The sequence below is a fragment of the Streptomyces sp. NPDC037421 genome (assembly GCF_055602105.1).
In genome coordinates this window covers 1-49,476 of record NZ_JBVJWV010000037.1, presented here as the reverse complement: position 1 = coordinate 49,476, position 49,476 = coordinate 1, and the positions used below count along the sequence as shown (strand labels likewise).

The 49,476-nt window shown below is 73.1% G+C and carries 42 protein-coding genes and 1 pseudogene; 11 read left to right on the top strand and 32 right to left on the bottom strand.

Translation table 11 applies throughout. The features are described 5' to 3' along the window. Nucleotides 1–548, top strand: a 548-nt coding sequence (locus ACZ7IF_RS33705; protein WP_470979515.1) for a PucR family transcriptional regulator, incomplete at its 5' end; no start/stop codon positions are given. 23 nt (nucleotides 549–571) lie between these two features. Here ACZ7IF_RS33705 and ACZ7IF_RS33700 read toward each other — a convergent pair. Then, nucleotides 572–1,093: an RDD family protein gene (locus ACZ7IF_RS33700; protein ID WP_470979513.1), complete on the bottom strand. Its 522-nt coding sequence runs from the start codon at nucleotides 1,091–1,093 to the stop codon at nucleotides 572–574. 7 nt (nucleotides 1,094–1,100) lie between these two features. Continuing rightward, nucleotides 1,101–1,709 carry a TetR/AcrR family transcriptional regulator gene (locus ACZ7IF_RS33695; protein WP_470979510.1) on the bottom strand — a complete coding sequence of 203 codons (609 nt, stop codon included), beginning with the start codon at nucleotides 1,707–1,709 and terminating at the stop codon, nucleotides 1,101–1,103. Nucleotides 1,710–1,812: 103 nt separating this feature from the next. On the opposite strand from ACZ7IF_RS33695, the pseudogene ACZ7IF_RS33690 reads away from it, so the two are divergent. Beyond that, nucleotides 1,813–3,353 (top strand): annotated as a pseudogene (locus ACZ7IF_RS33690) (MFS transporter). Nucleotides 3,354–3,437: 84 nt separating this feature from the next. Here the strand turns inward: ACZ7IF_RS33690 and serA are convergent. From serA to ACZ7IF_RS33660, 6 genes are all read right to left on the bottom strand, one after another. Further along, nucleotides 3,438–5,027 carry a phosphoglycerate dehydrogenase gene (gene serA, locus ACZ7IF_RS33685; RefSeq protein WP_470979507.1) on the bottom strand — a complete coding sequence of 530 codons (1,590 nt, stop codon included), beginning with the start codon at nucleotides 5,025–5,027 and terminating at the stop codon, nucleotides 3,438–3,440. A 294-nt stretch (nucleotides 5,028–5,321) separates the two neighbouring features. Continuing rightward, nucleotides 5,322–6,323, bottom strand: a complete 1,002-nt coding sequence (gene ilvC / locus ACZ7IF_RS33680) for a ketol-acid reductoisomerase (RefSeq protein WP_470979504.1) — start codon at nucleotides 6,321–6,323, stop codon at nucleotides 5,322–5,324. 126 nt (nucleotides 6,324–6,449) lie between these two features. After that, nucleotides 6,450–6,974, bottom strand: a complete 525-nt coding sequence (gene ilvN, locus ACZ7IF_RS33675; RefSeq protein WP_405978459.1) for an acetolactate synthase small subunit — start codon at nucleotides 6,972–6,974, stop codon at nucleotides 6,450–6,452. A gap of 32 nt (nucleotides 6,975–7,006) precedes the next feature. Continuing rightward, nucleotides 7,007–8,893: an acetolactate synthase large subunit gene (locus tag ACZ7IF_RS33670; protein WP_470979501.1), complete on the bottom strand. Its 1,887-nt coding sequence runs from the start codon at nucleotides 8,891–8,893 to the stop codon at nucleotides 7,007–7,009. 228 nt (nucleotides 8,894–9,121) lie between these two features. Next, on the bottom strand, nucleotides 9,122–11,998 hold the full coding sequence (locus ACZ7IF_RS33665) for a putative bifunctional diguanylate cyclase/phosphodiesterase (protein ID WP_470979498.1): 2,877 nt from the start codon (nucleotides 11,996–11,998) through the stop codon (nucleotides 9,122–9,124). Nucleotides 11,999–12,305: 307 nt separating this feature from the next. After that, nucleotides 12,306–13,253: a 2-hydroxyacid dehydrogenase gene (locus tag ACZ7IF_RS33660; RefSeq protein WP_470979495.1), complete on the bottom strand. Its 948-nt coding sequence runs from the start codon at nucleotides 13,251–13,253 to the stop codon at nucleotides 12,306–12,308. 84 nt (nucleotides 13,254–13,337) lie between these two features. On the opposite strand from ACZ7IF_RS33660, the gene ACZ7IF_RS33655 reads away from it, so the two are divergent. The 3 genes from ACZ7IF_RS33655 (at nucleotide 13,338) to ACZ7IF_RS33645 (ending at nucleotide 15,991) form a co-directional block, all read left to right on the top strand. Beyond that, nucleotides 13,338–14,345, top strand: coding sequence for an aldo/keto reductase (locus tag ACZ7IF_RS33655; protein ID WP_470979492.1), 1,008 nt, complete (start codon nucleotides 13,338–13,340; stop codon nucleotides 14,343–14,345). Nucleotides 14,346–14,504: 159 nt separating this feature from the next. Further along, nucleotides 14,505–15,752: a PQQ-dependent sugar dehydrogenase gene (locus ACZ7IF_RS33650; RefSeq protein WP_470979488.1), complete on the top strand. Its 1,248-nt coding sequence runs from the start codon at nucleotides 14,505–14,507 to the stop codon at nucleotides 15,750–15,752. Between the two features lie 41 nt (nucleotides 15,753–15,793). After that, nucleotides 15,794–15,991, top strand: coding sequence for a DUF6191 domain-containing protein (locus ACZ7IF_RS33645; protein WP_470979485.1), 198 nt, complete (start codon nucleotides 15,794–15,796; stop codon nucleotides 15,989–15,991). Here ACZ7IF_RS33645 and ACZ7IF_RS33640 read toward each other — a convergent pair. The 6 genes from ACZ7IF_RS33640 to ACZ7IF_RS33615 all read right to left on the bottom strand — a co-directional run bounded on the left by ACZ7IF_RS33640 (nucleotide 15,988) and on the right by ACZ7IF_RS33615 (nucleotide 23,599). Next, nucleotides 15,988–19,053, bottom strand: a complete 3,066-nt coding sequence (locus ACZ7IF_RS33640; protein WP_470979482.1) for a helix-turn-helix transcriptional regulator — start codon at nucleotides 19,051–19,053, stop codon at nucleotides 15,988–15,990. The genes ACZ7IF_RS33645 and ACZ7IF_RS33640 overlap by 4 nt on opposite strands. 80 nt (nucleotides 19,054–19,133) lie before the next feature. Next, on the bottom strand, nucleotides 19,134–19,301 hold the full coding sequence (locus ACZ7IF_RS33635) for a hypothetical protein (protein WP_470979479.1): 168 nt from the start codon (nucleotides 19,299–19,301) through the stop codon (nucleotides 19,134–19,136). A 189-nt stretch (nucleotides 19,302–19,490) separates the two neighbouring features. Continuing rightward, entirely contained in the window at nucleotides 19,491–20,078 is a 588-nt protein-coding gene (locus ACZ7IF_RS33630; RefSeq protein ID WP_470979476.1) for a hypothetical protein, read from the bottom strand. 103 nt (nucleotides 20,079–20,181) lie between these two features. Beyond that, the gene (locus ACZ7IF_RS33625; protein ID WP_470979473.1) at nucleotides 20,182–20,736 is read right to left on the bottom strand and encodes a GNAT family N-acetyltransferase; all 555 of its coding nucleotides are present in this window, start codon (nucleotides 20,734–20,736) and stop codon (nucleotides 20,182–20,184) included. A gap of 27 nt (nucleotides 20,737–20,763) precedes the next feature. Then, entirely contained in the window at nucleotides 20,764–22,998 is a 2,235-nt protein-coding gene (locus tag ACZ7IF_RS33620) for an MMPL family transporter (protein ID WP_470979471.1), read from the bottom strand. A 208-nt stretch (nucleotides 22,999–23,206) separates the two neighbouring features. Next, on the bottom strand, nucleotides 23,207–23,599 hold the full coding sequence (locus ACZ7IF_RS33615) for a cupin domain-containing protein (protein ID WP_470979468.1): 393 nt from the start codon (nucleotides 23,597–23,599) through the stop codon (nucleotides 23,207–23,209). A gap of 56 nt (nucleotides 23,600–23,655) precedes the next feature. Between ACZ7IF_RS33615 and ACZ7IF_RS33610 the strand changes: the two genes are divergently transcribed. Both ACZ7IF_RS33610 and ACZ7IF_RS33605 read left to right on the top strand, forming a co-directional pair. Then, the gene (locus ACZ7IF_RS33610; RefSeq protein WP_470979465.1) at nucleotides 23,656–24,474 is read left to right on the top strand and encodes a GNAT family N-acetyltransferase; all 819 of its coding nucleotides are present in this window, start codon (nucleotides 23,656–23,658) and stop codon (nucleotides 24,472–24,474) included. An 80-nt stretch (nucleotides 24,475–24,554) separates the two neighbouring features. Further along, on the top strand, nucleotides 24,555–25,064 hold the full coding sequence (locus ACZ7IF_RS33605) for a DinB family protein (protein WP_470979462.1): 510 nt from the start codon (nucleotides 24,555–24,557) through the stop codon (nucleotides 25,062–25,064). A 25-nt stretch (nucleotides 25,065–25,089) separates the two neighbouring features. Here the strand turns inward: ACZ7IF_RS33605 and ACZ7IF_RS33600 are convergent, their stop codons facing one another. Continuing rightward, nucleotides 25,090–25,824 carry a siderophore-interacting protein gene (locus ACZ7IF_RS33600; protein WP_470979459.1) on the bottom strand — a complete coding sequence of 245 codons (735 nt, stop codon included), beginning with the start codon at nucleotides 25,822–25,824 and terminating at the stop codon, nucleotides 25,090–25,092. Between the two features lie 72 nt (nucleotides 25,825–25,896). Between ACZ7IF_RS33600 and ACZ7IF_RS33595 the strand changes: the two genes are divergently transcribed. After that, nucleotides 25,897–27,969, top strand: a complete 2,073-nt coding sequence (locus ACZ7IF_RS33595) for a penicillin acylase family protein (protein WP_470979456.1) — start codon at nucleotides 25,897–25,899, stop codon at nucleotides 27,967–27,969. Continuing rightward, nucleotides 27,966–28,577: a GNAT family N-acetyltransferase gene (locus ACZ7IF_RS33590; RefSeq protein WP_470979453.1), complete on the top strand. Its 612-nt coding sequence runs from the start codon at nucleotides 27,966–27,968 to the stop codon at nucleotides 28,575–28,577. The genes ACZ7IF_RS33595 and ACZ7IF_RS33590 overlap by 4 nt, the downstream gene beginning before the upstream one ends. Here the strand turns inward: ACZ7IF_RS33590 and ACZ7IF_RS33585 are convergent. From ACZ7IF_RS33585 to ACZ7IF_RS33525, 13 genes are all read right to left on the bottom strand, one after another. Beyond that, nucleotides 28,555–29,361 carry an alpha/beta fold hydrolase gene (locus ACZ7IF_RS33585; RefSeq protein WP_470979450.1) on the bottom strand — a complete coding sequence of 269 codons (807 nt, stop codon included), beginning with the start codon at nucleotides 29,359–29,361 and terminating at the stop codon, nucleotides 28,555–28,557. The two genes, ACZ7IF_RS33590 and ACZ7IF_RS33585, sit on opposite strands and share 23 nt — an antisense overlap. 69 nt (nucleotides 29,362–29,430) lie before the next feature. Next, on the bottom strand, nucleotides 29,431–30,081 hold the full coding sequence (locus tag ACZ7IF_RS33580) for an isochorismatase family protein (RefSeq protein WP_470979447.1): 651 nt from the start codon (nucleotides 30,079–30,081) through the stop codon (nucleotides 29,431–29,433). 81 nt (nucleotides 30,082–30,162) lie between these two features. Beyond that, entirely contained in the window at nucleotides 30,163–31,155 is a 993-nt protein-coding gene (locus ACZ7IF_RS33575; RefSeq protein WP_470979444.1) for a GlxA family transcriptional regulator, read from the bottom strand. Between the two features lie 119 nt (nucleotides 31,156–31,274). Next, complete coding sequence (gene gatB / locus ACZ7IF_RS33570; RefSeq protein ID WP_470979441.1) at nucleotides 31,275–32,786, bottom strand: Asp-tRNA(Asn)/Glu-tRNA(Gln) amidotransferase subunit GatB; 1,512 nt, start codon at nucleotides 32,784–32,786, stop codon at nucleotides 31,275–31,277. A 16-nt stretch (nucleotides 32,787–32,802) separates the two neighbouring features. Continuing rightward, nucleotides 32,803–33,048 carry a hypothetical protein gene (locus tag ACZ7IF_RS33565; RefSeq protein WP_470979438.1) on the bottom strand — a complete coding sequence of 82 codons (246 nt, stop codon included), beginning with the start codon at nucleotides 33,046–33,048 and terminating at the stop codon, nucleotides 32,803–32,805. After that, nucleotides 33,045–34,544: an Asp-tRNA(Asn)/Glu-tRNA(Gln) amidotransferase subunit GatA gene (gene gatA, locus ACZ7IF_RS33560; protein WP_470979435.1), complete on the bottom strand. Its 1,500-nt coding sequence runs from the start codon at nucleotides 34,542–34,544 to the stop codon at nucleotides 33,045–33,047. Before gatA ends, ACZ7IF_RS33565 begins: the two co-directional genes overlap by 4 nt. A gap of 5 nt (nucleotides 34,545–34,549) precedes the next feature. Beyond that, the gene (gene gatC / locus ACZ7IF_RS33555) at nucleotides 34,550–34,846 is read right to left on the bottom strand and encodes an Asp-tRNA(Asn)/Glu-tRNA(Gln) amidotransferase subunit GatC (protein WP_266842456.1); all 297 of its coding nucleotides are present in this window, start codon (nucleotides 34,844–34,846) and stop codon (nucleotides 34,550–34,552) included. Nucleotides 34,847–35,058: 212 nt separating this feature from the next. Continuing rightward, nucleotides 35,059–37,257, bottom strand: coding sequence for a putative bifunctional diguanylate cyclase/phosphodiesterase (locus tag ACZ7IF_RS33550; RefSeq protein ID WP_470979431.1), 2,199 nt, complete (start codon nucleotides 37,255–37,257; stop codon nucleotides 35,059–35,061). A 383-nt stretch (nucleotides 37,258–37,640) separates the two neighbouring features. Further along, the gene (gene ligA / locus ACZ7IF_RS33545; protein ID WP_470979428.1) at nucleotides 37,641–39,851 is read right to left on the bottom strand and encodes an NAD-dependent DNA ligase LigA; all 2,211 of its coding nucleotides are present in this window, start codon (nucleotides 39,849–39,851) and stop codon (nucleotides 37,641–37,643) included. A 31-nt stretch (nucleotides 39,852–39,882) separates the two neighbouring features. Then, on the bottom strand, nucleotides 39,883–40,866 hold the full coding sequence (locus tag ACZ7IF_RS33540; RefSeq protein WP_470979425.1) for a methionine synthase: 984 nt from the start codon (nucleotides 40,864–40,866) through the stop codon (nucleotides 39,883–39,885). Further along, on the bottom strand, nucleotides 40,863–41,552 hold the full coding sequence (locus tag ACZ7IF_RS33535) for an SDR family oxidoreductase (RefSeq protein ID WP_470979421.1): 690 nt from the start codon (nucleotides 41,550–41,552) through the stop codon (nucleotides 40,863–40,865). Before ACZ7IF_RS33535 ends, ACZ7IF_RS33540 begins: the two co-directional genes overlap by 4 nt. Before the next feature lie 65 nt (nucleotides 41,553–41,617). After that, nucleotides 41,618–41,962, bottom strand: coding sequence for a DUF1330 domain-containing protein (locus ACZ7IF_RS33530; protein WP_470979418.1), 345 nt, complete (start codon nucleotides 41,960–41,962; stop codon nucleotides 41,618–41,620). Between the two features lie 53 nt (nucleotides 41,963–42,015). Beyond that, on the bottom strand, nucleotides 42,016–43,062 hold the full coding sequence (locus ACZ7IF_RS33525; protein ID WP_470979415.1) for a GlxA family transcriptional regulator: 1,047 nt from the start codon (nucleotides 43,060–43,062) through the stop codon (nucleotides 42,016–42,018). A gap of 126 nt (nucleotides 43,063–43,188) precedes the next feature. Here ACZ7IF_RS33525 and ACZ7IF_RS33520 point away from each other — a divergent pair, with 126 nt between their 5' ends. Next, nucleotides 43,189–44,112 carry an NADP-dependent oxidoreductase gene (locus ACZ7IF_RS33520; protein ID WP_470979412.1) on the top strand — a complete coding sequence of 308 codons (924 nt, stop codon included), beginning with the start codon at nucleotides 43,189–43,191 and terminating at the stop codon, nucleotides 44,110–44,112. A 5-nt stretch (nucleotides 44,113–44,117) separates the two neighbouring features. Here ACZ7IF_RS33520 and mnmA read toward each other — a convergent pair whose 3' ends face one another. Then, nucleotides 44,118–45,260: a tRNA 2-thiouridine(34) synthase MnmA gene (mnmA, locus tag ACZ7IF_RS33515; RefSeq protein ID WP_470979410.1), complete on the bottom strand. Its 1,143-nt coding sequence runs from the start codon at nucleotides 45,258–45,260 to the stop codon at nucleotides 44,118–44,120. A 68-nt stretch (nucleotides 45,261–45,328) separates the two neighbouring features. Here mnmA and ACZ7IF_RS33510 point away from each other — a divergent pair, with 68 nt between their 5' ends. Then, nucleotides 45,329–45,997, top strand: coding sequence for an N-acetylmuramoyl-L-alanine amidase (locus ACZ7IF_RS33510; protein ID WP_470979408.1), 669 nt, complete (start codon nucleotides 45,329–45,331; stop codon nucleotides 45,995–45,997). On the opposite strand, the gene ACZ7IF_RS33505 is transcribed toward ACZ7IF_RS33510, so the two are convergent. The 3 genes from ACZ7IF_RS33505 to ACZ7IF_RS33495 all read right to left on the bottom strand — a co-directional run bounded on the left by ACZ7IF_RS33505 (nucleotide 45,990) and on the right by ACZ7IF_RS33495 (nucleotide 49,202). Next, a complete protein-coding gene (locus tag ACZ7IF_RS33505) occupies nucleotides 45,990–47,153 on the bottom strand; it encodes a cysteine desulfurase family protein (RefSeq protein ID WP_470979405.1) in 1,164 nt (387 codons plus the stop codon). The two genes, ACZ7IF_RS33510 and ACZ7IF_RS33505, sit on opposite strands and share 8 nt — an antisense overlap. A 470-nt stretch (nucleotides 47,154–47,623) precedes the next feature. After that, on the bottom strand, nucleotides 47,624–48,487 hold the full coding sequence (locus tag ACZ7IF_RS33500) for a thioesterase family protein (protein ID WP_470979403.1): 864 nt from the start codon (nucleotides 48,485–48,487) through the stop codon (nucleotides 47,624–47,626). Between the two features lie 58 nt (nucleotides 48,488–48,545). Further along, complete coding sequence (locus ACZ7IF_RS33495; RefSeq protein WP_470979400.1) at nucleotides 48,546–49,202, bottom strand: trimeric intracellular cation channel family protein; 657 nt, start codon at nucleotides 49,200–49,202, stop codon at nucleotides 48,546–48,548. Nucleotides 49,203–49,476: the final 274 nt, after the last annotated feature.

Sequence of the window (49,476 nt, the reverse complement as noted above, 5' to 3'; positions counted from 1 at the left end):
GCGCTACTGCCTCGCTATCCTGCACTCCCCCCCTCCCCCCCCCCCTCCCCCTCCCCCCCCCCCCCCCCCCCCCCCCACCCCCCCCCCCCCCCCCCCCCCCCCCCCCCCGGGGCCCCGCCGGCGGGGGCGGCTCCGTCACCGCCGGGCTCTCCGACCCGGTCCGGGCGCTCGCGGAGCTGCCCGCGGCGTGGGCCCAGGCCACCGCCGCCGCCCGGGCGGCGGCGGCGCAGCCCGGGCTGGGTCCGGTGGCGCAGTGGGCGGGGATCGGGCCGTACCGGATGCTGGCCGCCCTGGCGGCCGGCCCGGCGGACGATCCGGCGACGCGGGCCCTGCTGGCGCCGGCCCACCGGGAACTGGCCCGCACGGCCGAGGTGTTCCTCGACTGCGCGGGGCAGGCGGGCCGCGCGGCGGCGGAACTGGGCATCCACCGCCAGACCCTGTACTACCGGCTGGGCCGGGTGGAGCAGCTGACGGGGCTCGACCTGGACCTCGGTGAGGACCGGCTGCTGCTGCACATGGCCCTCAAGGCCGCGCGCCTGCGGGCCTGAACGCCGGGTCCCCTGAAGCCGGTTCAGCGGCGGTGGACCACCGCGCTGCCGACGGCCTTGTCGTGGAGGCCGAGGGCGTCCGGGCTCAGCGCCATGGAGGACGCGTTCGCCACGCACAGCACGGGCACCCCGCAGACCACCAGGTTGGCCAGGTGACGGGCCACCGCCCGGCCGTAGCCGAGCCGCCCGCCGTCCCCGAGGACCACCACCTCCAGGCCCATCGCCCTCTTGCCGGCCGTCGCGCCCCGACGCGACACGCTCAGCGGCGAGTAGAGCAGCAGGAAGGCCGCCGTCCAGAGCGCCGCGGCCGCCCGCCAGACCGTCCGGGCGTCGCCGTCGGGGACGTCCAGCGCCCCGAGCGCCCGGTCGAGCCCGACGAGCGGTACGAGAACCACCACGACGCCGATGACCAGGTCCAGGGCCGTGGCGGCACAGCGCCGCACGATCCCGGCCGGGGAGCCCGGCAGCGGACGGGAGTCCGGGGCGCGGCCGACGGGCGGCAGGGGGCCGAGGCCGTCGTCGGCGGAGAGGTATCCGAGCGGCATCGCGTGTCTACTCCCCGGCCCGCACGGCGGATCCGCCGTGCACCGTCGCCGTCAGGCCCTCCGCGATCCGGCGCAGCCCCTCGGTGAACTCCTCGGCCGAGGCGGCGGTTCCGGGGTCGAGCAGCCACTGGATCATCAGGCCGTTGAGCAGCGCCTGGACGACGGAGCCGAGGGTGCGCTCGTCGCGTTCGGTGAGCTCCTCCTCCGGGGTGCCGGTGAGGAGCGAGATCAGGCCCCGGCGGCCCTCGGCCTGGGAGGCGGCGAGCATCCCGCGCAGCTGCGGCAGCCGTTCGCCGCTCAGCGCGACCTCCATGCTGGCCGCCCAGACGGGCGCCGAATCGTCGTGCTGCGCGAGCACGCCGTCCCACATGGCGCGGAAGCGCTCCAGGGAGCCGTCCTCACCGGGCAGGCCGCCCTGGAAGACGGTGTCGCCCCACTGTTGCATCAGGGCGATGAACGCCTGGGTGAGCAGGGCGTCCTTGGAGCCGTAGTGGTAGCCGATGGACGCCAGGTTCGTGCCGGAGGCGCCGACGATGTCCCGCGCGGTGGTGCGTACGAACCCCTTCTCGACCAGGCACTTCTTGGCGCCTTCGAGCAGATCCTCTTTGTGTCCCATGGCCGCCACCGTAGCAAGACGGCCGTCCTAGACGAAGGTCCCACACAAGTTTTCCATACATTCGTCATAGACAAGCGTTCCATACGCTTGTGCATTCCTGCTCATGACGAACCCCGCCACCGCGGCACCCCTCGCCGGCCGCCGCGAATGGACCGCCTTCACGGTCCTGCTGCTGCCCCTGCTCCTGGTCTCGATGGACGTCTCCGTCCTCTACTTCGCCGTCCCGGCCATCACCCGGGAGCTCGACCCGAGCGCCACCCAGCAGCTCTGGATCTTCGACAGCTACGCCTTCGCCCTCTCCGGGCTGCTGATCACGATGGGCTCGCTCGGCGACCGGATCGGCCGCCGCAGGCTGCTTTGATCGGCGCCGGCGCCTTCGGCCTCGCCTCCGCCGGCGCCGCCTTCGCCACCAGCGCCGAGATGCTCATCGCGGCCCGGGCCCTGCTCGGCGTCGGGGGCGCCACCCTGATGCCCTCCACGCTGGCCCTCGTCCGCACCCTCTTCCAGGACGCCGGACAGCGAGGCAAGGCCATCGGCATCTGGTCCGGCGCCATGACCGGCGGGGTCGCCCTCGGGTCGGTGCTCAGCGGGGTGATGCTGAAGCACTTCCACTGGGGCTCGGTCTTCCTGGTCAACGTGCCCGCGATGCTGCTCCTGCTGGTCCTGGTCCCGGTCCTGGTCCCGGAGTTCAAGGACCCGGCCCCCGGCCGCTTCGACCTCCTGAGCGTGCCGCTGTCCATGGCCGCCGTACTGCCGGTGGTCTACGGGCTGAAGGAGATCGCCGCCGAGGGCTTCGAGCCGCCGTACGCCGCCTGTCTGCTGGTGGGCCTGGCCTTCGGGTACGCCTTCTTCCGCCGCCAGCGCGGCCGCCGGGACGCGATGGTGGGCCGGGCGCTGTTCCGGGACCGCCGCTTCGGGGCGGGCATCGGCCTGAACGCGGTCGCCGCCTTCGCGATGATGGGCTCGGCCTACTGCACCACCCAGTACCTGCAGTCCGTGCTCGGCATGGGCACCCTGGAGGCCGCCCTGTGGAGCCTGGCGCCCTCGCTCCTCATCGGCGCGGCCGCGCCGGTCTCCGCCTCCCTGGCGCGGCGGACCGACCGGTCCCGGGTCATCGCCGGCTCCTTCGCCGTCGCCGCCGCCGGATTCGGGCTGATCTCCCTCGTGGGCACCGACTCCCTGGGGCTGCTGCTGGCCGGCGCCGGGGTGCTCGCCTCCGGCCTCGTCGGCGTGATGTCCCTGGTCTCCGACATGGCCCTCGCCACGGCCCCGGCCGAGAAGGCCGGTTCGGCCGCCTCGCTGCTGGAGACGGGGCAGGAGTTCGGCGGGGCCCTCGGGATGGCGTTGCTGGGCAGCCTCGGCACCGCCGTCTACCGCGCCGACCTGGCGGGCGAGCCGTCCGCCGTACGGGAGACCCTGGGCGGCGCCGTCGCCGCCGCCCGGCAGGCCGGGGGCGAGGCCGACGGGCAGCTGCTGGCCCTGGCGCGGGAGGCCTTCGTGCACGGGATGCAGTACGCGGCCTGGGGCGGTGCGGTGCTGCTCCTCGCGGCGGCGGGGCTCGCACTGGCCCTGCCGCGGGGCGCGCAGGGCCCGGATCCCGCCGGGGCGGAGCCGGCACCGGCCGAACCGGTACCGGCGCGCTGAGCCGCGTACGGCAAGGAGCAGGGCGGAAGGGGGACGCGAAAGGGCCCGGGGTCACGACCCGGGCCCTTCACACGTGCGCGACGGTCAGCCGAGGTTGACCGTACGGGCCGAAGCGGCGCCGATCTCCGCCGAGATGGCCGCGAGGACGTCCACCGGGACCTCCGCGTCGACGGTGAGGACGACGAGCGCCTCGCCGCCCTCCGAGGCGCGGGCGACCTGCATGCCCGCGATGTTCAGACCGGCCTCGCCGAGGAGCTGGCCGACCTTGCCGACCACGCCCGGGCGGTCGGTGTAGCGCAGCACGATCATGTGGTCGGCCAGGGCCAGGTCCACGTCGTACTCGCCCACGCCCACGATCTTCTGAAGGTGCTTCGGGCCCGCGAGGGTGCCGGAGACCGACACCTCCTGGCCGTCCGACAGGGTGCCGCGGACGGTCACCACGTTGCGGTGGTCCGGGGACTCCGAGCTGGTGGTCAGACGGACCTCGACGCCGCGCTCCTGCGCGAACAGCGGGGCGTTGACGTAGGAGACCGTCTCGTCGACGACGTCCTCGAAGACGCCCTTGAGGGCGGAGAGCTCCAGCACCTTGACGTCGTGCTGGGTGATCTCGCCGCAGACCTCGACGTCGAGGCGGACCGCGACCTCGCCCGCGAGGGCGGTGAAGATGCGGCCGAGCTTCTCGGCGAGCGGCAGACCGGGGCGCACGTCCTCGGCGATGACGCCGCCCTGGACGTTCACCGCGTCCGGCACGAGCTCGCCGGCGAGCGCGAGGCGCACCGACTTGGCGACGGCGATGCCGGCCTTCTCCTGGGCCTCGTCCGTGGACGCGCCGAGGTGCGGGGTGCAGACGACCTGGTCGAGCTCGAAGAGCGGGGAGTCCGTGCAGGGCTCCTTCGCGTACACGTCCAGGCCGGCGCCGGCGACGCGGCCCTCCTTGATGGCCGAGTACAGCGCGGCCTCGTCCACGATCCCGCCGCGTGCGGCGTTGACGATGCGGACGGACGGCTTGACCTTGTGCAGGGCCTCGTCCCCGATGAGACCGAGAGTCTCGGGGGTCTTGGGGAGGTGCACCGTGATGAAGTCGGCGACCTCCAGCAGCTCGTCCAGCGTCAGCATCTTGACGCCCATCTGGGCGGCGCGCGCGGGCTGTACGTAGGGGTCGTACGCGACGATCTTCATGCCGAAGGCCGACATGCGCTGGGCGACCAGGACACCGATGCGGCCGAGGCCGACGACGCCGAGGGTCTTCTCGCTGAGCTCGACGCCCGTGTACTTGTTCCGCTTCCACTCGCCGTTCTTCAGGGCGGTGTTGGCCTGCGGGATGTTGCGGGCGGTGGCCACGAGCAGGCCGCAGGCGAGCTCGGCGGCGGTGACGATGTTGGAGGTCGGGGCGTTCACGACCATCACGCCGGCCTTGGTGGCGGCGGAGACGTCGACGTTGTCGAGGCCGACACCGGCGCGGGCGACGACCCTCAGCTTCTTGGCCGCGGCGATGGCCTCGGCGTCCACCTTGGTGGCGGAGCGGACGAGGATCGCGTCCACGTCCACGATCGCGGGGAGCAGCTCGGCGCGGTCGGCGCCGTTGACGTGCCGGATCTCGAAGTCCGGACCGAGCGCGTCCACCGTGGCGGGCGACAGCTCTTCGGCGATGAGTACGACAGGTTTCGAGCTCACGTGGGTCCTCACAAGTCCAGTGCGGACGGCCGTCCCGACGGCCGCAGGCGGTGGAGGGGGTAGCCGCGTGGAAGACGCACGACACTGTGGGCCTGACGCGTTGTGTTGAGCAGTGTAGTGGCGGATCGGGTGCGGATTTCCGCCTGTACGGAAGGATCACCCGTCCGGGATTGGCCGGGGTGGACAATCCGTCCTATCCGAGGGCTACATTCCGGTGATCTCCGGCCGGAGCCGGAGGGGAGCGGGTGTGCGGCGGGGCCGGGACGCACCGTCCCGGCCCCGCCGTTCACGAGATCAGCTCTCGTCGCTGTCGACCCAGCTCATCAGCTTGCGCAGCTTCTTGCCGGTGGTCTCCAGCAGGTGCTCCGAGTCGGCCTTCTTGTACTCGTTGTACTTCGGCAGACCGGCCTTGTACTCGGCCATCCACTCCTCGGCGAACTTGCCGCTCTGGATCTCCTCCAGGACCTTCTTCATCTCGGCCTTGGTGGCGTCGGTGATGACGCGCGGGCCGGTGATGTAGTCGCCCCACTCGGCGGTCTCGGAGACCGACCAGCGCATCTTCTCCAGGCCGCCCTCGTACATGAGGTCGACGATGAGCTTCAGCTCGTGCAGGCACTCGAAGTAGGCGATCTCCGGCTGGTAGCCGGCCTCGGTCAGGGTCTCGAAGCCGGCCTTGACCAGGGCGGAGGCGCCACCGCAGAGGACGGCCTGCTCACCGAACAGGTCGGTCTCGGTCTCCTCGGTGAAGGTGGTCTTGATGACGCCGGCGCGGGTGCCGCCGATGCCGGCCGCGTACGACAGGGCCAGGGCGAAGGCGCTGCCCGAGAAGTCCTGCTCGACGGCGGCGATGCACGGAACGCCGCGGCCCTCCTCGTACTGACGGCGGACCAGGTGGCCCGGGCCCTTCGGGGCGACGAGGGCGACGTCCACGTTGGCCGGGGGCTTGATGAAGCCGTAGCGGACGTTGAAGCCGTGGCCGAAGAAGAGCGCGTCGCCCTCCTTCAGGTGGTCCTTGATGGACGCCTCGTAGATCTCGGCCTGGAGCGGGTCCGGGGTCAGGATCATGATGACGTTCGCCCACTCGGCGGCCTCGGCGACCGGAAGGACCTTCAGGCCCTGCTCCTCGGCCTTGGCCTTGGAGCTGGAGCCCTCCTTGAGGCCGACGACGACGTCGACGCCGGAGTCACGGAGCGACAGCGCGTGGGCGTGGCCCTGGCTGCCGTAACCGATGACCGCGACCTTGCGGCCCTGGATGATGGACAGGTCGGCGTCGTTCTCGTAGAACAGCTCGGCCACTGGGATATCTCCTTGGTGCGCTGGTGTTGCTCCCACCGTACGGCGGGGAACGGAATAAGAGTTTCTCGGTCTCGCTATGCGGGCTGGCGTGTCAGCCGCCGTGTCCCGAACCGGACGCCGCGGGGCTCAGGCGCTGCGTTCGAGCGAGCGCAGGCTGCGGTCCGTGATGGACCGGCCGCCACGCCCTATGGCGATCGTGCCGGACTGCACGAGCTCCTTGATGCCGAAGGGCTCCAGCATCTTGAGCATGGCGCCGAGCTTGTCGGTGCCGCCGGTGGCCTCGATGGTGACGGCCTCCGGGGAGACGTCGACGGTCTTGGCGCGGAACAGCTGGACGATCTCGACGATCTGCGAGCGGGTCTCGTTGTCGGCGCGGACCTTCACCAGGACGAGCTCGCGCTCGATGGCGTTGGACGGCTCCAGCTCGACGATCTTGAGCACGTTGACCAGCTTGTTGAGCTGCTTGGTCACCTGCTCCAGCGGGAGGTCCTCGACGTTCACCACGATGGTGATGCGGGAGATGTCGGGGTGCTCGGTGACGCCGACCGCGAGGGAGTCGATGTTGAACCCGCGGCGGGAGAACAGCGCGGCGATCCGGGCGAGGATGCCGGGCGTGTTCTCGACCAGGACGGAGAGCGTGTGCTTGGACATGTGAGTCGTTCTCTCTCTCAGGCTCTCTCGGCTCAGTCGTCTTCGTTGTCGCCGAAGTCGGGGCGGACGCCCCGGGCTGCCATGACCTCGTCGTTGGAGGTGCCGGCGGCGACCATCGGCCACACCATGGCGTCCTCGTGGACGATGAAGTCGATCACGACCGTGCGGTCGTTGATCGCGTTGGCCTCGGCGATGACCTTGTCCAGGTCCGCCGGGTCCTCGCAGCGCAGCGCGACGCAGCCCATGGCCTCGGACAGCTTGACGAAGTCCGGGACGCGGGTGCCCTGGCGGGGCGCCGCGGACTCGCCGAGCTGGGAGCCCACGTCGTGGCCGGTCTCGTCGGCGTGCAGCACGGTGTTGGAGTAGCGCTGGTTGTAGAACAGGGTCTGCCACTGGCGGACCATGCCGAGGGCGCCGTTGTTGATGATGGCGACCTTGATCGGGATGTTGTTCAGCGCGCAGGTGGCCAGTTCCTGATTGGTCATCTGGAAGCAGCCGTCGCCGTCGATCGCCCAGACCGCGCGGTCCGGCATGCCGACCTTGGCGCCCATCGCGGCGGGGACCGCGTAGCCCATGGTTCCGGCGCCACCCGAGTTCAGCCAGGTCCGGGGCTCCTCGTACTTGACGAAGTGCGAGGCCCACATCTGGTGCTGGCCGACACCGGCGGTGAAGATCGTGCCCTGCGGGGCGAGCGCGCCGATCCGCTCGATGACCTGCTGCGGGGAGAGCGAGCCGTCCTCGGGCAGGTCGTAGCCCAGCGGGTAGGTGTCGCGCCAGCGGTTGAGGTCCTTCCACCAGGCGGTGTAGTCGCCGGCGTTGCCCTCGGTGTGCTCGGCCTGGACGGCCTGGATCAGGTCGGCGATGACCTCGCGGGCGTCGCCCACGATCGGGACGTCGACCTCGCGGTTCTTGCCGATCTCGGCCGGGTCGATGTCCGCGTGGATGACCTTGGCGAAGGGGGCGAAGCTGTCCAGCTTGCCGGTGACGCGGTCGTCGAAGCGGGTGCCGAGCGCGATCAGCAGGTCCGACTTCTGGAGCGCGGTGACACCGGTGACGGAGCCGTGCATGCCGGGCATGCCGACGTGCAGCGGGTGGCTGTCGGGGAAGGAGCCGAGGGCCATCAGGGTGGTGGCGACCGGAACGCCGGTCAGCTCGGCGAGGACCTTCAGCTCGGCCGTGGCGCCGGACTTCATGACGCCGCCGCCGACGTACAGGACCGGGCGCTTGGCCTGGCAGATGAGCTTGGCGGCCTCGCGGATCTGCTTGGCGTGCGGCTTGGTGACCGGCCGGTAGCCGGGCAGGTCCATGGCCGGCGGCCAGGAGAAGGTGGTCTTCGCCTGGAGGGCGTCCTTGGCGATGTCGACCAGGACCGGGCCGGGGCGGCCGCTGGCGGCGATGTGGAAGGCCTCGGCGATGGTCTTCGCGATGTCGTCGGCCTTGGTCACCAGGAAGTTGTGCTTGGTGATCGGCATCGTGATGCCGACGATGTCCGCTTCCTGGAAGGCGTCGGTGCCGATCGCCTTGGAGGAGACCTGGCCGGTGATCGCGACGAGCGGGACGGAGTCCATGTGCGCGTCGGCGATCGGGGTCACCAGGTTGGTGGCGCCCGGGCCGGAAGTGGCCATGCACACGCCGACCTTGCCGGTGGCCTGGGCGTAGCCGGTGGCGGCGTGGCCGGCCCCCTGCTCGTGGCGGACCAGGATGTGACGGACCTTCTTGCTGTCCATCATCGGGTCGTACGCCGGGAGGATGCAGCCGCCCGGGATACCGAAGACGGTGTCGCACCCCACCTCTTCGAGAGAGCGGATGAGGGACTGCGCGCCCGTGACGTGCTCAACTGCGGTGGGCTGGTTGTGCCCACCCGTACGGGGCCGCGGCTGCGGATGGTGGGCCCCGGAGGCCTGCTCGGTCATCGGCATTCTCTTCTCGAAGCTGAGGGTTTTACGAGGAGCGGGGGGTGATCCGGATCTGGTCCGGATGCGTGTGCCAGTGCAACAAAAAACCCCTCGTGCCGGGTGGCAAGCGAGGGGAGCGCGTCGGTGGTCTCGAGCGGGGACATGCAGGCCCCAGCTTCAGCCGACGCGCTTTCCAAGTACGAGAATTCGGGTGCGCATGGCATTGACCCTCCCTCCGGCGGGAGGTGGATGTCAAGCGGGTGGGACGGGCGTCTCATTATTTGAGCCTCTATGGATGACCATCGAGCCACCGGACGAGCCGCCGGCCAAGGCGGGCTGGGCTGTACCGCCCGGTACTGCGAACGTACCCCTCACGAGCGCACGCCGCAGCCTGTATTCGTCGAGCGGTCCGGAGAAAGCCGCCCCCTGGCCGTGGGTGCACCCCATCGCCCGCAGCGCCAGCACCTGCTCGGGGAGGTCCACCCCGTCGGCCACGGACTGCATTCCGAGGTCGTTTGCGATCCGCAACAATCCGGCCGTGATCTTGTGCAGCCTGGCCGATTCGACCACCCCTTCGACCAGGCCCCGGTCCAGCTTGAGCAGGTCCACCGGGAGCCTGCGGAGGGCGCTGATGGCCGCGTAGCCGCTGCCGAAGCCGTCCAGGGCGATCCGTACGCCGAGGCGGTGCAGGGCCGTCAGACGGCGCTCCAGCTCGTCGAAGGGCACCCTGGGGTCGGAGGCGGCCAGTTCGAGCACCAGGGACCCGGAGGGCAGGCCGTGGCGGCTCAGCACGGCCTCCACGCTGCAACCGGGCACGGAGCGGTCCAGCAGCCGCTGGGCGGTCATCCGGACGGCCACTGGTACGTCGTGCCCGGCCCGGTGCCGCTCGACGGCCCGCTCGACGGCCTCCTCCAGGAGCCATCGGCCCAGTTCTGCGGTGCGCGAGCCGTCCGGCCCGGCCGCCGGCCCGCCCTCGCTGTGTTCGGCCACCCGGAGGAACTCGGCCGGGGTGAACAGGATCCCCTGGGCGGAGCGCCAGCGGGCCTGCGCGGCGACGGCGGTGACCTCGCCGGTGGCCAGGCAGACCACGGGCTGGTGCAGCAGGGCGAACTCGCCCTCGTGCAGCGCGGTGCGCAGCCGCCCGGCCAGCTCGGCCTTGCGCACGACCTCGGCCTGCATCTGGGGCGCGTACAGCTCGACCCGGTCCTTGCCGCCCGCCTTGGCCCGGTACATCGCGAGATCCGCGTTGCGCATCAGGTCCGAAGGGGTGATGCCGGGGTCGGCGAAGGCGACTCCGATGCTGGCGGCCACCCGGACCTCGCTCCCCGCGATGCGGTAGGGCTGGGAGAGGGTGGCGCGCAGCCGGTCGGCGATGTCGTGGACCTGGTACTCGCGGGCGCTGCGGTCGCGGCTGCCGTCGCCGAGGATCAGCGCGGCGAACTCGTCGCCGCCGAGGCGGGCGGCGGTGTCCCCGGCCCGGACGGCGTCCTGGAGGCGGCGGGCGGCCTCGATGAGGAGCTCGTCGCCGGCCTGGTGGCCGATGGTGTCGTTGACGGCCTTGAAGCCGTCGAGGTCGATGAAGAGCACGGCGGTGCTGTGGTCCCCGGCCCGGCGGCCGGTGAGGGCCTGGCGGACGCGGCGGGTGAACAGGGCCCGGTTGGGCAGGTCGGTCAGCGGGTCGTGCTCGGCGCTGTGCTGGAGCTGCGCCTGGAGGCGGACCCGCTCGGTGACGTCGCGGCTGTTGAGGATGAGCCCGCCCTGGTGGCGGTTGACGGTGGACTCCACGTTCAGCCACTCGCCGCCGCCCGACTTGAACCGGCACTCGATGCGGGTGGTGGGCTCCTCGGCGGGCGGGGCGGCCAGGAAGCGGCGCACCTCGTGGACCACCCGGCCGAGGTCGTCGGGGTGGATCAGGGCGGCGAGCTCGGTGCCGACCAGCTCCTCCGCCTCGCGGCCGTAGACCCCGGCGGCGGCGGGGCTGACGTAGCGCAGGGTCCCGGTGGGCGCGGCAATCATGATGACGTCGCTGGAACCCTGGACCAGGGAGCGGAAGTGGTTCTCCTTCTGGGCCAGTTCCTGGGTGAGCGCGATGTTGTCGAGGAGCATGATGCCCTGCCGGATGACGAGGGCGAGGACGACGGTGCAGCCGGTGAAGACCACCATCCGGTCCACCTTCCGGCCGTCCACGACGTTGTAGAGGATGCCGAGGGTGCAGACGGCGGCCGCGAGGTACGGGGTGAGGGCGGGCAGCGTGCCGGTGATGGGGCGGCTGTGCGGGCGGTCGGGGCGCGGCGGTGCGGGGCGCGGCACGGGCTCGGGCCGGCGGGCGCCCCAGGGGGCGTAGGCGAGCAGCAGCGAGCCCGCGAACCAGCCGGCGTCGAGGATCTCCCCCGAGCTGTAGGTGGTGTTGAGCAGCGGCGAGGTGAACAGGGCGTCGCTCAGGACGGTCAGGGCGAGGGCCGCGATGGCCGTGTTGACCGCCGAGCGGTTGTTCGCCGAGCGCCGGAAGTGCAGCACCAGGACCATCGAGACCAGCGCGATGTCGAGGAGCGGGTACGCGAGCGAGAGCGCGGCGCGCGGCACGCTGCCGGGGGCGCCCGACTGGGCGGTGCGGGCGGCGTTGGCGAGGGCCAGGCTCCAGGACAGGGTCAGCAGCGAGCCGCCGATGAGCCAGGAGTCGAGGCCGAGGCAGACCCATCCGGCCCGGGTGACCGGCCGTTTGGCCAGGACGAGCAGGCCCACGATGGCGGGCGGTGCGAAGCAGAGGAAGGCGAAGTCGGCGAGCGAGGGCTCGGGGACCTTCTGGCCGAGGACCACCTCGTACCAGCCCCAGACGGCGTTCCCCAGGCCGCCCATGAGCGAGGAGAAGGCGAACATCAGCCAGGCGGGCCGTTCGCGCCGGTCGATCGCGCGGGCGTAGTGGTAGCAGGAGACGGCGGCCAGTAATCCGGCGGCGCTGAGCCCGAAGTCGCCCATGATCTTGGCGAGTTCGTCCGACCCCCAGCCGAGGGCGGCTCCGACGGCGTAGCCGCCGCTGACCAGTGCGAGGAGGAGTTGCGCCGCGAGGCCCCGGCCTCCGCCGCCGGTGACCGGCTGCCGGGTCAGCAACGCCGCCCCCGGGGCGCTCACCGGTGCCCCTCGCCGGCCGGCTCTGACGCAGCCCAGTCTCGGCGGCGCCGCCTCCGGCGGCTCTGCCGCATCGGATCCTTCGTCCATTGGCCGTGCATCGCCCGTCGCCCCCCAAAGTGTCCGATCACTCCCCAGCGCCAGACGTACGTGGCGCAGCCCCTTGTTCCGGACGATACACCACTTTCGTCACTCAGCGACATAGCTCTTCTACGCTCCGTCACCAAGAGGGGGGTCATGGCCACCGGTTGCGCATGCTTCGTCGCCCAGCGTAATCACATGCTGTCCCGGAATCCGGGACACGCCCGCCTCAGTCCTTGATCAGGACGGTGTTGTGGACCTCCTCCCCGGCGGCGAACCGGGTGAGCTGCCGGGCCACGAGCCGCTTCGCCCTGGGCTCGAACGCCGAGCTGCTGCCGCCCACGTGAGGGGTGATCAGGACGTTCGGGGCGTGCCAGAGGGGATGGCCGGCGGGCAGCGGCTCCGGGTCCGTGACGTCGAGGGCGGCGCGCAGCCGCCCGGAGTCCAGTTCCGCCAGCAGGGCCGCGGTGTCGACGACCGGCCCGCGCGAGACGTTCACGAGCAGGGCGCCGTCCTTCATCCGCCCGAGGAAGGCGGCGTCGACGAGACCCCGGGTGTCCTCGGTCAGCGGGGTGGTGAGGACCACCACGTCCGCGTCCGGGAGGAGGCCGGGGAGGTCGGCGAGGGCGTGGACCGGGCCGTGCGGGGCGGTGCGGGCCGAGCGAGCGACGCGCGTGATCTTCCCGCACTCGAAGGCTGCGAGCCGGTCCTCGACTGCCGCGCCGATGGCGCCGTAGCCGACGATCAGCACGGACCTGTCGGCGAGGGCGTCGTAGAAGCCGCCGCGCCACTCCTCGCGGTCCTGGCCGCGCACCATGCCGGGGATGCCGCGCAGGGAGGCGAGGACGAGGGTGAGGGCGAGCTCGGCGGTGCTGGCCTCGTGGACGCCGCGGGCGTTGCACAGCCGCACGCCGGGGCGGAGGCCGCCGAGGCCGGGCAGGACGTGGTCGATGCCGGCGGTGAGGGTCTGCACCACTCGCAGGGCGGGCATCCGCGCGAGCGGACGCAGGGTCACCTCCTGGGACTTCATGTACGGGGTGACGTAGAAGACGCAGTCGGCCGGGTCGGCCGGGAAGGTGTCCTCGCCGTCCCACTGGCGGTAGCGGAAGCAGCCGGGCAGGCCGTCGATCTCTCCGGGCGGGAAGGGGAGCCAGACGTCCCCGGTCGTTGCAGTCATGATCACGAGGCTATGCGAAGGGAACTGGATCAAGCCGTTAGTTTGAGGGCCGGACCGGGAGCGGGCCGGAAGGGGGACGCAGGGGTGGAGCGCAGGTCGATCGGGTCGGGACCGCTGACGGTGGGAGCCATAGGGCTCGGCTGCATGCCGATGAGCTGGGCCTACGCGCCTTCGCGCCGGCGGGGCGAGGAATCGCTGCGCACCCTGCACACGGCGCTGGACCTGGGGGCGAACCTGCTGGACACGGCCGACCTGTACGGGCCCTACACCAACGAGCTGGTGCTGGGCCGGGTGCTGCGGGAACGGCGGGCCGAGGCCTTCGTGTCCGCCAAGGTGGGGCTGCGGGCGGGTGAGGGGCACGTGGTGGCCGACGGGCGGCCGGGGTACGTGCGGCGGGCGTGCGACGCCTCGCTGCGGCGGCTGCGGACCGAGGTCATAGACCTGTACCAGCTGCACCGGGTGGATCCGGAGGTGCCGGTGGAGGAGACCTGGGGCGCCATGGCGGAGCTGGTGCAGGCGGGGAAGGTGCGGGCACTGGGGTTCTGCGCGCTGGGCGCGGGGGCCGGGCCGGGCGCGGGGCGGCGCGGGGACCGGGGGTACCGCACGACGCTGCGGCAGCTGGAGCGGGTCCAGCAGGTGTTCCCGGTGACGGCGGTGCAGGCGGAGCTGTCGGTGTGGTCGCCGGAGGCGGCGTGGCAGCTGCTGCCGTGGTGTGCGGCGCGGGGGGTGGGGATGCTGGCGGCGATGCCGCTGGGCAGCGGGTTCCTGACCGGGACGCTGACGCCGGGCCAGGGTTTCGAGGAGGCCGACGTGCGGGCGCGGCACCCGCGGTTCACGGCGCACGCGATGGCCTCCAACCAGGTGCTGGTGGCGGGGCTGCGGCGGGTGGCCCGGCGGCACGGGCCCGAGGTCACGGCGGCGCAGGTGGCGCTGGCCTGGGTGCTGGCGCAGGGGCCGCACGTGGTGCCGGTGCCGGGGGCGGAGCGGGCGCGGTGGGCGGCGGAGAACGCCCGGGCGGCGGAGGTGCGGCTCACGGGCGCGGAGCTGGCCGAGATAGCGGCGCTGCCGGCGGCGGTGGGAGCCTGGGACTAGGGGGTGTCCGGCGGCTGGATCCCGCCCTCCTTCCACAGGTCCACTCGATCGGGTGTACGAGGGGTGGAACTTCGGGACCGGCCGGGTCTGTTGAGAGTGGTGAAGGGCAGGACTGGAGGACACCGGACAGGGGACGGACGACCGGAGGGGAGCGGGACGATGCGGTACGGGCAGTTCCAGAGGGCTGGGGCGCGGGATTCCGGGGCGGAGCGGGGGTACGGGGGCGGCCGCGCGCGGCGCAGGGGCGTGCTGGCGGGGCTCGCGCTGGCCGGGTGCGGCGCCCTGCTGGCGGCGGGCTGTTCCCCGCCGGAGGGCGAGCGGGCCGGGCCGGGCGGTTCCCCACCGGGCTCGCCGCCGGCGGGAGCGGCGTCCTCGGGGACGTCGGGGCCGGCGGATGCGTCGGGGCCGCCCGTGAAGGGGTCGGTGACGGTGACGGGCGAGGTCGCCAAGGGCCTGGAGTCCCCCTGGGGCGTGGCCCCGCTGCCCGGCGGGGACCTGCTGGTCGCCTCCCGCGACAAGGGCACCGTCAGCCGGGTGCGGACGGACACGGGCGCGGTGACGCAGATCGGCAAGGTCCCCGGGGTGGCCCCGGGCGGGGAGGGCGGGCTGCTGGGGCTCGCGCTGTCCCCGGACTTCGCCTCGGACCGGATGGTCTACGCGTACTTCACTACCGAGTCCGACAACCGCATCGCCCGGATGCGGTACGACGAGCAGAGACCGGCCGGGCAGCAACTGGGCGCGCCCGACACGGTGTTGCGGGGGATCCCCAAGGGGCTCATCCACAACGGCGGCCGGATCGCCTTCGGCCCGGACCGGATGCTCTACGCCGGCACGGGCGAGACCGGGGACACGGCGCTCGCGCAGGACAGGAAGTCGCTCGGCGGGAAGATCCTGCGGATGACCCCGGACGGGCAGCCGGTGCACGGCAATCCGGAGGCCGGCTCGATCGTCTACTCCTACGGACACCGCAATGTGCAGGGCCTCGCCTGGGACAAGGACAAACGGCTCTGGGCGTCCGAGTTCGGCCAGCGCACCTGGGACGAGCTGAACCTCATCGAGCCCGGGGGCAACTACGGCTGGCCGGAGGCGGAGGGGAAGGCCGCCAAGGCGGGATTCCGTGATCCGGTGGCGGTGTGGAAGACGGAAGAGGCCTCACCGAGCGGGATCGCCTGGGCGGACGGCTCGCTCTGGATGGCCGGCCTGAAGGGCGAGCGGCTGTGGCGGATCCCGCTGAAGGGGACCGCCGCGGCCGCGGAGCCGGAGGCCTTCCTCCAGGGGAAGTACGGCCGGCTGCGCACGGTGGTGCCCCTCGGCGGGGACGGATTGCTGCTGGTCACGAGCGAGACGGACGGACGCGGGTCGCCGGAGCCGGGCGACGACAGGATCCTGAAACTGACGGTGCGGTGACCTGAGCGGCCCCGGAGGGGGCGAAAGGCAGGGCGAGCGCGGTGTTCAACATGATCGAGGAGCTGTTCAACCCGGGACGCAAGCACACGCACGAGGAGAAGAAGCGGCTGGAGCTGTCCCGGACCGACGTCGGTGACGGCGATCCGGGACGGGGCCCCATAGACCTCGACTCCGGCAAGGTGCTCATACGCCCGGCCGAGGCCCGCGAGCCGGGCGGCGGCGGGGGCGAAGAGCCCTAGCCGCGGCCTCCCGGGGGCGCGGGGGACGCCGGGGCGAGCGGCGCGGTGAACAGGCGCAGCCGGTGGGCGAGGGCCGCGGCCTCGCCCCGGCCCGCGACTCCGAGCTTGGCCAGGATGTTCGAGACGTGCACGCTGGCCGTCTTCGGGGAGATGAAGAGCTCCTCCGCGATCCGGCGGTTGGTGCTGCCGGCCGCGACGAGGCGCAGGACGTCCCGTTCGCGGCTGGTCAGCCCCAGGGCCTCGATGGGGTCGGTGTCCGGGACCGGGGCGGCCGGGTGGGCCTCCTCGGCGGTCAGCGGGAGCCGGGCGCGCTGCGCGAGCAGGGCCAGGTCCTCCCGTAGCCGTCGGGAGCCGAGCCGGTCGGCGGCGGCGTGGGCGTCGCGGAGCAAGTCGGCGGCGGTCTCGCGGTCCCCTCCCGAGGCGAGCAGCGCCTCGGCGAGCCGGTGGCGGGCGCGGGCGAGCAGGTACGGGCGCTGGAGGGGGCGTACGGCGGCCTCGACCGCGGTCCAGTCGGCGACGGTGTCCCGGGCCTCGGCACGGAGCAGTTCGGCCCGCAGGTACTCGGCGTGCGCGGCCCATACGGGGACCGGGGTGGCCAGGGTCCGGGCGGCGGTGCGCAGCACCTCCAGGGCGGCGTCACGGCCGGCGTCGGCCACGGGCAGGCCCCGGGCGTCCGCCTCGGCGGAGGCGGACGCCAGCAGCAGCGGCCAGGCGTAGCGGTGCTGGCCGAGCGGGAAGCCGTGGGCCACGGCGTCCGCGGTCTCGGCGCGGACGTCGGCTATGCGGCCCTCGCCGTCGGCCAGTCCGATGGCGAGCCGGTGGAGCGGGAGCCGGTGCTGGGGCTGGCGGTCGTGGGTGCCGAAGTGGGCGTGGGCGGCGGCGAGCTGCTGGGCGGCCTCGGTGAGTTCGCCGCGGGCCAGGGCGAGGTAGGCCAGGCGGGCGGAGGCGGAGCCGCGCGGGGCGGCGCTCTGACCGACGCGCAAGGTGCGGCGGGCGGCCTCGGCGGCCTCGTCCCAGCGGCCGAGGCTGTACAGGCTTTCCGCCATGTTCCCGCAGACCCAGGCCTCGGTGTCCAGGAGCCGGGACCTGCTGACGAGTTCGACCCCTTGTTCGGCCAGTTCCACGGCTTCGCGGGACCGGCCCATGGCTTCGAGTTGAGAGGTGATGTTGACGTGAGCGCGACCCGCGACCACGGTGAGTCCGAGGTTGGTGGCGCGGTCCTTGACCGCGTGCAGTTCGGCGAGGCCGGTGGTGTCGTCGCCGGAGTCGGTGAGCAGGCAGCCGTAGGTGATCCGGGCGTTGAGCTCGGTCTCCTCGGCGCCGATCATGCGGGCGTACTCCACGGCCCGTTCGGCGGCGGCGAGGTTGCCGGGGCCCGGGTTGTGGAGCATGCCCCAGCCCGCGGCCCGGACGAGGACGTCGGCGTGCACCTGGGACGGGGGCAGCCCCTTGACCAGTTCCTGGGCCGTGGCGATCTCGTGCCAGCCGTCGCCCCGGCCGAGGTTGGCGACGAGGCGGGAGCGCTCGGTCCAGAACCAGGCGGCGCGCAGCGGGTCGTCGCCGTCCTCTTCGAGGGTCCGCAGGGCCAGCTTGGTGAGTTTCAGGGCGCGTTCGCGTTCGCCGCCGAAGCGGGCGGCGACGGTGGCCTCGGCGAGCAGGTCGAGGCGCTGGAGCGGGGTGGTGGCCGGGTCGCAGCCGCAGGGCGGGTAGACCTCGGTGTAGTCCGCGGGGCGCAGGTCGGCGCGGACCTCGCCGGGGACGCTGTCCCACAGGTCCATGGCCCGTTCCAGCAGGCTGAGCTGCTCGGAGTAGGCGTGCCGGCGGCGGGCGGTGACGGAGGCGGCGAGGACCGCGGGCAGGGCCTTGGCGGGGTCGTTGGCCGCGTACCAGTAGTTGGCCAGCCGGATGACCCGCTCCTCGGCGCGGACGAGCGATTCGTCGTCTTCCATGGCCTCGGCGTAGCGGCGGTTGACGCGGGCGCGCTCGCCGGGCAGCAGGTCGTCGCTGACCGCCTCGCGGACCAGCGAGTGGCGGAAGCGGTAGCCGTCGCCGTCGGTGGTGGCGAGGAGGATGTTGGCGCCGACGGCGGCCCGCAGGGCCTCGATCAGTTCGTCCTCGCCGAGCCGGACCACGGCGCGCAGCAGGGCGTACTCGACGGTGGAACCGCCCTCGGCGACGATGCGCACCACGCGCTGGGCGGCGTCGGGCAGTACCTCGACGCGGACGAGCAGGAGGTCGCGCAGGGATTCGGTGAGCCCGGTGCGGCAGCCGCTCTCCTGGGAGGCGACGAGTTCCTCGACGAAGAAGGCGTTGCCGTCGGAGCGGTCGAAGACGGAGTCGACGAAGCTCTCCTCGGGCCGCGAGGCGAGGATCCCGGCGAGCTGGCGGCGCACCTCGGCCCGGTTGAAGCGGGACAGTTCGATGCGGTGGACGGTGCGGAGCCGGTCGAGTTCGGCGAGCAGCGGGCGCAGCGGGTGGCGGCGGTGGATGTCGTCGGCGCGGTAGGTCGCGACGAGGACGAGCCGGCCGCGGGCGAGGGTGCGGAAGAGGTAGGCGAGCAGGTGCCGGGTGGAGGTGTCCGCCCAGTGCAGGTCCTCCAGGACGAGCACGACGGTGCGGTCGGCGGCGAGGCGTTCCAGCATCCTGGCGGTCAGTTCGAAGAGCCGTGCGGTGCTCTCCTCGTCGTGGGGGCCGCGGGGGGTCTCGCCGAGTTCGGGGAGGATCCGGGCGAGTTCGTCCTCCTGGCCGGCGGCGGCCTCGGCCAGTTCGCCGGGGAGCAGGCGGAGCAAGGTGCGCAGGGCCGTGGAGAAGGGGGCGAAGGGAAGTCCCTCCGCCCCTATCTCCACACAGCCTCCGACCGCCACCACGGCGCCGCGGCGGGCGGCCTCCGTGAGGAACTCCTCGGTCAGCCGGGTCTTGCCGACTCCGGCCTCTCCGCCGATGAGCAGGGCCTGCGGCTCCTGGCCGGCGGCGCGCCCCAGGGCGTCCACGAGTGCGGCCAGTTCGTCGGCTCGGCCGACGAACACCGGGCTGACAGATCTGGTCTCCACGCCGCCGAGCATCGCACACGGGTCCGGTCCGACGGCAGTCGTTATCGGTGCGCTTGTCATCTCGCGTCAGTTCACGCGGTTCGCGACGCGGGTTACGCGGCGCGGGTGAAGAGGCCGCGGTGCCGACTCACCGGCCTCTCGGATTCCTGGCTCCGAGAGGCGGCGCGGGAGGCCTTCCTGGCCTCCTGGGCGATCCGGTACCGGTCGGCCTCGCGGATGAGGTCGGCGCGGCGGGCGGTGGCGATCTCGTACTCGAACATCTCGTTCTCCCTGGTTGCTCTTCTCGGGCACCTCGTTCGGTGTGATCCAAGATTCGCGTCCCAGAGGGGTGCGGCACATGGGGCTCATGCCGCATCTCCGCAGTGCCGGGGTCCTTAGGCCGGCGTCCGGGGACCCTGAGGCGGCCTAGGACGGTCTAAGACCGGGCGGGAGATCCCGTAAGGCGGTGCCTACCCGGCGGCCGTGGGGAGGGGGAAGAGCAGGTCGAAGTACATGAGGCCGAAGAGCAGGACTCCGAGGAGGCCCAGGGCGACGGCGGCCCAGGAGACGGAGCGGACCCAGGCGGGGTGGACCCGGCCGGGGGTGCCGAAGGCGGGGCCGGCGAGGACGAGGACGGCGAGGAGGAGGGCGAGGGTGGAAAGGACACCGTTGACGAGGGCGGTCATGTGCCAGGCGTCGCCGTACAGGGCGGCGATCTTCTCCTTGGCGCTGGTCGCGCTGACCGATTCGATCTGGCCGATGAGCGTCTGGCGTTCGGCGGCGACGCGGGAGACCCAGCTGCCGCTGAGGGCGACGAGGCCCAGGCCCGCGGCGACGACGGCGGATGCGGCGGCTCCGACGCCGGTGCTGCGCTCGGGGGCGTCCTCGTCGATGCCGTCGGCGTCGTCGTCTTCGGCGTGCCCGGCGGTGCCGGCCGTCTCGCCGTCCGGGTCCGCGGCGGGTTCGGCGGCTGCCGCCCCGGGGGTGGGCGCCTTGTCCTCGGGGGCGTCCGCGTCCGCGTCGGGGGCGGCCGGGACGGGGGTCTTCGTGGTGTCCATGCCGGGCACCGTAGGCGGCGTTTCTGAGAGGTTCCTGAGAGGCCCCGGCGGGCTCCGCCGCCGGTGGGCCGCGGGCCCCTGGCGGGGCCTGCGGCGGTGGGGGTCACGACTGGCGGGCGGTGGCCCGTTCGTGGGCGAGGACGGCCCAGACCTCGGTGTCCTGGCGGACGCCGCGGTGGAGGTGGTTCTGCCGCATGACGCCGTCGCGGGTCAGCCCGAGGCGTTCGGCGGCGGCGATGCTCTTCTCGTTGCCGGCGGCCACGTGCCATTCCACGCGGTGCATGCCGCGCACGTCGAAGGCCCAGTCGATCAGGATCCGGCAGGCTTTGGTGACCAGGCCCCGGCCGGCCGCGGCGGGCTCCAGCCAGCAGCCGACCTCGCAGTTGCCGGAGGCGGCGTCGAAGGTCCGGAAGAGGACCCCGCCGACGAGCGTGCCGTCGGCCCGGATGCCGTAGAGCCGGGCGCCGTCCCTGGCGGCCTCCTCGGCCTTGGAGCCGAGCAGGTGCCGCGCCGATTCGAGGTCGGTGACCCGGTCCGGCAGGCCGATGAACCGGCCGATGAACTCGCGGCCCCGGTCCATGTGCGCCAGGAACTCCTCGGCGTGCCAGACCTCCAGTGGGAACAGCTGGGCGTCGTCGGCCAGGTCTATCGCGAACATCTGTGCTTCCTTACGGCTCGTGACCGGTCAGCGGGGCGTGCCGGCCGGTTCGGCGTGGTCCGCTTCCGGCCGCTGCGACGGAAGTGTCGCACGGGGAGTGGCCCGTTCCGGCGGCTCGATGCTGATGCGGGGCAGCCGGCGGTCGAGCCAGGCGGGGATCCACCAGTTCGCCCCGCCGAGCATGTGCATGAGCGCCGGGACGAGCAGGGTGCGCAGGACGAAGGCGTCGAGTGCCACGGCGGCGGCGAGCGCGATGCCGAACATCGCGATGAGCCGGTCGCCGCTGAGCACGAAGGCCAGGAAGACGGAGATCATGATGACGGCCGCCGAGTTGATCACCCGGCTGGTCTCGGCGAGGCCCACGCGGACGGCCCGCCTGTTGTCGCCGGTCTCCAGCCATTCCTCGTACATCCGGCTGACCAGGAAGACCTGGTAGTCCATGGAGAGGCCGAAGAGCACCGACACCATGATCACCGGCAGGAAGGGCTCGATCGGCCCGGCGCTGCCCAGGCCCAGCAGTTCGCTCCCCCAGCCCCACTGGAAGATCACGACGACGACGCCGAAGGAGGAGGCGACGGCGGCGACGTTCATGGCGGCGGCCTTGAGCGGTATGCCGATGGACCGGAAGGCGAGCAGCAGCAGGACGCAGCCGAGTGCGATGACCACCCCGACGAAGAGCGGCAGTTTGCCGACGATCACCTCGGCGAAGTCGTCGTAGCCGGCCGTCACCCCGCCGACGTGGGCGTCCATGGTGCTGCCGTGTCCGGCGCGGGGGATGACGTCCCGGCGCAGGGTGTCGACCAGTTCGCTCGTGGCCCGGGACTGTGGGGCGGAGTCGGGGACGACGGTGAGGACGGCGGTGTCCCCGCTGCGGTTGAAGACGGCCGGGCCGGCGGAGGCGACGCCCTCGGTGGCGCGCAGGGCTTCCGTCAGCCGCTCGAAGGCGACGCGGTCCCCTGCCCCGTCGAGCCGGGCTACGACGCTGAGCGGGCCGTTCGTGCCGGGCCCGAAGCCGTCGGCCAGCAGGTCGTAGGCCTTGCGGGTGGTGGAGGCGGCGGGGTTGTTGCCCTGGTCGGAGGTGCCGAGGTGGAGCGAGAGGGTCGGCAGCGCGAGCACTGCCATCACCAGGGCCGCGACCAGTCCGAGCAGTTTGGGGTGGCGCTCCACGAAGGCCGACCAGCGGGCGGCGAACCCGGTGGGCGGCTGGGGCCGGGGGCCCTCGGCGGCGAGCTTGCGCCGTTCGCGCCGCGAGAGGGCCCGCATGCCGATGTACGAGAGGAGGGCGGGCAGCAGGGTGACGGAGGCCGCCACGGTGAGGATCACGGTGAGGGACGCGGCTATCGCGACCCCGTTGAGGAAGTTCAGCCGCAGTACCAGCATGCCGAGCAGGGCTATGCAGACGGTGGCCCCGGCGAAGACGACGGCCCGGCCGGTGGTGGCGACGGCGCTCGCGGCGGCTTCCTCGACGGCGAGGCCGCGTGCCAGGCCCTTGCGGTGCCGGGTGACGATGAACAGGGCGTAGTCGATGCCGACGCCGAGGCCGACGAGGGTGCCCAGCATCGGGGCGAAGTCGGCGACGGGCATGGCGTGCCCGAGGAGGGTGATGCCGAAGTAGGCGCTGCCGACGCTGACGAGGGCCGTAGCGATGGGGAGCAGGCTCGCGGCGAGGGAGCCGAAGGCGAGGAAGAGGACCACTGCGGCGATGCCGACGCCGATGACCTCGGCGAGGTGGGCGCTGGGTGCCTCGGTCAGGCCGATGGCGCGGCCGCCGAGTTCGACCTGGAGGCCGTCGGCCTCGGTGGCGGGGTTCTTCGCGGTGTCGACGACGGCCCTGGCCTGGGCCTTGGGTACGGAGTCGGCCTGCCGGTCGAAGGTGACCACCGCGTAGGCGGTGCGGCCGTCGGGGCTGACCTGTGCGGCGCCGGCGGGGCCCGGTGCGTAGGGGCTCGCGACCGATGCCACCCCGGGCAGGGCCGCGACGGCGTCCAGGGCCCGGGTCATGCGCTGTTCGATCTCCGGGGTGCGTGCCGTCCTGTGGTCCGGGGCCCGCCACACGATGGTGTCGGTGTCGCCGCCCTGGCCGTGGAAGCCCTCGCGCAGCAGGGCGTGGGCCTTGGCGGACTCCGTGCCGGGGACCTCGTAGTCGTTGGAGAACGCGGTGCCGGCCGCTCCGGCCGCCGCGGCGGTCCCGCCGAGGGCGAGCAGCCAGATCAGGACGGTGACCAGTCGGTGCCGCAGGCACCACCGTGCGATTGCTGCCAACGGACGTGCTCCCTGGTGGTTCGGATCTTCACCGGGAGGTAGCCCGACGCAAAGAACTCATGAACTCGTGAACTTGTGAAGGTTCGGCCGCGGGGTCCACCGCGGCCAGGGTGGTCTACACCTCGATTGACACGATTCCAGCCTTTCGTGATCGTTGGCGGGATTCGTGTGCATCGTCACAGGCTTGTGGCGGGATGCGGGACCTTGGTCACTGGCGCTCCGGGGCGGACGGCTCGTCGGCCCGGTAGCCGGGGAGCGAGGGCCAGCGGACGGTGAGGACCACCGAGTCCTCCTCCGCGTACCAGGAGTGGTCGACCCCGCGCCCCCAGACCACGTAGTCCCCCTGCTCGGCGAGGACCACGGTGCGGCCGGGGAACTCCAGCCGGAACCGGCCGCTGATCAGCACCTGGAGGGCGGTGCGGCACTCGCCGGTCACCCACCGCTCACGCTCCTCGCCCTTGGGATGGACCCCCCACTTGATCTCGACGTCCTCGCTGTGGCGGGGATCGCCGGGGTCCTTGAAGTGGCCGAGGAGCCAGCCCCGGTCGGCGGCGGCGTCAGGGGTGGCCTTGCCCGTGTGGATGGCGGAATCGTCGTTCACGGGGGCGAGGCTAATGCAGTTGTACGCGCGGCCCCGCACCTGGTCAGCTGGCCCGCATGGCGATAGATCTTGATGAACTGCTGAAGGTGCGCGACCGCTACGACGCGGAGATGCGGCGTGACGCGCAGCCCGACGCCGCGCACGCACGGGTGGAGCGGGTGGGCCGGGTCGTACGCCAGACCGTGCCGGGGCTCGGCTGGAACGGCGTGCTCTGGTCGGACCTCGACGAAGGCACGGCGGACGCGGAGATCGCCGCGCAGGTGGCGTACTTCGGGGCGCGCGGGGAGGACGCGGGCGGACCGGAGTTCGAGTGGAAGCTGTATTCCCACGACCGCCCGGCGGACCTCGGGGACCGGCTGCTCGCGGCGGGGTTCGTGCCGGAGGCTCCGGAGACGCTGGTGGTGGCGCGCACGGCCGATCTCGCCGCCCTGCCGGTGGAGCCGCCGGAGGGGATCACGCTGCGGGTGGTGACGGACGAGGCAGGGGTGGACCTGATGATGGAGGTGCACCACCGGGCCTTCGGCACGGAGCGGCCCCGGATCCGGGAGCAGATGCTCTCGCTGCTGCGGGACGAGCCGGACACCCTCGAGGCCGTGGTGGCGATGGCCGGGGACGTCCCGGTCAGCGCGGCCCGGATGGAGATGCGCCCGGGCAGCGCGTTCGCCGGCCTGTGGGGCGGCGGCACCGCGCCGGAGTGGCGCGGCCGCGGCATCTACCGCCTGCTGGTGGCCCACCGCGCCCGCGTGGCGGCGGCCCGGAACATCCCCTACCTCCAGGTCGACGCCTCGGACGACAGCCGCCCGATCCTGGAACGCCTGGGCTTCGGCGTACTCGGCGTGACGACCCCGTACATCTGGCCGGGTACCCGCCCCTGACCCCGCACCCGGGTCCGGAGGCTTCACCGGCCGGCGGAAATGCGTTTCGCGGGGCCCGGGCGGCGGGGGAGGATCCCTGCATGCAGAACACGGAACGCGTCGGGCCACCACTGACCGGCGGGGAGCGCGAGACCCTGCGCGCCTACCTCGACTACCACCGGGCCACCCTCGCCTGGAAGTGCGAGGGGCTCGGTGACGAGGACCTGCGGCGGCGGGCGTCGCCGCCGTCCGCCCTGTCCCTGCTGGGGCTGGTGCGGCACATGGCCGAGGTGGAGCGGCACTGGTTCCGGCGCACGATCGGCGGCGCCGACGTACCGCACCTGTGGTCCGACGACCACGACTTCCAGGCGGCGTACGACGCCACGACCGCGACCCGCGCCGAGGCGTTCGCCGCGTGGGAGGCGGAGGTGGAGCACTCCCGCGCCGTCGAGGCCGCAGCGGAGTCCCTGGAGGTGACGGCGTACGTCGCCAAGTGGGAGCAGGAGGCCTCGCTGCGCCTGGTGATGCTCCACATGATCCACGAGTACGCCCGCCACAACGGCCACGCCGACTTCCTCCGGGAGGCCGTCGACGGCACGGTCGGGGCGTAGGGCGGGGCGTAGGGCGCGTAGGGGCTTACGCGGCGCGCCAGTAGCCGAGGCTGTTCACGCGCTGCTTCGGCAGGCCCAGTTCCTTCTTGAGGTATCCCGCCAGGTCCCGGGTGGTCGCCGTGTCGCAGGCCAGCCAGACGTACGCGTTGGCCGGGTCGGGGCCCAGCAGCTCCGGCAGTTCGGCCCGCACCCGCTCGGCCAGCGCCGAACCGCCGCGGGCCACCCGCCGGACGTCGTGCCGGCCCGGGTCGGCGCGTACGGGCAGCTCCGCGTCGGAGTCGTGCTGGGTCTCGAACCAGATGGTGGCCGGGGTGCGCGGGTAGGCGTCCAGCAGGGAGTTGACGGCCGGCAGGGAGGCCGGGTCGCCGATCACCAGCAGCCGCTCCGGCTCGGGGTCCGGCGCCGTGAACCCGGTGCCCTGGACGGTGGCCTCCAGGGTGTCCCCCGGCGCGGCCGTGCGCGCCCACCGGCTCGCCAGCCCGTCGTGCAGCGCGAACTCGAAGGCGAAGGTCCCGGCTTCCGGGTCGGGGTCCACCAGCGTGTAGGCCCGCTGGTGCGGACGGCTGCCGCCCTGGAACCAGACCCGGACCCACATCGTCGGGTGCAGGGAGGCGCCTGCGGCGGCCAGCAGCCCGCCGTCGCCGAAGCGGACCCGGCGGAAGTGCTCGGTGACCTCCTCCACCCCCGTGACCGTGAACGTGAAGTCCTTGCCGCGCAGCAGCTTGAGGACCACGCCCTCCCAGCCCTTGCCGACCGCCATGTCCGCCCCTCCCCCTGACACCCTTATAGTAAGGGCAGCCTAACCTAAGATGCCTGGGGAGACGTGAGCAGTGTGACTACAGAGCCCTACGAGGTCTACCGCGACAGCTGGGGCATCCCGCACCTGCGTGCCTCCGACCCGATCCGCCTCGCCCACGCGCAGGGCCGCGTCACCGCCCTCGACCGGGCCTGGCAGCTCGAAGTCGAGCGGCACCGCGCACAGGGCTCCAGCGCCGGCTTCCTCGGCGCCGACTGCGTCCCCTGGGACCGCTTCGCCCGCCAGGCCCGCCTCGACGACACCGCCCGCCGCTGCCACGAGGCCCTCGACCCCGAGACCGCCGCCTGGCTGCGCGCCTACGTCGACGGCGTCAACTCCGGGCTCGCCGAAGGCGCCGCCCGCGACGAGCGCTTCGCCCGCACCGGCCACACCCCCACCCCCTGGGAACCCTGGGTCCCGCTGTCGATCTGGATCGCCACCCACATCCTCTTCGCCGGGTTCGCCACCAAACTCTGGCGCGAGCGCGTGGCCCGCGTCCTCGGCGACGGCGCCGCCACCCTCTTCGCCACCGACGGCCCCGGCACCGCCGGCAGCAACGGCTGGCTGGTCCCGGGCGACCGGACCGCCACCGGCGCGGCGATCATCGCCGGCGACCCGCACCGGTTCATCGAAGACCCGGGCGTCTACCAGCAGATACGCCTCTCCTGCCCCGAGTACGACGCCCTCGGCCTGGCCGTCCCCGGCGTCCCCGGCCTCGCCCACTTCGGCCACACCGGCAGTGCCGCCTGGGCCATCACCAACGCCATGGCCGACTACCAGGACCTCTACGCCGAGCGGCTGCGCCCCGCCGGCGACGGCCTGGAGGCGCTCGGCCCCGACGGCACCTGGGAGCCGGTCGCCCGGCACACCGAGACGATCGCCGTGGCCGGCGCCGCCGACGTCGAGGTGGAGGTCCTGGAGACCCGGCGCGGCCCGGTCGTCGTCCATGGTGACGCCGACGGCCTCGTGCCCGACGGCGCCGACGCCCTCGCCCTGCGCTACCCGCCGCGCGTCCGCCGCGACCTGGGCTTCGCCGCACTGCCCGCCCTGCTCCGCGCCCGCACCGTCGCCGACGTCGACCGCGCCCTCGACGGCTGGGCCGAGCCGGTCAACGTCGTCCACGCCGCCGACTCCGAAGGCGGCCTGCTGCACCGCGTCGCCGGAGCCGTCCCGCTGCGCGACGGCGCGAACCGGCTCCGGCCGGTGCCCGCGTGGGACGCCCGCCACGCCTGGCAGGGCTGGGCACCCACCCCCGCCGAGCCGGTCCAGGGCTTCGCCGTCATGGCGAACGCCCGCGGGATCGCGTCCCCGCTCGGCGTGGAGTTCGCGCCCCCGCACCGCGCCGACCGGATCCGGGAGCTGCTCAGCGGCTCGGCGGACTGGTCGCCGAAGGCCATGGCCGACGTACACGCGGACACGTACCTGGCCTCCGCCGGACCGCTGCTCGCGCTGCTGCCCGCCCCGGACGGCCTCAGCCCCGCCGCCGCCCGGCTCCGCGAGCGGCTCCTCGCCTGGGACCGGCACATGGCGGCGGACAGCACCGACGCCGCCGCCTTCGCCGCCTTCCGGAGCTCGACCGTACGCCGCCTCGCCGCCGACCCCGCCTTCGCCGGTCTGGCCCCGGCCCCCGCCGGCCCGGAGGTCTTCCACCCCTGGCTGTACCTGCTGCCCCGGGTCGGCTACGCCCTGGAGGGCCTGCTCACCACCACCCTCCTCCCCGGCCTCGACCGCGCCGCGCACGTGCGCGACGCCCTGGAGGAGACGGCAGCGGCCGGCGCCCACGAGGCCCCCTGGTCCCGGCTCCACCTCCTCGCCCCCTGGTCGGCGCTGCCGGACCCGGACGCCGAGTGGCCCGGCCTGGGCGGCGACCACGACTGCGTCAACGCCACCTCCTCCGTACCCGGTTTCACCGACCGCGCCGCCCGCGCCTCCGCGGCCCGCTACGTCTGGGACCTGGCCCGCCGCGAGGACAGCCTCTGGGCGGTCCCGCTGGGCGCGGACGGCGTCGCCGGCTCCCCCCACCACCGCGACCAGCTCCCCCTCTGGGCGCGCTGCGAACTCGTCCCCGTCGTCACCGACTGGGCCCGCCTCACCAAGGAATCCGCATGACCACCGGCTCCGCCGCCCCCGCGGCCACCCGTACGCCCGTCCACACCCAGCACGTCGAGGGCTTCGGGACGGTCACCATCACCCCCGTCGACCCCGCCGCCGACTCCGCGCTGATCCACGGCTGGGTCACCGAGGAGCGGGCGCGCTTCTGGGGCATGGCGGAGGCCAGCCGCGAGCTGGTCCAGGAGATCTACGAGGACGTCGACCGCCGCACCACCCACCACGCGTTCATGGTCCGCCGCGACGGCGAGCCGGCCGCGCTCTTCCAGACGTACGAGTGCGCCGAGGACCGGGTGAGCGAGTGCTACGACGCCCTGCCCGGGGACGTCGGCGTGCACCTGCTGATCGGCCCCAGCCGGGACGGCGTCCGGCACGGCTTCACCGGGGCCCTGATGGGCACCTTCATCGCGTACGTGTTCTCCGACCCGGCGGTCCGCCGCGTCGTGGCCGAGCCGGACGCCCGCAACGCCAAGGCCATCGGCCTGCTGGAGCGGACCGGCTTCGAGCTCGGCCCCGAGGTCGAGCTGCCGGAGATCGACCTGCCGGAGGTCCACCTCCCGGCGAAGCCGGCCCGCCTGGCCTTCCTCAGCGCGCCGGACGCCCGCTGAGGAACTCCGTGACCAGGGCGGCCCATTCCGCGGGGCGCTCGGCGAACGGAAGGTGCCCGGTGGGCAGTTCCGCGCGCCGCGCGCCCGGCAGGGCCTGCGCCAGCTCCCGCTGGACAGCGGGCGCGACGAGCCGGTCCCGGGTCGTCTCGACGACCAGGACCGGTACGCCGATCCCCGCGAGTTCCGCGCGCAGGTCCGCGCCCTTGATCAGGGCGGCCTGGTCCCCGCTCCCGGGCGTCACCGTGGACGCGGTCCCCCGCACCGCGTCCTCCAGCTGCTCGGGGCTCAGCGCCTCCAGCTGCTCCTCACTGAGCACGAGCGGTACGAGGAGCCGCGCGAGCAGCTCGTTCTCACCGCGCCGGCCCAGCTCGGACCACAGCTCCCCGAGCTGCCCGAAGCCGTGGCCGGCCCGCGCGAAGCTCGCGGTGAGCACGAGCGCGGTGACCCGCCCGGGGTACCGGGTGGCGACCCGGACGGCCACGTTCCCGCCGAGCGAGTAGCCGAGTACGGCGAACCGCTCCAGCCCCTCGGCGTCCGCGGCGGCCACCAGCTGGTCGGCCAGTTCGTCGAGGCTCAGCGGCTCCTCCGACCTCGGGGTGTCCCCGGCGCCCGGGTAGTCGACGCCGACGACGCTGTGCCGGGCGGCGAGCGCGTCCAGCAGCGGCCCGAAGTTGGCTTCCACCGACCCGCCCGCCCCGTGGGCCAGCAGCAGGCCGGGCCCGCCGCTCCCGGTGCGGACGGTGCGGGCGTAGTGGGCCGTGGACGTGGACGTGGTCGCGGACATGCGGATCCCCCCGTTTCTTTCGGTAGCGGTCGCTACAGAAAGAAACCTATCCGATTTAAGTAACGATCGCTACAGAAGGTCGTCCACCAGCGGCACCACCAGACCGAAGAGGTCCGTGACCGTGGTCAGGGCGGCGGCCTGGAGGGCCGCGGCGGGCAGGACGCCGCCGTCCGGGGCGGCCAGGGCGCGGGTGGCGGTGGCCTCGGCGACCACGGTGGGCCGGTAGCCGCGGCAGAAGGCCCCCTCGGCGGTGAAGGTGACGCACATGTGCGTCATGAACCCGGCCAGCACCAGGTCCCTGCCGGCGCCGGCGCCGAATCCGAGACCGGTCAGGACCTTCTCCAGCTCGGTGGCGTGGAAGGCGTTCGGGACCTGCTTGACCACCACCGGCTCACCCTCGGCCGGGGCGACCTCGTCGCTGATGGCGCCGATGCGGGCGCGGATGTCGTACGGAGTGCCCTCGCCGCCGTCGTTGACGACGTGGACCACCGGCGCGCCCGCGGCGCGGGCGCGCTCCAGCAGCCGGGCGCCCGCCGCGAGCGCCTCCTCGGCACCGTCCAGGTCCATCACGCCGGTGCGGTAGGTGTTCTGGAAGTCGATCATCACCAGAACGGAGTCCGCCAGCCGGGCCGGGCGCCCGTCCAGCCCGCTCAGGTCGCGCAGGGTCACGGAAGCGACGTCCGCGCCGGCGTTCGTGTTCGTGTTCGTGTTCACGCTCATGGAAAACCTTTCAAATGGGATGAATTACACGGAAGAAGGCATGGCGAAGCCGCCTCCCTTCCTCCAACGGGTCGGTTCGGGTCAGCCGGCCTGCGTACGGAACCGCCGGCGGTAGGCCGCCGGGGTCGTGGCGAGCTGCCGGCGGAAGGCCCGGTGCAGGGTCTCGGCCGAGCCGAGGCCGGCGGCGGCCGCGACCTGGTCGAGCGGGCTGTCGGTGGTCTCCAGCACGCGCCGGGCCACCTCGATGCGGGCCGCTTCGACGTAGGCGGCGGGACTGGTGCCGGTCTCCTGGGTGAAGACCCGGGCGAAGTGCCGCTCGCTCAGGCACATCCGGGCCGCGAGGGCCGGTGCGGACAGGTCCGCGTCGAGGTGGTCGGCGATCCACAGCCGCAGGTCGTCGATGTCCCGGCGGCCGGCGGCCGGCCGGCTGAGCGGCACCGAGAACTGGCTCTGGCCGCCCTGCCGCTTGAGGTACATCACCAGCTGCCGGGCCACCGCCAGCGCGGTCTGCTCGCCCAGGTCCTCCGCGACGAGGGCCAGCGCCAGGTCCAGGCAGGCGCTGATCCCCGCCCCGGTCCACAGCCGGCCGCGGTCGGTGCGCACGAAGATCGGATCGGGGTCGACCACGACCTCCGGATGCTCGGCCGCCAGCTGGGCGGCCGTCGACCAATGGGTGGTCGCCGTACGCCCGTCCAGCAGCCCGGCCGCCGCCAGCAGGTGCGCCCCCACGCACACCGACGCCACCCGCCGGGCGTGCGGGGCGGTCTCCCGCACCCACGCCACGACGGCGTCGTCGATCCGCGCGACCGGTCCGGCCTCGGTCATGTCGACCGCGCCGGGCACCAGCAGGGTGTCCACCCGCTCGCCGATCTCGCCGAAGGCCCGGTCGGCGAGCAGCCGCACCCCGGCCGAGGTCCGCACGGGTCCGGCCGCGGGTCCCGCGAGGGTGACCTCGTAACCGGCCCGCCCGGCGGTCTCCCGGTTGGCCAGGGCGAAGACCTCGGCCGGACCGGTGACGTCGAGGAGGTCGACATCGGGGAAGACCGCGATGACGACCCGGTGCGAAGTGGGCATGACCCCATCCTCACGCGGCCCCCGGATGGCGGCAATGACGATTCCCCGTCACATCCGGACACGGCGAAGGCCCCGCACCGGGATCCGGTGCGGGGCCTTCGACAGGGACTGCCCGGGGATCAGCCCTCGACGCCGAGGCGCTCCAGGATGAGCTCCTTGACGCGGGCCGCGTCCGCCTGGCCGCGGGTGGTCTTCATGACCGCGCCGACCAGGGCGCCGACGGCGGCGACCTTGCCACCGCGGATCTTGTCGGCGATGGCCGCGTTGCCCGCGATGGCCTCGTCCACGGCCGCGCCGAGCGCGCCCTCGTCCGAGACGACCTTCAGACCGCGCTTGTCGACGACCTCGTCCGGGGTGCCCTCGCCGCCGAGGACGCCCTCGATGACCTGGCGGGCCAGCTTGTCGTTCAGGTCGCCGGCCGCGACCAGGGCCGCGATACGGGCCACCTGGGCCGGGGTGATCGGCAGCTCGTCGACCGAGACGCCCTGCTCGTTGGCGTTGCGCGCCAGCTCGCCCATCCACCACTTGCGGGCGGCGGTGGAGTCGGCGCCCTCCTCGATGGTGGCGACGATGGAGTCCACCGCGCCCGCGTTGAGGATCGACTGCATGTCGTGCTCGCTGACGCCCCACTCCTCACGGAGGCGGTTGCGGCGCACGCGCGGCATCTCCGGCAGCCCGGCGCGCAGCTCCTCGACCCAGGCACGGGCGGGGGCGACGGGGACCAGGTCCGGCTCGGGGAAGTAGCGGTAGTCCTCGGCGTTGTCCTTGATGCGGCCGGCCGTGGTGGAGCCGTCCTCCTCGTGGAAGTGCCGGGTCTCCTGCACGATCGAGCCGCCCGACGAGAGCACCGCCGCGTGGCGCTGGATCTCGAAGCGGGCCGCGCGCTCGACGGAGCGCAGCGAGTTGACGTTCTTCGTCTCCGAGCGGGTGCCGAATTCCTTCGTCCCGTTCGGGCGCAGCGACAGGTTGACGTCGCAGCGCATCTGGCCCTTGTCCATGCGGGCCTCGGAGACGCCGAGCGCCTTGATGACCTCGCGCAGCTCGGCGACGTACGCCTTGGCGACCTCGGGGGCCCGCTCGCCCGCGCCCTCGATGGGCTTGGTGACGATCTCGATGAGCGGGATGCCGGCGCGGTTGTAGTCCAGCAGGGAGTGGGACGCGCCGTGGATACGGCCGGTGGCGCCGCCGACGTGCAGCGACTTGCCGGTGTCCTCCTCCATGTGGGCGCGCTCGATCTCCACACGGAAGACCTCGCCGTCCTCCAGCTGGACGTCCAGGTAGCCGTTGAAGGCGATGGGCTCGTCGTACTGGGAGGTCTGGAAGTTCTTCGGCATGTCCGGATAGAAGTAGTTCTTCCGGGCGAAGCGGCACCATTCGGCGATCTCGCAGTTCAGCGCGAGACCGATCTTGACGGCGGACTCGACGCCGATCGCGTTGACGACCGGGAGGGAGCCGGGCAGGCCGAGGCAGGTCGGGCAGGTCTGCGAGTTGGGCTCGGCGCCCAGCTCGGTGGAACAGCCGCAGAACATCTTGGTCTTGGTGCCGAGCTCGACATGGACCTCAAGGCCCATGACGGGGTCGTACGACGCGAGGGCGTCCTCGTACGACAGCAGTTCGGTGAAGGTGGTCACGGTGAAACTTTCCCTCTCAGCCCAGCAGGACGTCGTCGTCGCCGAGGCGCTTCAGCTCGCGGTACAGGATCGCGAGGCCGGTGACGATGGCGGCGGCGGACACAACGGCGTCGACGAGCTTCAGCGTGTCGTGCTCGGTGCGGGCCTTGCGGGCCTGCTTGATCACGCCGATGGCGCCGAAAGCGGTGGTGCCGATCGACAGGTAGGTGCCGGACTTGGACTTCTTGAAGCCCTTGGCCTTGGACAGTGCACTGGAACTCACAGCGACGGAGCCTCCTCAAGCAGCGGGTGGCCCCAGCGCTCGACGAAGGCGGCCTCGACGGCGGCACCGACCTTGTACAGCCGGTCGTCCTTCATCGCCGGGGCGATGATCTGCAGTCCGACCGGGAGACCGTCCTCCGGTGCCAGGCCGCAGGGCAGCGACATGGCGGAGTTGCCGGCCAGGTTGGTCGGGATGGTGCACAGGTCCGCGAGGTACATCGCCAGCGGGTCGTCGGTGCGCTCACCGATCGCGAAGGCGGTGGTCGGGGTCGTCGGGGAGACGATCACGTCGACCTGCTCGAAGGACTTCTCGAAGTCCTTGGTGATGAGCGTGCGGACCTTCTGGGCGGAACCGTAGTACGCGTCGTAGTAGCCGGAGCTGAGCGCGTACGTGCCGAGGATGATGCGGCGCTTGACCTCGTCGCCGAAGCCGGCCTCGCGGGTCAGGGCGGTGACGTCCTCGGCGGACTTCGTGCCGTCGTCGCCGACGCGCAGGCCGTAGCGCATGGCGTCGAAGCGGGCCAGGTTGGAGGAGGCCTCGGACGGCGCGATCAGGTAGTACGCGGCCATGGCGAGGTCGAAGGACGGGCAGTCCAGCTCGACGATCTCGGCGCCGAGCTCCTTGAGGAGCTCCACCGACTCGTTGAAGCGCTGGACGACGCCGGCCTGGTAGCCCTCGCCGGCGAACTGCTTGACCACACCGACGCGCATGCCGGCGACGGAGCCGTTGCGGGCGGCCTCGACGACCGGCGGGACCGGGGCGTCGATGGAGGTGGAGTCGAGCGGGTCGTGGCCGGCGATGACCTCGTGCAGGAGCGCCGCGTCCAGGACCGTACGGGCGCACGGGCCGCCCTGGTCGAGGGAGGAGGAGAAGGCCACCATGCCGTAGCGGGAGACGCCGCCGTAGGTGGGCTTCACGCCGACGGTGCCGGTGACGGCGGCGGGCTGGCGGATGGAGCCGCCGGTGTCCGTGCCGATGGCCAGCGGGGCCTGGAAGGCGGCGAGCGCCGCCGCGGAACCGCCGCCGGAGCCGCCGGGGATCCGGGTGAGGTCCCAGGGGTTGCCGGTGGGGCCGTAGGCGCTGTTCTCGGTGGAGGACCCCATGGCGAACTCGTCCATGTTGGTCTTGCCGAGGATGACGACGCCGGCTTCCTTGAGCTTGCGCGTCAGGGTGGCGTCGTAGGGCGGGATCCAGCCTTCGAGGATCTTCGAACCGACGGTGGTCGGGACCCCGACGGTGGTGAAGATGTCCTTGAGGGCGAGCGGGACGCCGGCCAGCGGGCCGAGCTTCTCGCCGGCCGCCCGCTTGGCGTCGACGGCCGCCGCCTGGGCGAGCGCGCCCTCGCGGTCGACGTGCAGGAAGGCGTTGACCTTCTCGTCCGTCGCCTCGATGCGCGCGAGGTGGGCCTCGGTGACCTCGACGGCCGTGAGCTCGCCGGAGGCGATCTTCTCGGCGGTCTGGGCGGCCGTGAGCTTGATGATGTTGGTGTCAGCCATGGTGATTAGTCCTCCCCCAGGATCTGCGGCACCTTGAAACGCTGCTGCTCCTGGGCGGGAGCACCGGAAAGCGCCTGCTCGGGGGTGAGCGAAGGACGGACCTCGTCCGCGCGCATGACGTTCGTCAGCGGCAGCGGGTGGGAGGTCGGCGGGACGTCTTGGTCGGCGACCTCGGAAACGCGGGCGACCGCGCCGATGATGTCGTCGAGCTGTCCTGCGAAGTGGTCGAGCTCTTCGCCGGACAGCTCCAGACGTGCCAGCCGAGCGAGGTGAACGACTTCCTCGCGCGTGATGCCAGGCATGCAGCGATCCTCTGGGGTTGGAATTCTGGGCGTAGCCCCAATCCTAGAGGTCGCCGTTGCCCCGCATCGCACCAGTTATTCATCCCCGCGTCCGCGGGGACCGCGGCCGACCGGCGAACCGGTCGGGCTCATCGCCGGGATCAGCCCCGCGCGCGGCGGGGACCGTGGCGCTCGGCGTACGCGGAATCACCCTGCGCGACGCGCCGAAGGGGTCACTGGGCCGGAGTTTCCGCGGCGGCCGCGGCGGCGAGCTCCGCGGTGATGTCCGCCGGGCGGCGCCAGCCGCGCTCGCCGCGGGCCAGCAGCCAGGCGGTGGCCTCCTGCGGCGGCATGGCGGCGGCGACCAGCCACCCCTGGACCGCGTCGCAGCCCAGGTCCCGCAGGCGCTCCCAGGTCTCGTCGTCCTCGACGCCTTCGGCGACCACCAGCAGGCCCAGGGAGTGGGCCAGGTCGACCGTGCAGCGGACGATCTCCGCGTCCTGGGCGTCCACCGCGAGGCGGGCGACGAACGAGCGGTCGATCTTCAGCTCGCTCACCGGCAGCCGGCGCAGGTGCACCAGCGAGGAGTAGCCGGTGCCGAAGTCGTCGAGGGACATCTTGACGCCGTGGCCGGTCAGCCCGGCCATGGTGTCGGCCGCCCGCTGCGGGTCCTCCAGCAGGACGTGTTCCGTTATCTCCAGCTGGAGGCCGCTCGCCGGGACCCCGTGCCGGGCCAGCCGGGCGGCGACGGCTCCCGCGAAGCCGGGGGTGTGGACGTCGCGCGGCGAGACGTTGACGGCGACCGGGACCTTCAGGCCCTGCGCCCGCCACCGGGCGACCTGGGCGAGGGCCGTCTCCAGGACGTACTCCGTCAGGTGCGGCATCAGCCCGGAGGTCTCGGCGATCGCGATGAACTCGTCCGGGGAGACCCGCCCCCGCTCGGGGTGCACCCAGCGGACCAGCGCTTCCAGGCCGGCCACCTGTCCGTCGAAGCGGACCTTCGGCTGGTAGTGGAGTTCCACCTCGCCGGCGTCGAGGGCCCGGCGGAGGTCGCCGAGGAGGCCGAGCCGGTCGGGGGTGTTGCTGTCGCGCTTGGACTCGTAGACCTCTACGCCCGTCCGGTCCCGCTTGGCCTGGTACATGGCCACGTCGGCGCGGCGCAGCAGGCCTTCCGCGTCCAGCGCGTGGTCGGGGAAGACGGCGAGGCCGGCGCTGGCCTCCAGGACGAGGGTGAGGCCGTCGAGGTCCAGCGGGGAGCTGAGCTCGGCCACCAGGCTGCGGGCGACGCGCTGGGCGCTGGTGGTGGAGTCGGTGGTGGGCAGGAGCACGGCGAACTCGTCGCCGCCGAGCCGGGCCGCCTCCGCGTCGGCCGGGAGCGCCTGGCGCAGCCGCTCGGCGATCTGGAGCAGCAGCCGGTCCCCCGCGAGGTGGCCGAGGGTGTCGTTGACGGCGCGGAAGCGGTCCAGGTCGATCAGCACGAGGGCCGACCGGGTGCCCTGGCGTTCGGCCTCGTCCAGTGCGGACCAGGCCCGCTCCAGCAGCCACTGCCGGTTCGGCAGCCCGGTCAGCGGGTCGCGCAGCTGTTCCTCGGCGCGGGCCCGGGCGATCCACAGGGTGGAGTCGAGGGCGATGAGCGGTACGGCGAACAGCGGCAGCAGCACCGGCTGGGTGCTGGCGACCACGCAGATCAGCGGGGCGATGCCGAGCAGGGCCGCGGCGACCAGGGCTTGGCGCAGGATGGTCGCGCGGGCCACGGTGGGCAGCCCGCCGCCGCGCGGAGTGAGCGCGAACCACAGCAGGATCCGGGTGACCAGCAGGTAGGAGAGGGCGACGAGGACCACTTCGGGGGCGGCCGCGAGGTCCCAGTCCATGGGCAGCCACGGCCCCTCGACGCTCGGCGCGTCGCCGAAGGCCGCCAGTACGAGGGCCCCCGCGCCGATGCCGAGGATGTCGACGGAGCCGTGCAGCAGGCCCTGGCGCCAGCGCTGCCGGCGCGCGGCCCCGACGAGGGAGACCACCGCCAGGGAGACGAGACCGGCGGGGATCCAGCCGTAGAGGATCAGGACGCCGAGGGTGAGCGCCGCACCGGATCCGGTGCCGCCCCACCAGCGGTCGCGGCCCAGGGCGACGAGGTGGCCGACGATGATGCCGGTGAGCAGGGCGAGCCCCCACCCCACGGGGCCGCCGGGGAAGAGCGCCTGACGGTTGGTCAGTGCGGAGGCGATGCCGGCGGCGAGCACCACGGCGGCGAAGCCGACGAGGGCGAGGGGCAGCACGGTGCGCCGCCGCTCCTGTCCCGGTCCGCCCGCTCGGGTGTCGGGGGCGCGGGTCTCCGGTGTCCTGGCACCCAGGACACCGAGCCGGCCCGCCCGCAAGGGCGGGATCTCCCCGCCGAATTCAGGTGACGGGTCGGCGCTTTCGGTGGGTTTCATGCCCGTCCCTCTCACAGCCGGCGATGCCGATGTCACGCGATGGCCCCGATGTCATGCCATCACGGCTGAAAGCGCATCAGGCAGCCGCGCACGACAGGCGCACCCCACAACAGTAGGACGCGAGAGGCTCCCAGGGGCAGCGGTCGGCGGTGGTTGCCCGAATGCGGCCCAGCCATCCTCATCAGTACGGTATCCGCCGAACGGGTGAGTTTGGACCAGGACCCCCCCGTCACCCGTCCGATGATCCGACAGCTCATCGCCCCTCGGCCAGCCGTGTACCGGCCGTTTACCACCGGGAACCGCGCCGGGCGTGCGCCCGCCCGTACGGCCGGGCGCCATGCATCCGTTCGCCCGCGCCGCCCCCTGGACGACTCCCGTGTGGGTTACTGCCCGTCCTCGGCTCCGGCGCCGCCCTCCAGCGGGAGCGCGGCCTCGCGCGCGGCTTCGGGTCCCTGTTCGAGGAGCACCTCGAAGCCGGCGTCGTCGAGGATCGAGAGCTTGAGCTGTACGGCCTTGTCGTACTTCGAGCCGGGGTTGTCGCCGACGACGACGAAGGAGGTCTTCTTCGACACCGACCCGGTGACCTTGGCCCCGCGGCTCTGCAGGGCCTCCTTGGCCCCGTCCCGGGTGTGGTTCCGGAGGGTGCCGGTGACGACCACGGTCAGGCCCTCCAGCGGGCGCGGACCCTCCTCCTCGGCGGAACCTTCCTCCTCCATCCGTACGCCGGCCGCCCGCCACTTGCGCAGGATCTCCTGGTGCCAGTCGACGGCGAACCACTCCTTGAGGGAGGCGGCGATGATCGCCCCGACTCCCTCGGTGGCCGTCAGCTCCTCCTCGGTGGCCTGTTCGATGCGCTCGATCGAGCGGAACTCGCGGGCGAGTGCCTCGGCGGCGACGGGGCCGACGTGGCGGATCGACAGGCCGTTGATGATCCGGGCCAGCGGGCGGTCCTTGGCGGCCGCGATGTTCTCCAGCATGGCCAGGGCGTTCTTCTTCGGCTCGCCCTTCTGGTTGGCGAAGACCGTGACGATCTTCTCCTCGCCGGTCTTCGGGTCCCGCTTGGGCAGTCCGCTGTCCGGGTCCCGGACGTACGCCTTGATGGGGAGGATGTCCTCGATGGTGAGGTCGAAGAGGTCGCCCTCGTCCAGCAGCGGCGGCTGCGCCGGCTCCAGCGGTCCGGTGAGGGCGGCGGCCGCGACGATGCCGAAGTTCTCGATGTCCAGGGACTGCCGGCCGGCGAGGTAGTAGATCCGCTCCCGCAGCTGCGCGGGGCACGTCTGGCCGTTGGGGCACCGGACGTCGATGTCCCCCTCCTTCATCGGGCGCAGCTCCGTCCCGCACTCGGGGCAGAGGGCCGGCATGACGAACTCGCGCTCGCTGCCGTCCCGCAGGTCCACCACGGGGCCGAGGATCTCGGGGATGACGTCGCCCGCCTTGCGCAGGACGACGGTGTCCCCGATGAGGACGCCCTTGGCCTTGACGACCTCCTGGTTGTGCAGGGTCGCGAACTCGACCTCGGAGCCGGCCACCGTCACCGGCTCCACCTGGGCGTACGGGGTCACGCGCCCGGTGCGCCCGACGCCGACCTTGATGTCGACGAGCTTGGTGTTGACCTCTTCGGGGGCGTACTTCCAGGCGATGGCCCAGCGGGGGGCGCGGGCGGTGGAGCCGAGGCGGCCCTGGAGGGCGACCTCGTCGAGCTTGACGACGACGCCGTCGATCTCGTGCTCCACGGAGTGCCGGTTCTCGCCGAAGTGGGCGATGAACTCGCGGACCTCGGCCAGGGAGGAGACGACCTTGTTGTGCTGGGCGGTGGGCAGGCCCCATTCGCGCAGCAGCTCGTACGCCTGCGACTGGCGCTCGATCTCGAAGCCGTCGCGGGCGCCGATGCCGTGCACCACCATGTGCAGCGGGCGGGTCGCGGTGACCTTGGGGTCCTTCTGGCGCAGCGAACCGGCCGCCGCGTTGCGCGGGTTGGCGAAGGGCTTACCCTCGGCCTCGACGAGCCGGGCGTTGAGCTCCTCGAACTTCTCCATCGGGAAGTACACCTCGCCGCGGATCTCGACGAGGGCCGGGACCCGGTCGCCCCTCAGGCGGTCCGGGATCTCGGCGATGGTGCGGACGTTGGGCGTGATGTCCTCGCCGGTGCGGCCGTCGCCGCGGGTGGCGGCGCGGGTGAGGCGGCCGTTCTCGTAGGTGAGGTTGACGGCGAGGCCGTCCACCTTGAGCTCGCACAGGTAGTGGTAGTCCGGGGTGTTCACGTCCCGGGCCACCCGGTCGGCCCAGGCGGACAGTTCCTCGTCGTCGAAGGCGTTGTCGAGGGAGAGCATCCGCTCGCGGTGCTCGACGGAGGCGAAGTCCGTCTCGTACGCCCCGGCCACCTTCTGGGTGGGCGAGTCGGGCGTGCGCAGCTCGGGGTACTGCTCCTCCAGGGCCTCCAGCGAGCGCAGCAGCTGGTCGAACTCGGCGTCGCTGACGACCGGCTGGTCGTTCACGTAGTACCGGAAGCGGTGCTCCTCGACCTGCTCGGCGAGCAGCTGGTGCTGCTCGCGCGCCGCCGTCGGTACTGCCGTGTCCTGCTGTTCGGCTGCCATGCCGGTTCCTCCCGTGGCCCGTCCTCGACCGTCACTCAGGGTTGTCGGCGAGCGACCTCGCCGCCCTGACGCAATGGGCCTGAACCGCGCGGGCGTACGCGGGCGAGGCGCCCGCCAGACCGCACGACGGGGTGACCACGACGGACTCGGCGAGAGTCCCCGGGGCCAGTCCCAGCCTGCGCCAGAGCTTCCTGACACCCATGACGCTACCGCCCGGGTCTGACAACGGGGCATCGGTGCCCGGCACCACTCCGGCGAAGAGTTTCAGGCCGCCTTCGACGGCTTCACCGATGGCGTCGTCCTCGCGCTCGGTGAGCAGGGAGAAATCGAACGACACGCCCGTGGCGCCGGCCCGGCGCAGCAGTGCGAAGGGGACCTCGGGCGCGCAGGAGTGCACGACGACCTCCCCGTCGTGGACGGCGAAGAGGTCGCGCAGGGTGCTCTCGACCACCTGCCGGTCGACGGCCCGGTAGGTCCGGTAGCCGCTGGCGGAGCGCACCCGGCCGAGCAGGACGGCGGTGAGCGACGGCTCGTCGTACTGGAGCACGATCTCGGCGCCGGGAATGCGCTTGCGTACGTCGGCCAGGTGGTCGCGCAGGCCCTCGGCGAGGGATCCGGCCAGGTCGCGGCAGGCTCCGGTGTCCTGGAGGACGGCTTCGCCGCCGTGCAGTTCGAGCGCGGCGGCCAGCGTCCACGGGCCGACCGCCTGGACCTTCAGCCTGCCGGTGTAGCCCTGGGTGAACTCCTCCAGCGCGTCGAGGTCCTCGCCCAGCCAGGAGCGGGCGCGGCGGGTGTCGCGGCCGGGGCGGTCGCTGATCCGCCAGCCGCTCGGCTCGACGTGGGCGTACATGTCGACGAGGAGCCCCAGGGAGCGGCCGATCATGTCCGCGCCGGGCCCGCGGGCGGGCAGCTCGGGCAGGTACGGGAACTCCTCGAAGGAGCCGGTGACGGTCTTGGCGGCCTCCCGGGCGTCGCCGCCGGGCAGCGAGCCGACGCCGGTGGCACTCGCGGTCATCGGCCGGGCCTGACGGACAGGTCGTTGACCTCGGCGTCGCGCGGCAGGTCGACGGCCATGACGATGGTCGTCGCCACGGACTCGGGGTCGATCCAGCGCTCGGGGTCGTACTCCTTGCCCTCCTGGGAGTGCACCTTGGCCTGCATGGGGCTGGCGGTGCGGCCGGGGTAGACGGAGGTGACGCGGATGCCGTTGGCCTTCTCCTCGGCGCGCAGGGAGTCGGCGAGGGCCTTCAGCCCGTGCTTGGAGGCGGCGTACGCGCTCCAGTCGGCGTGGGCGGTGAGGCCGGCGCCGGAGTTCACGAAGACGATGGTGGCCTTGGAGGCGCGCAGGGTGGGCAGCAGCAGCCGGGTGACCTCGGCGGGGGCGATCAGGTTGACGTTGAGCTGCTGGTGCCAGGTCTTGGGGCGGAGCTCCCCCACCGGTCCGAGGTCGACGATCCCGGCGATGTGCAGGAGGGAGTCGATGCGCTCGGGGATCGCCTGCTTGGAGAAGGCCCAGGAGAGCCGGTCGGGGTCGGACAGGTCGCCCACGAGGACCCGGGCGCCGGCGTAGCGTTCCATGAGCTGCCGGGCGCGGGCGGCGTCGCGGGCGAGCAGGACGAGGTCGTCGCCGCGGGCGTGCAGGCGGGCGGCGACGGCGGCGCCGATGCCGGAACCGGCACCGGTGATCAGGTGAGTAGGCATACCGCCATGCTCGCATCCGCCCGGGCCCCGCCGCCGCATCGGTCCGCGGCTCCGGCCCGACGGGGTCAGAGTCCGGCGGCTTCGCGGAGGGCGCCGGCCCGCCCGGTGGCGTCGTAGTCGGCGGGGACGCCCTCGACCAGGAAGGCGGTGCCGGGGATGTGGCCGGTGCGCAGCGGGAGGATGGCCTGGTACGCGTCGGAGGCGTACCAGGCGCGGGCCCGCTCGATGTCGGGGAAGCCAATGATGACGACGGTGCCGGGGAAGGGGCCTTCGAGGACCTCGACCTCCTTGCCGTGGACGAGGAAGCGGCCGCCGAAGGGGTCCATGGTCGCCTGGATCTCCTCGATGTAGCGCAGGACGTCCTCGTTGACCGTCGGCCGGTGCAGGTGGGCGATGGCGTACGCGGTCATGTGGGCCTCCCCTGTGGGTGGGCCGGGCGGTCCCGGCCGTTGCCCCGATGCTGTCAGCGGGCGTCGGCGGTGGCGATTACCTCCGGGGTCATGGTGTGGGGGCCGAAGGTGCGCCGGTAGGCCATCGGGGAGACCCCGAAGGCGGTCCGCATGTGCTGGCGCAGGGAGTTCGCGGAGCCGAAGCCGGAGCGGTGCGCGACCAGGTCGACGGGCAGGTCGCTGGACTCCAGCAGCTGGCGGGCGATCTCCAGGCGCTGCCCGGTGAGCCACTGGACGGGGGTCATGCCGACCTCGTCGCGGAACCGGCGGGTGAAGGTGCGCAGGCTCATCCGCGCGTGGGCGGCGAGCTCGGTGAGGGTGATCGGTTCGGCGAGCCGGTCCAGGGCCCAGGCGCGGGTGGCCGTGGTGGTCGCGACCGTGGGGGCGGGGACGGGGCGGTCGATGTACTGGGCCTGCCCCCCGTCGCGCCAGGGCGGTACGACGCACATCCGGGCGGCCCGGTTGGCCACGGTGGTCCCGTGGTCGCGGCGGATCATGTGCAGGCACAGGTCGACCCCGGCGGCGACGCCGGCGGAGGTCAGGACGTCGCCGTCGTCGACGAACAGCACCTCCTCGTCGACCTGGACGCGGGGGTAGGCCCGGCGGAACTCGGGGGCCAGGTTCCAGTGGGTGGTGGCGGGCCGGCCGTCGAGGAGCCCTGCCGCCGCGAGCACGTAGGAGCCGGTGCAGATGGAGACGAGCCGGGTGCCGGGGCGGATCCCGGCGATGGCCGCGGTGACCTCGGGCGGCAGGGGCCCGCCCCGGGCCAGCTCGGGCATGGCGTGGGTGGGCGGGAGGATCACGGTGTCGGCGGCGGCGAGGGCCTCGGGTCCGGCGGCGGGCTGCACGGTGAACCCGGCGTCACTGAGGACGGGGCCGCCGTCGGCGGTGCAGACGGTGACCTCGTACAGGGGCTGTCCGGCCTCGTCCGTGGCGCTGCCGAAGACCCGGGAGGGAATGCCCAGCTCGAAGGGGGGCACACCGGGCAGGGCGAGAACCGCGACCCGGTGCGGGCGTCGGCCGCTCGCGGCTCCTTCTGTCGTTTTCCGTGTGCTGCCCATGGCCGGATCCTGTCACACCCTGGCCATCCGGCCAATACCACGCGGCCCCGTGATGCCCGAGTGTGGGACGTGTCGCCGGGGAGGACCCGGTACCGGATGAAATCCCATGGAATGAGGAAGACAGAAATGCGCGCGATCGTCGTGAACGGATGGGGCGGCCCCGAGACCCTGGTCGAGCGGGAGATCGAGCGGCCGGAACCGGGCCTGAACGAGATCCTGGTACGCGTCCGCGCGGCCGGCGTGAACCCCGTCGACTGGAAGACCCGGGCCAGCGGCGGCCTGATCGCCTGGGGCGAGGTCCCGATCGTGGGCTGGGACGTCTCCGGCACCGTCGAGGCGGTCGGCCCGGGCGTGACCCTCTTCGCCCCCGGCGACGAGGTGTACGGGATGCCGGGCTTCCCGCGGCAGGCGGGCGGCTACGCCGAGTACGTGGCGGGTCCGGCGCGGCACTTCGCCCGCAAGCCCGCCTCCCTCGACCACGTGCAGGCGGCCGCACTGCCGCTGGCGGCGCTGACCGCCTGGCAGGCGCTGGTGGACACGGCCGGTGTCGCCCCCGGGCAGCGGGTGCTGATCCACGCGGCGGCGGGCGGCGTGGGCCACCTCGCGGTGCAGATCGCCAAGGCGCGCGGCGCGTACGTCATCGGCACGGCGAGCGAGGCCAAGCACGGCCTGCTGCGCGAGCTGGGGGCCGACGAGCTGATCGACTACCGGTCGGCCGACTTCACCGAGGCGGTGTCGGACGTGGACGTGGTGATCGACTCCCTCGGCGGGGAAGAGGGCCGGCGCTCGCTGAAGGTCCTCAAGCCCGGCGGGCACCTGGTGACCCTGCCCTCCCCGGACGACGTGCCGGCGGACGCGGAGGGCGTCCGCACCGGCTGGACGCTGGTCGAGCCCGACTTCCGGGGCCTGTCGGAGATCGCGGCCCTGGTGGAGGAGGGCAGGCTGCGCCCCGTCATCGACACGGTCCTGCCGCTGGAGGAGGCCGCGAAGGCCCACGAGATCGGCGAGCGGGGCCGCACCACCGGCAAGATCGTCCTGACGGTCGCCTAGACGGCCTACGCCGTGGCGGTGGCGGCCGCGGCCCGGGTGGTGGTGGCGATGGTGGCGGAGCCGACCACGCGGGTGTCGTCGTAGAGGACGATCGCCTGGCCGGGGGCCACGCCGCGGACCGGCTCGGTGAAGGTGACGCGCAGCTCGCCGTCCACGACCTCGGCGAAGACCTCGGTCTCGCCGCCGTGGGCGCGCAGCTGCGCGGTGTAGGTGCCCGGGGCGGCGGGCGTGGAGCCGCACCAGCGGGGGCGGATCGCGGTGAGGCCGGTCACGTCGAGGGCCTCGACCGGGCCGACGGTGACGGTGTTGTTCACCGGGGAGATGTCGAGGACGTAGCGGGGCTTGCCGTCGGGGGCGGGGTGGCCGATGCGCAGGCCCTTGCGCTGGCCGATGGTGAAGCCGTAGGCGCCCTCGTGGGTGCCGACCTTCTCGCCGGTGGCCCCGTCGACGATGTCGCCCTCGGCCTTGCCGAGGCGCTGGGCGAGGAAGCCCTGGGTGTCGCCGTCGGCGATGAAGCAGATGTCGTGACTGTCGGGCTTCTTCGCGACGGCCAGGCCACGGCGCTCGGCCTCGGCGCGGATCTCGTCCTTGGTGGTGATCGTGTCGCCGAGCGGGAAGAGGGCGTGGGCCAGCTGCTTCTCGTCGAGGACGCCGAGGACGTACGACTGGTCCTTGGCCATGTCGGAGGCGCGGTGCAGCTCGCGGGAGCCGTCGGCGTTCTCGACGATGGTGGCGTAGTGGCCGGTGCAGACGGCGTCGAAGCCGAGGGCGAGGGCCTTGTCGAGCAGCGCCGCGAACTTGATCTTCTCGTTGCAGCGCAGGCAGGGGTTCGGGGTGCGCCCGGCCTCGTACTCGGCGATGAAGTCCTCGACGACGTCCTCGCGGAAGCGCTCGGCGAGGTCCCAGCAGTAGAAGGGGATCCCGATGACGTCGGCCGCGCGGCGGGCGTCGCGGGAGTCCTCGATGGTGCAGCAGCCGCGGGCGCCGGTCCGGAAGGACTGCGGGTTCGCGGAGAGCGCCAGGTGGACCCCGGTGACGTCGTGCCCGGCTTCGACGGCGCGGGCGGCGGCGACGGCGGAGTCCACACCGCCGGACATGGCGGCCAGGACGCGGAGGGGGCGGGCGGTGCGCGGCAGGTTCTCAGTCATAGCACCGTCCAGGGTACGGGGAACCGGGCGGGGTCACAGCGCGTTATCGGCTGTGGGGGGTGGATCACATGACCGAACAGGTGGAGAAGGGCCCGCGCCGGACCCGGCGGGCGGTGCTCCTGGGCGGGCTGGGGGTCCTCGCGGCGGCGGGGTTCGCGGCCCGGGACGAGATCGGGCGGACCTGGTGGCTGCTGCCGGGGGTGTCCAAGCCGCGCAAGGAGGGCGAGCTCGACTACGCGGGCGCGAGCTGGACGGCGGCCTCGCCGGCGAACTGGCGGCTCGCGGACCGGCCCGACGACTACCGGGTGGACCGGATCGTCGTCCATGTCACGCAGGGCGGCTTCGAGTCCTCGGTCGACGCCTTCAAGAACCCTTGGCACAAGGCGTCGGCGCACTACATAGTGCGCCAGGACGGCCATGTGGAGCAGATGGTGCGCGAGCTGGACGTGGCCTTCCACGCGGCGAACCGGGACATGAACGAGCGCAGCGTCGGCATCGAGCACGTGGGCTTCGTCGACCGCCCGCGGGACTTCACGGACGCCATGTACGCGGCCTCGGCCCGGCTGGCCGCCGACGTCTGCCGGAGGTACGGCATACCGGCGGACCGGAGGCACATCCTGGGCCACGACGAGGTCCCGGGCGCCGACCACACGGACCCCGGCCCGCACTGGGACTGGGACCGCTACATCCGCATGGTCGGGCAGGAGCTCGGGGCCGGGGCCGCTGCCGCTAACTGAGACCGGCGGTACGGGCGCGCTCCACGGCGGGGCCGATCGCGGCGGCGACCGCGGCGACGTCCTCCTTCGTGGAGGTGTGGCCCAGGGAGAACCGCAGGGTGCCGCGGGCCAGCCGCGGGTCCGTGCCGGCCGCCAGCAGGACGTGGCTGGGCTGGGCGACTCCCGCGGTGCAGGCGGAGCCGGTGGAGCACTCGATGCCCTGTGCGTCCAGCAGCAGCAGGAGGGAGTCGCCCTCGCAGCCGGGGAAGCTGAAGTGGGCGTTGGCCGGAAGCCGGTCCTCCGGGTCACCGCCGAGGACGGCGTCGGGGACGGCGGCCAGCACGGCGGCGATCAGCTCGTCGCGCAGGGCGCCGACCTCGGCCGCGAACCGCTCGCGCCGCTCGGCGGCGAGTACGGCCGCCACCGCGAAGGCGGCGATGGCCGGCACGTCGAGGGTGCCGGAGCGGACGTGCCGCTCCTGGCCGCCGCCGTGCAGGACCGGGACGGGTGTCTGGTCGCGGCCGAGCAGCAGGGCGCCGATGCCGTAGGGGCCGCCGACCTTGTGGCCGCTGACGGTCATGGCGGCGAGGCCGCTGTCGCCGAAGCGGACGTCGAGCTGCCCGAAGGCCTGGACGGCGTCGGAGTGCAGGGGTACGGCGAACTCCCGCGCGACGGCGGCCAGTTCCCGGACCGGCATGACGGTGCCGATCTCGTTGTTGGCCCACATCACGGTGGCGAGGGCGATGTCGTCGGGGTTGCGCTCGACGGCCGCCCGGAAGTCCTCGGGGTGCACACGGCCGTAACGGTCGACGGGCAGGTACTCGACCTCGGCCCCTTCGTGCTCGGCGAGCCAGTGCACGGCGTCGAGGACGGCGTGGTGCTCGACGGGGCTGGCGAGGACCCGCCTGCGGGCCGGGTCGGCGTCGCGGCGGGCCCAGTAGAGGCCCTTGACGGCGAGGTTGTCGGCCTCGGTGCCGCCGGCGGTGAAGACCACCTCGCTCGGACGCGCGCCGAGCGCTTCGGCGAGGGACTCGCGGGCCTCCTCGACGGTACGGCGGGCCCGGCGGCCGGCGGCGTGCAGGGAGGACGCGTTACCGGTGGCGGCGAACTGTGCGGTCATCGCCGCAGCGGCTTCCGGGAGCATCGGCGTGGTCGCGGCGTGGTCGAGGTAGGCCATGATTTTTTGATTCTACGAGCCCGCCGCCCCGCCGGGTCCCGTCCGGGGGTGCTTGGTCCGACCACGGGGCGGCACCGCCGCGGCTGCCGCTGCCCGGAGCCGGGGTGCGGAGCCCGGGTGCCGCTGCCCGAGGCCGGGGTGCGGAGCCCGGGTGCCGCCGCGCGGGGCTGGTCCCCTACCCGCCCTTCCACCGTTCCCCGGGCTGCGCCCGGACCCCTCCTGGGGGCTCCGCCCCCAGACCCTCCCCCAGCGGTAGCTGGGGGAGCTGGATCTTCCAGCCCCGCCGGCGTTTGAGGCGAGAACGGGTGAAGGGCGGGGAGGGGCCAGCCCCGCGCAGCGGCACACCACCCGCACCCGACCCACCGGCCCCAGCCCGCCAAGTGACCCCGCCCCGGCCCCGCCGGACGGAGTCCGGCGCAGCGGCGCGAAGCCGTTAAGGCGCCCCGGCGCCGAGCCGCGCGAGCGGCGCGTCAGGAGGGGCGCGGGGCGCGGGCCAGCTGGCGGGACTGGGCCACCAGGCGGTCCGCGGAGTCCCAGACCTCGGCGTCCTCCTCCAGGAAGCCCCCGGCCAGGTTGCGCGTGACGATGCCCACCCGCAGCGGGCCCGGGGCCGGGCGGCACCGGATGTGGGTGGTGAGCTCCACGGTCGGGGCCCAGCCCAGCAGGCCGAGGTCGAAGGCGGTCGGCGGCAGCGCGTCCACCGCGAGCAGCAGCGACAGCGGATCGGCGTCGCGGCCGTCGGCCAGCTCGAACCAGGCCCGCATCTCGCCCTTCCCCGACGGCGCCCCGACCGCCCAGCCCGCCGTGGCCGGGTCCAGCCGCAGCCGGAGCCGGAGCCGGTCCACGATGGCGCTGCTCCCGGGGATGGGGGCCGGGCCGGCCTCGGGGCCGAGGCAGTCCTCGTACGCCGGGATGACCGGCGGACGCGCCACCGTGTGCACGGCGTCCGGGAGGGCGGCGAGGTCCCCGTACGAGGCGAGGACGCGGATGCGCTCGATCTCGGCGCCGTTCTCGTCGTACTGGAACAGCGAGGCCTGGCCCGTGGAGAGGGTGCGGCCGACGCGGACCACCTCGGTGCGGATCACGGCGGGGCCGGGCACGGAGGAGGTCAGGTAGTGGGCGGACACGGTGAAGGGGTCCGGGTGCGGCAGGGCCGACGCGAGGGCCCGGCCGACCAGGGCCAGCAGATAGCCGCCGTTGACGGCGGTGATGATCGTCCAGCCGGCGGACAGCTCCGCGTCGTACACCCCGGGCTCGCCCGCGCGGGCGGTGACGGAGGTGTCGCGGTCGAATTCGCTGTCGCCGATGGAGGCCTGGGCCGCTGCGTAAGACATGCCGACGACGGTACACCGGCAAGCTACTAAGCGGTAGCTTTTCATTGCGGGGGTGGACCTACAGCTCTTCGGCCACCGAGGAGCGGCGGTTCCAGGCCAGCGGGGCCCGCCAGTGGTAGCGCATCGCGAGCAGGCGCAGCACGAAGGTGGTGACGATGGCGATGCCGGTCGTCACGGGGTTGAGGACCTCGAAACCGATGAACACGGCCACCATCGCGGCGCCGACGACGGCCGGTACGGCGTACATCTCGCGGTCGCGCAGCAGCGAGGGGACCTCGTTGGCGAGGACGTCGCGCAGCACGCCGCCGCCGACGGCCGTGGCCAGGCCCAGCGCGGCGGAGGCGGTCAGGCCGAGACCGTACTCGTAGGCCTTGGTCGTGCCCGTCACGCAGAACAGCCCGAGGCCGGCGGCGTCGAAGACGTTGATGGCGCGGTTGATGCGCTGGACCTCGGGGTGGAGGAAGAAGACGATCGCGGCGGCGATCAGCGGGGTGACGAAGAAGCTGAGCTCGCCGAAGGCCGCGGGCGGGACGGCGCCGATGCAGAGGTCCCGCAGGAGGCCGCCGCCGAGGGCGGTGACGAGGGCGAGGACGCAGATGCCGAAGACGTCGAAGTTCTTGCGGACCGCGAGGAGGGCGCCGGCGGTGGCGAAGACGAAGATGCCCGCGAGGTCCAGGGCGTGCTGGATGCCGGGCGGGAAGAGATCGTGGAGCACCCCGCTATTGTCGCCCGGCGCCGGGGTGGCGGTGTCCCGCCGGTGCGCTGCCGCGCGGGGGGCGTGGTGCCGCTGTGCGGGGCGAGGTCCCGGGCTGCGCCCGGACCCCTCCTGGGGGCTCCGCCCCCCGGACCCTCCCCCAGCGACCGCTGGGGGTACCCCCAGCGCCTCAAACGCCGGGGGGGGTGGGAAAACAGGCGAGCCGGGGGTTTGGGTGTGGGGGCGGTAGCGCTGTGTCTGTAGCCGCGCCAGGCGATGAGGGGGGAGAAAGGTT

Bases quoted from the DNA above. Each gene is read 5' to 3' on its own strand.
- ACZ7IF_RS33610 (WP_470979465.1), top strand. From the start codon at position 23,656: ATGGCGATAGATCTTGATGAACTGCTGAAGGTGCGCGACCGCTACGAC.
- gatA (WP_470979435.1), bottom strand. From the start codon at position 34,544: ATGGCTGACACCAACATCATCAAGCTCACGGCCGCCCAGACCGCCGAG.
- ACZ7IF_RS33695 (WP_470979510.1), bottom strand. From the start codon at position 1,709: ATGGGACACAAAGAGGATCTGCTCGAAGGCGCCAAGAAGTGCCTGGTC.
- ligA (WP_470979428.1), bottom strand. From the start codon at position 39,851: ATGGCAGCCGAACAGCAGGACACGGCAGTACCGACGGCGGCGCGCGAG.
- ACZ7IF_RS33575 (WP_470979444.1), bottom strand. From the start codon at position 31,155: ATGCCCACTTCGCACCGGGTCGTCATCGCGGTCTTCCCCGATGTCGAC.
- ACZ7IF_RS33590 (WP_470979453.1), top strand. From the start codon at position 27,966: ATGACCACCGGCTCCGCCGCCCCCGCGGCCACCCGTACGCCCGTCCAC.
- ACZ7IF_RS33520 (WP_470979412.1), top strand. From the start codon at position 43,189: ATGCGCGCGATCGTCGTGAACGGATGGGGCGGCCCCGAGACCCTGGTC.
- ACZ7IF_RS33535 (WP_470979421.1), bottom strand. From the start codon at position 41,552: ATGCCTACTCACCTGATCACCGGTGCCGGTTCCGGCATCGGCGCCGCC.
- ACZ7IF_RS33500 (WP_470979403.1), bottom strand. From the start codon at position 48,487: ATGTCTTACGCAGCGGCCCAGGCCTCCATCGGCGACAGCGAATTCGAC.
- mnmA (WP_470979410.1), bottom strand. From the start codon at position 45,260: ATGACTGAGAACCTGCCGCGCACCGCCCGCCCCCTCCGCGTCCTGGCC.
- ACZ7IF_RS33700 (WP_470979513.1), bottom strand. From the start codon at position 1,093: ATGCCGCTCGGATACCTCTCCGCCGACGACGGCCTCGGCCCCCTGCCG.
- ACZ7IF_RS33640 (WP_470979482.1), bottom strand. From the start codon at position 19,053: ATGCTCGGCGGCGTGGAGACCAGATCTGTCAGCCCGGTGTTCGTCGGC.
- ACZ7IF_RS33625 (WP_470979473.1), bottom strand. From the start codon at position 20,736: ATGTTCGCGATAGACCTGGCCGACGACGCCCAGCTGTTCCCACTGGAG.
- ACZ7IF_RS33600 (WP_470979459.1), bottom strand. From the start codon at position 25,824: ATGGCGGTCGGCAAGGGCTGGGAGGGCGTGGTCCTCAAGCTGCTGCGC.
- ACZ7IF_RS33585 (WP_470979450.1), bottom strand. From the start codon at position 29,361: ATGTCCGCGACCACGTCCACGTCCACGGCCCACTACGCCCGCACCGTC.
- ACZ7IF_RS33580 (WP_470979447.1), bottom strand. From the start codon at position 30,081: ATGAGCGTGAACACGAACACGAACACGAACGCCGGCGCGGACGTCGCT.
- ACZ7IF_RS33505 (WP_470979405.1), bottom strand. From the start codon at position 47,153: ATGGCCTACCTCGACCACGCCGCGACCACGCCGATGCTCCCGGAAGCC.
- ACZ7IF_RS33530 (WP_470979418.1), bottom strand. From the start codon at position 41,962: ATGACCGCGTACGCCATCGCCCACCTGCACCGGCCGACGGTCAACGAG.
- ACZ7IF_RS33670 (WP_470979501.1), bottom strand. From the start codon at position 8,893: ATGCCGATGACCGAGCAGGCCTCCGGGGCCCACCATCCGCAGCCGCGG.
- ACZ7IF_RS33660 (WP_470979495.1), bottom strand. From the start codon at position 13,253: ATGACTGCAACGACCGGGGACGTCTGGCTCCCCTTCCCGCCCGGAGAG.
- ilvN (WP_405978459.1), bottom strand. From the start codon at position 6,974: ATGTCCAAGCACACGCTCTCCGTCCTGGTCGAGAACACGCCCGGCATC.
- ACZ7IF_RS33650 (WP_470979488.1), top strand. From the start codon at position 14,505: ATGCGGTACGGGCAGTTCCAGAGGGCTGGGGCGCGGGATTCCGGGGCG.
- ACZ7IF_RS33630 (WP_470979476.1), bottom strand. From the start codon at position 20,078: ATGGACACCACGAAGACCCCCGTCCCGGCCGCCCCCGACGCGGACGCG.
- ACZ7IF_RS33635 (WP_470979479.1), bottom strand. From the start codon at position 19,301: ATGTTCGAGTACGAGATCGCCACCGCCCGCCGCGCCGACCTCATCCGC.
- ACZ7IF_RS33525 (WP_470979415.1), bottom strand. From the start codon at position 43,062: ATGGGCAGCACACGGAAAACGACAGAAGGAGCCGCGAGCGGCCGACGC.
- ACZ7IF_RS33550 (WP_470979431.1), bottom strand. From the start codon at position 37,257: ATGAAACCCACCGAAAGCGCCGACCCGTCACCTGAATTCGGCGGGGAG.
- ACZ7IF_RS33510 (WP_470979408.1), top strand. From the start codon at position 45,329: ATGACCGAACAGGTGGAGAAGGGCCCGCGCCGGACCCGGCGGGCGGTG.
- gatC (WP_266842456.1), bottom strand. From the start codon at position 34,846: ATGCCTGGCATCACGCGCGAGGAAGTCGTTCACCTCGCTCGGCTGGCA.
- ACZ7IF_RS33605 (WP_470979462.1), top strand. From the start codon at position 24,555: ATGCAGAACACGGAACGCGTCGGGCCACCACTGACCGGCGGGGAGCGC.
- ACZ7IF_RS33540 (WP_470979425.1), bottom strand. From the start codon at position 40,866: ATGACCGCGAGTGCCACCGGCGTCGGCTCGCTGCCCGGCGGCGACGCC.